This is a genomic window from Providencia sp. PROV032 (genome assembly GCF_028484875.1).
Taxonomy (GTDB): domain Bacteria; phylum Pseudomonadota; class Gammaproteobacteria; order Enterobacterales; family Enterobacteriaceae; genus Providencia; species Providencia rettgeri_E.
Genome location: NZ_JAMPSX010000016.1, coordinates 115,343 through 171,666, shown reverse-complemented (window position 1 = coordinate 171,666; position 56,324 = coordinate 115,343). Strand labels below are relative to the sequence as shown.

The window sequence follows — 56,324 nt, the reverse complement described above, 5'->3', positions numbered from 1 at the left end:
CACGACGACGCAAAATATTTAAAATATCATGTAGGGCTGCACCCGTTGCTGAGGTAATGAGACCGACAGATTTAGCAGGGCTAGGGAGCGGTTTTTTATGAATAGTATCAAATAAGCCTTGTGCGCTTAGCGTTTGTTTTAATAGCTCAAAACGCTGTTGTAGTAAGCCTTCACCAGCTGGCTGCATGCTTTCAAGGATTAATTGATAGTCGCCTCGCGGCTCATATAAGGTGACGGTCGCTCTGACTAACACCTGTTGGCCATTCTGAGGACGGAAAGTGACTCGCGCATTTTGCCCACGGAACATGGCTGCACGAACCTGAGCCCGATCATCTTTTAAGGTGAGATACCAATGACCTGAACTTGGCTGAGAAAAATTAGAAATTTCTGCGGTTAGCCAAATACGACCCATTTGGTTATCAAGAAGTTCTCGAACTGTCTGGTTAAGCTTGCTAACAGAGTAAATTGCGCTATTTTGTGATATCGACATGTGAGCCAGATCAAATTTTAAAACAATGACTTAATCGATAGATACTAACGCAGCCATAAGAGTTATCAAGTTTTTTTTCAAAAAAACGCTGGAAGCAACCGTTTTCGGTGTGTATAATGCCGCGGCAATATTTTATACCTTTCCATAACGCTGCCTGGTGGGATATTGCCTATGTTACGCATTAAAAAAGAAGCACTAACTTTCGACGACGTTTTACTCGTTCCTGCACACTCAACGGTATTACCAAATACTGCAGATTTATCAACTCAACTGACTGCAAACATCCGCCTGAACATTCCTATGCTTTCTGCAGCCATGGATACTGTCACTGAATCTGATCTTGCTATCGCATTGGCACAAGAAGGTGGCATTGGCTTCATCCATAAAAACATGACTATCGAGCGCCAAGCGGAAGAAGTTCGCCGTGTGAAAAAGCATGAAAGTGGTGTGGTTACTGATCCTGTCACCGTAACGCCAGATACGACCATTCGTGAAGTGCAAGAAATGGCTGAGCGTAATGGGTTCGCGGGTTATCCTGTTGTTGCTAAAGACAACTCGTTAGTCGGTATCATTACAGGCCGTGACGTCCGTTTCGTGACAGATTTAGACCAACCTGTTACTGCTGTGATGACGCCAAAAGAGCGTTTAGTGACCGTCAAAGAAGGTGAAGCACGTGAAATTGTTTTACAAAAAATGCATGAAAAACGTGTTGAAAAAGCCTTAGTGATCGATGATAACTTTCATTTGTTAGGGATGATCACCGTAAAAGATTTCCAAAAAGCAGAACGTAAACCAAACGCGTGTAAAGACGAGCAAGGCCGTTTACGTGTTGGTGCTGCGGTTGGTGCTGGTGCAGGAAATGAAGAGCGTGTTGATGCGCTGGTGGCCGCTGGCGTTGATGTTTTGTTAATTGACTCATCACATGGTCATTCAGAAGGCGTATTACAACGTATTCGTGAAACCCGCCAAAAATACCCTGAATTACAAATCATAGGCGGTAACGTTGCAACAGCGGAAGGGGCTAAAGCCTTAGCAGATGCAGGTGTTAGCGCAGTTAAAGTGGGTATTGGTCCGGGTTCTATTTGTACCACTCGTATCGTAACAGGTGTAGGTGTACCGCAAATCACAGCGATTGCAGAAGCGGCAGAAGCACTTGAAGGTACGGGTATTCCTGTTATTGCGGATGGTGGTATTCGTTTCTCAGGCGACATCTCTAAAGCTATCGCAGCAGGCGCAGCCTGTGTGATGGTCGGCTCAATGTTCGCAGGAACAGAAGAGTCTCCTGGAGAAACTATTTTATTCCAAGGCCGTACTTACAAAGCATACCGTGGTATGGGCTCACTTGGTGCGATGTCTAAAGGTTCGTCAGACCGCTACTTCCAATCGGATAATGCGGCAGATAAATTAGTGCCAGAAGGGATTGAAGGCCGTGTCGCGTATAAAGGCCGTTTAAAAGAAATCATTCATCAACAAATGGGTGGTTTACGTTCCTGTATGGGGCTGACAGGTTGTGGTACTATAGATGCATTAAGAACAAAAGCAGAGTTTGTTCGTATCAGTGGAGCCGGTATCCAAGAAAGCCACGTCCATGATGTTACTATCACGAAAGAATCTCCAAACTATCGTTTGGGGCAATAATCGATAAAATTTCTCAGGGTGGCGCATTCGTTCGATTGCGTCACCGATTCTTATTTTTGACTTGAATTTTTGGAATTCTCCTCAAATGACAACAAATATCCATAAACATCGCATTCTTATTCTTGATTTCGGCTCGCAATATACACAGCTGATCGCCCGTCGTATCCGTGAAATTGGCGTTTACTGTGAACTCTGGGCGTGGGACGTTACAGAAGAACAAATTCGAGAATTTAATCCAAACGGTATCATTCTTTCTGGTGGGCCAGAAAGTACGACTGAATCAGATAGTCCACGTGCTCCTGATTACGTATTTAATGCGGGCGTTCCTGTATTAGGTATTTGTTATGGCATGCAAACCATGTCAATGCAACTGGGTGGTGCAGTTGAAGTTTCTGGTGAACGTGAGTTCGGTTATGCTAATGTTGAAATCACCGAGCAATGTGAATTATTCCGTGATATTCATGACTCTCTGAACGAAGCGGGTAAACCAGTACTAGATGTCTGGATGAGCCATGGCGATAAAGTGACTGCAATTCCAGCAGACTTTAAAACCATTGCCAGTACACCAAGCTGCCCATATGCCATCATGGCAAATGAAGAGAAAAAATTCTACGGTGTGCAATTCCACCCAGAAGTCACTCACACTCACCAAGGCTTAAATATTTTAACGCGTTTCGTTAAAGATATTTGTCGCTGTGAAGCCCTATGGACACCAGCTGCAATCATCGAAGACACAGTCGCCCGTTTAAAAGAACAAATTGGTGATGACCATGTACTGCTCGCATTATCGGGCGGTGTTGATTCATCAGTTACCGCACTGTTATTAAACCGCGCAATTGGTAAACGTTTAACCTGTGTGTTCGTTGATAACGGTTTATTACGTTTAAATGAAGCAGACCAAGTGATGGAAATGTTTGCGGGTAAATTTGACCTGAACATCATCCATGCAAAAGCTGAAGATCGCTTCTTAAATGCATTAGCAGGGATCAGCGATCCAGAAGCTAAACGCAAAAAAATTGGTCATGTCTTTATCGAAGTATTTGATGAAGAGTCATCTAAGCTGCCTAACATCAAATGGTTGGCTCAAGGAACAATTTACCCAGATGTTATCGAATCAGCAGCATCCGCAACTGGTAAAGCACACGTTATCAAGTCTCACCATAACGTAGGTGGTCTGCCGGATGACATGAAGCTTGGTTTAGTTGAGCCATTAAAAGAGCTGTTTAAAGATGAAGTCCGTAAGATTGGTCTAGAACTAGGTCTGCCGTATGACATGTTATATCGCCACCCATTCCCAGGCCCAGGCTTAGGGGTTCGCGTATTAGGCGAGGTGAAGAAAGAGTACTGTGACTTATTACGTCGCGCAGACGCTATCTTTATCGAAGAACTGCACAAAGCGGATTTATATCATAAAGTTAGCCAAGCATTTACCGTATTCTTACCTGTTCGCTCTGTTGGCGTCATGGGCGATGGCCGTAAATATGACTGGGTTGTTTCACTGCGTGCAGTAGAAACCATCGACTTTATGACCGCGCATTGGGCTCATTTACCTTATGACTTCCTTGGCCGCGTTTCAAACCGCATCATTAATGAGGTCGAAGGCATTTCTAGGGTTGTATATGATATCAGCGGCAAACCGCCTGCGACTATTGAATGGGAATAATATAGCAATTGTTGACAACAGTTTTTAGTTATCGATAAATTCAAAGGCATCAGTTAGTTACTGGTGCCTTTTTGTTTTTAACAGTTTTTAGCAGTTGACAATTGCCGATAATTTTGACGGTATATATGACGGTATCAGAAATAATAATGACTAGATTGATAACTTCATACCGTCGAATAAAACATAAAAATGACGGTATCATGCAAAGGAATACCGACGTGTTAACCGATAAAAAATTAAAGAGCTTAAAGCCAGAAGACAAGCTATATAAGGTAGCTGATCGTGACGGTTTGTATGTTGCAGTCACAAAAACTGGTTCTATATCATTTAGATATGATTACCGCTTTAACGGGCGTAGAGAAACGATAACGTTTGGACGCTACAGCGATGACGGTATTACCCTTGCAGAAGCAAGAGAAATGCTAATCGACGCCAAAAAGACGCTGAACGCAGGCGTATCACCAGCTTCACAGAAACGAGACGGTATTACAAAGCGTAAAGTAGGGTTAACCCTGAAAGACTATACCGTCAAGTATCTATCAGAAACCCGTTTCGCAGACAGCACGCTAGACATGAAGACCGCTATTGTCGAAAGGGATCTATACCCAACACTGGGTAAACTACAACTAGAAGAAATCACAACACAAAAGGTTAGAGCCTTATGTGAAAAAATTAAAGAGCGTGGCGGTAATTCTACAGCTTTGCAGATACGTGAAATTGTTGGCTCTGTGTTCGACTACGTTATTGATCGTGGCTATGAGATAGAAAACCCTGTTAGCAGTATTAAAGCTTCATCCATCGCTACATTTGAGGCACGCGATAGGGCAATGACAGCTAAAGAAGTTGGTATATTCTTTAATGAACTAGAAAATTATAGCTGTTATCCAACGCTTAAATTAGCCGTTAAGTTCGTGCTATTAACTTTAGTTAGAAAAAGTGAGTTTATAAAAGCGACTTGGGATGAAATTGATTTTGATGAGAGATGCTGGATCATACCTAAGGCAAGAATGAAAAGAAGAAGGGCGCACGTGATCTATTTATCCGAACAAGCCTACGACATGCTTGTCGGATTTAAGGCCTGTGCAATGGGTAGCAATTATTTAGTTCCTGGTCGATATGATATAAGCAAGCCGCTTTCTAATGCTGCGTTAAATAATGTAATTGACGGTGTTGTTAAGCGTATAAATGCGAAGGGGATTAATTTTGAGCCGTTGACAGTCCATGATTTGAGAAGAACAGCCAGCACACTTTTGCATGAGGCTGGCTTCAATTCTGACTGGATAGAGAAGTGTTTAGCCCACGAACAAAAAGGCGTGCGTGCTGTTTATAACAAAGCAGAATATGCAGAGCAGCGCCGCGATATGCTACAGCAGTGGGCTAATATGGTGGATGGTTGGATAGAGAAAGAGAAGGGTAAAAATTAAGAGGTTTATTTTTCTGTGCCTAAAACTTTTGTGGCCAGTAAAGTTGATAGCATCGATGCACCAACCACTAGCCAAAATATGGAATAAAAAAGCCGCTCAATAATTACTGGGCGGCTATCGTTTTCGGTACCAATTGCAGAGAAAACATAACCTGCAATCCATGCGTATGCTATCAAAATGAACTCAATCAATGGTCGCCTCCTTGGTTATAAATTGTGGGCCGGTAAGTTCAATGCTGTTATTCGGGCATTCATTGCCCCAAGCATCCCAACCCTGTGACATGTCACGCGCAAATAATTCTATGCGACTAACGTCACCGTATAATTGTTCAAGCCTATTTTTAACCTCCCAAGGCTTTTGGCTGTGCTCACCTAAGCAACTAAACACAACCTGTTTAACGCTGGCACTCATACGCTCTAAGCCATTGCCGCGAGTAGCGATTAATACATCCTCGCTATTGGCTCTGGTGTAGTTTCCTCCATTCATCTTTGTTTCGGAGTTGAGTAAATCAAGTAGGTCGTGCCAATCAAACAGGGTGCCATTTTGTAGCGCTTTATCGAAACGTTCATGCGCCAATGGATTGAACTTAACCCACGTGAACGCCTTTGATGTGCGAACCGTAAAGCCCCATGACTTGGCTAGCTCAAATGCTTCTTGCACAAAATTGCCTGTATACCACATGGCAAGGACTGAGTTTTCGGCGGCTATTGTATGAACTGGAAGGTGTTTTAAATCGAATAGGCTGGTTGTTTGGTAGTGGTTATTTGCGGCACCGTTGGAAACTTTATTGCTGTATTGCCAAGGTGGATCACAATAAATAAGGTCATATTTTTTCATTATTACCTACACTAGGTTGATTACCTTTCTAAAATAGAATGCAATTCTTAAAGCAAAAATATCAAACTTATTTTTGTTGTTTAATGCAACTCTATAACATTCGCATTTTTCACAAGAGCATTCGTAATAAAACAACTCTTCTTTATTGAGTTTTTTATTACACCATACACAGCGAGTTTTATTCATTTGTATAATCCAGTTTCTTTAGCTGCTTTTTCAACATCACTATGAAATAAAGCTAATCGGTTAATTAAATCTTCCGTTGGCTCGGTGGCGTTAATTACTTCTTTCCATAATGCAGTGCATCTTATTTGAAGCTTTCCTCCTATTTCAGCGTTACGTAATCGAATCATTCCAGTATCTTGCGCATCCCAATTCAAGCGAGTAAATAATGAATTAAGTATTTTTTGCTTATCTTCCATCACTCCACCTTTTTAAATTCAATTACCCACGACCATTCGTTATTTCTCCAACTATCAATGCCATATATCGATGACCATAACTCTTTGAATGCATTTTTTGCGGTTATATATGGCTGATTGCTGTTTGGAATATAAAATCCAACTAACCAGTTGCCTTCATTTCCATAACGACCAGCTTTTATTCCTTCAGCTATCGCATCACTAGGTGATATTTCTTGAATCTGTTGCAACCAAACATCAGTAATCTCAATTTTCCCTTTTATATTACCGTCCTTGTCTGCAACGTTAATGATGTCGCCAATCTCACCATACGGGCAGTCAGGGTCAATAAAGCCATGTCGCCATGCTGCACATACTTGCTCGGATAGTGTGTAACCATCTTGCCATGCACCTAACTTGTGTAACTCCTCCTCGGTTACTTTTGGTTGTAGCTCAATCGGTCTGCGTGTCTGCGTTTTTCTTCCATCCATGACAGCCGCTAACATTGCATCGTTAAACTTGATTCTGTCTTTCATATTCATTCCTCTTCATTGCATCCCTGCGAGTTAAATTAAGCTTCCGTTAAATCAATAACATCATCAATAATTTCTTGCTTAACTGCATAATAACCATCTTCACCATTGAGTGTTATTTCTTCAGTGTTGGTGTAAATGCTGATAATCGCTTGTTTTAACTTCACATTTTCTTCTTGTAACTGTTCAAGTGTTGATTGCTTTTCCTCACTCACTGGCTGTTTCCACCCGCAGTGGCAATCTTTGCATTCACCATCGCCGCCCTCTAAATAAGCAGAGCACTCTGGACAATATAGCTTCTTCATATATCTATCTCCTGTTTGCATCCTTGCAAATATATCCTTTGGTTAAATCACATAGGGAAGGGTTAGTTAGGCTTTTCCATATTTATAGGCATAAAAATATCCCAAACCTGCGGTAGTTTTAAAAACTGCTCTTTTACTGCTACTGTCAGTCCTTTACCCATGGTTCCGAACAGGCCATAAGCTTTCCAGTTGCAGTTGTTGCCTTCATCGTCTAGCAATATAGAATCGCAAGCTTGGTAGTCCTTAGATTCTTGACCACATTTAGGGCATCTAAAACCACGATCACCAATCGCTTTACGCAAGTCATCAGTAGTATCAAATAAAGTAACTTCTTTAAGTTGTGGGAATTTAGAGCGCTGATAAAAATTAGGTGCGGTTATGTCTCTAATTTTTTCCATCCGTTCTAATAACTCGCTTTCAGATATACCTAACCATGCTGAATAATCAGAAAGCATAGAGTTAATAAAAGTAACCATTTCATCTATTGAACTTTTATGAAATCCTTTACTGGATTTAATTATTGAATCAATTAATTGCTGCTTAGTTTGCATAATAATACCTATCATATTTATAAGATGATTATTGTTTAGCCTTTTTAGCACCGGGTGCTTTTCTGGCTTGTTTTATGTTTTCTTCGTCTTCTTTGTATAACGTAGGATTGGCGATACAGGATTCTATATAGGCGTTTGCTTCCTCTAACCTGTAACAAAATTGGCGAGGGCCTAAGTATATTTTCTCAAGTATTTTTTCTTTATTGAGAGCGTCGAGCCTAGTTCTACCTAGTCCTGTTATCTGCTTAAATAAATCGGATGATATAATTTTTCCCATGGCGCCAAGCTCAGTAATGCCGATGCTGCGTAATTCATTTAAATTCATAATTTCCCCTAAGGTGGGGCGAGCCCCACCACAAGTTTATTATTGGTATTCGTCTTTCATGTCGTTAAGCGTCAGGCTGAATGAATCGAACAGTTCATCACCAAGCTTGCGTTTGTTGGCAGTAAGGAATTGAACAACCTTTTCGAATGCTGCTTTAGCTTCTGGTGAGCCACCAGCAGGCAGGCTGTTAATTTGTGCTTCAAGGTTGTTATTTGCATCGATGCGGTGATAGGCCTGAACCGCTTTATTTTTCAACTCAGTGAAAAGTGCGGTACCAAGTGATGATTTAAGCTCATCAATTTGTAATCGAATTTCTTTTACTTCATCTAGTGTTGAAGCATCAGTAATTGATTGGCGCAGTAATTCAGGGTTAAAACCATCATCAACAATTTCACCTGTAATTACATCGCTGTCGCCGCTGGTGGCTTCGTGATGCTGCTCAGGCTCATTTTGCTGAGTGATTTCATTAAGACTTACACGCTCTTTTGGTGGCGTAACATCTTTGATTGGTGCATCTGGTAGCTCATCGTGGGTATAAACGCCTAGAATCACTTCAGGGCAATAGAGACGAGCCCAATATTTAACAGCTAGATAAGCAAGTTGTTGTTTGGGGTTTGTTGACCATAAAGGTGAATTGCGAGTAACCACACTGGATAGATAAATGCGTTCTCCCCATGTAATTTCGCTATCACCACGTAAAATAGCGCCTACACGTATCCATAATCCGTGCTCGTCGGCATCGGTCCAATCACGAACACGAAACGAATAATCTTTACCGTTTCGATTTTTGGTAAGCTCTTTGCTCTTGGTGAGTTTTTCCCAGCCACCTTCGCTATATTCATAATGAAAACGACCATGAATAGCGGTTGAAGTAGAAACTAGGGAGTTAATTAATTGAGCTTCATAACCAAGGACGCCATTAACGGTATATGTTTTTTGTGCAACAACAAAAGGGTTCATATCCCATTGTATTGCCTGCATGACAATAGCTAAGCAGTCAGATGATTTACCCCTTAAATGGTCTGGTACGGTAACTGTTCCCTCAGCCATTAACTTAGAAAACTCAACTAAGCTTTGTAGTTTGTCAGGGCTAAACATGACTAAATTATTACTTTGATTGATAGTTGCCACTTCTGACATGATGATTACCTCTAAATTGATAAGCGCCACGCAGTAAGCAGGGCGCTAAAATTGATTAAGCTTCTTCTAATTGAAGTTCTTCTAACTTGCGTGTTTCAAAGTCAGTAAGATTAATGGTGAGTGTTTCGGTAACTGGGGCCGGCCATATGCCAGTATTCATTGAGTTATTGATATCACGCAGCGTCTTTTTGTACTCCAAGCGGCCTAGCTCTAATAACTCTGGTGAGGCTTCAACAATGGCAACCCAGTGGTAATTTTCGTCTTTGTTAACGAATATCCAGAAGAACTGGTCTAGCATTGCGATATCGCAGTACATTGCGGCGCTGACGTGATAGTCACGATTAATGATTTCCTTACGGATCGTTGCGGTGATAGCATCCTGCTTGTATCGGCCTAATGAAGCTGATTTAAGGTCGAAACCAACTCTTAAATTTTCGTCATATTGGATCTCTAAGTCAGGACGTACGCGAACTTCTAAGCCTGTATCATCGTCGATACCGTAATAGCTCACTTCAACTGCGCGGTTAGGGTGAGTGACTAATTGACCTGCTACAGGGTGGTCAAATACAGCTTGCTGCATCGCTTTACCTAAACGGTACTGATCACCCGTAATGCGAATGCGTGATTCATCGGCTTGCCATGCACTGATTAAATCATCCTCAAACACTGCATCAGGCTTAACGGCTTTAACGGAAGCAGCTAACTCTTCTTTCTTGCCTGTTAATTTAAGTTGCTCGGCCTTTGGTTTGTCAGCGTTATATTCACGGATAAAGGTCTTAATTGAGTCCGTATTAGTAAACGCACCAGAGGGAATAGTAGGCGCTAAGCTAAATTCATCTTCAACCTTTTCAGGCTCTAAAACCAAGGTATGGAACAAGCTACCAAAGTCTAAAGCTTCTGAACGCTCACGCTGAATAACCTTGCTGATGTGGCGGCGTTCGTAGTACATCAAGCTGATACGTCCATCTTTTAGCATCGTGCTACTAATGCCGTTTGATGAATGATAATCATCATTTGAAATATCGGTATAACGCCCTGGTTCAAAGTAAGGCGGTTCATTTACGGGGCATTCTTTAATAATTTCTGGTTCTGCATTACCGAATTGTTTATCTTCACTGGCGTGAGTAATCACATCAGGCTTAGCTGTTTCGGTAATTTCTTCTTTGTCAGGTGAAACCAAAGACTGAAAGTATTTTTTACGGTCAACATTAGAGCGGAATTTATCAGGGTTATTAATGATATGAATGTAAGCATTGATGATGTCGTTATTGTGTAAAAACATCAGCTTTGGCGTTGCTGTGGTGGTAATGCTTAATTCAAAAGCCACTTTTTCGAACTGCTCAAACTCTTCGCTGGTGGCTGTTTTGTTTAAGTGATTAGTTAGCTTATCAATATTTTCAGGCGTGTTAATGTCATTAGCCATTAAGATTGCGCTAACAATATTGCTTAACTTGCGCTGTTCAAATTGCTCTTGTTCTTGATTGCTCATTAGATAATTCCTTGTCGGTTTGAATTGCTATCCAAGTGACGAAAGCCCACTCGATACCATCTTTAAAGTTTATGAACTCTTGTCTTTTTCCACGTACGATAAATACATGAAAACCATTTTCGATAAAAAACATCATTTCAATCACCTTTGATAAACAAATTGTTTATGTTTGTGGCGTGAAAAAAATCCAGCTAAAACAGCTAGATTGATTAATATTGTCACTGTCCAAATCTTGCATTCCGAATCTACGGGTTAGCTAAGACATTCTGCGGCTCACAGAATTTAGGAGTGTGATAGCCATTCTGTATTGTTAAAGAGCGTTAACCTTGTGGGTTAATATGAGATAAAGAATAAACCATAAAAGACAGTTGTCAACTGTTAAAAACAAATAAATAACCAATATGTTTATCTTTTCTGTAAATAAAAAAGCCAGCTCGAGACTGGCTATAAATGTAACGCTTTGTTTTATTTTTCGTTTTTGCTAATTATGAACTCAATAAAGTCTTGTATCTTTTCTTTTTCGTTATTGGGCAATGCCGCAAATTTTTTATGATCGTAATGAAGAACATCTGAATCATCTTTAGACATTAGTAGTTCGTATGGTTTACGGCCTAAGGCTTCCGCAATAGCAGCAACGCTATCAACAGTAGCACTGGACTCATTTTTAATAATTCGGTTTACAGTTGCTTGACCCAAGCCTGATTTAACTGATAACTGAGCCTGTGATTTAAAACCATCAATTAGCATGAATGTTGTGATGTTATCACCAAGTATGCGCCCAATGTCGGTAGGCTGGCGTGCTAATTCATCCGCAATCTGTTCAGCAGGCACATTCAAGTGATCCTTATCCATGTAATACTTAGGTAGTTTGGTAAGGTGCTCAATCTTTCTGGCAATAGGATCGCTAAGCGAACGATGGCTTTTCATGTCAGAGGACATTAAATAACGAGAAATAACATTAGGAGCACAACCAAGCGCTGCCGCTAGGCTCTTCTGTTTCCCTTCGTAATGCTTTTCTATCACAAAGACAAGGTTGTCTCTTCTGATATCCTGAATGCTTTTCACTGTATTTTTCCCTTGCGTTTATTTTGTTCGATATTGTTTATTCTGTTTATCTATTAAATATCAAATTAACCCTTTAGGTAAATTACCGATTTGGTTATCATGATTTAAAATTGTGAGTCGGTTTATCTTTATGGTGGTTGATATGAAAGATTTTAACTTCAAAATATTCTGGAATGGTCTGTCTAAGCGTGAGCGCCAGCAATTTGCAGATAGCGCAAATTTGACCGTTCAGTATGTTTCTATCCATCTGCGCTATTGCAGTCGTAGCGTATCATTACAGACTGCAAAGAGATTGCAGAAGGCTCTTAATACATTCGGAATAGAGCTAACGTTAGACCAAATAGCAGACAAATTTATGAAGTAAATAACACTAGGCCGCGAAAGCGGTCTTTTTATGATTAGTTAGATAAACAATAACGTTTAAATGGTTGATTATTTTTTCTGTAGCGTATAATCTTACTGCACACATAACTGTAATAGGGGTTTTCAATGAAAGTTATTAGTAGAAAAGAAGCAGCAACTAATGGGTTATCTCGCTTTTATACGGGTAAAGCCTGTGTTCATGGGCATATTGCAGAGCGTTTTGTAAGTAATGGTGTTTGTGTTGAATGTGCTGCAAAGCACGCTGCAAATTACCGTGAAAGTGTTAATAGCATTCTCAAGCAGGCAAGAGAAATGGGGGTACAGGCATGAAAGCACGTATTAATGAAAACGCCACAATTATTATTGAGCCTGAAACAGATGAAGAAATAGCGCTATTAAAGCTATGGCATCAACTTAACTATTCAGAAAACACAACTTACTGTGAGCTAATCAATACTAGCTGCCTTGCATCAATTGAAATAGACGGAATTAGTGATAACGCTACGGCGTAGAGGTGGCCTATGTCTACATATAAATGGCTTAGGCTCTGGCATGACATGCCTAACGATCCTAAATGGAGAACAATTTCAAGGGCTTCAAAGCAGCCAATTGCATTAGTTCAAGCTGTTTACATACATCTTCTTGTTGATGCGTCACAGAATGTCACGAAATGTCACGATGGGTCACAACGCGGTCACGTGACAGTCACGATTGAAGATTTAGCAAGTGCGCTGGATGTTGAAAATGAACAGATTGAAGCTGTTTTAAATGCCATGCAGGGACGTGTTTTAGATGGCTCAAAAATTACTGGTTGGGAGAGCCGTCAGCCAAAAAAGGAAGACTTAGGAAACGCAGAAACAGGAGCAAAATCAGCAGCTCAGCGAAAAAGAGAGCAACGCGAAAGAGAAAGAATTCAAAGAGAGGAAGAACAAAATAAAAATGCATGTCACGAAGATGTCACGAAATGTCACGATGGGTCACAACAAGATAAAGATAAGATAAGAGATATAAAACCTCTCTCTAATACGCGCGAGGATAATTTTCAATCTGATCCGAATGCCAATAATTCTATCTTGAACGGTCGTGTTCCAGCTGGTGGTTTTGGTGTGAATGATAAATTTGTGATGTATCACGGCTGGGAGCCTGATCAGGATTTTACGCAAAAGGCCGCGTACTGGGGAACGATACTCAAAGAGCCGTTACAGCCTCATGAGCTAGCCGAGTTTATAACCTACTGGGGGGCAGAGGGAAAAGCCAAAACACACGAGCAATGGGAACTAGCCCTTGCTAAATGCTTGAAACATAGTCGATTGAAAAACGAAAAGGTGGTGAAAAATGGGGCAGGTCAGAGAACTAAGATCGATAGCCAATTCGCAGGAAAGCCAAAAGCGATGCAGGAATTCTTACAACACGTCCTCGATAAATACGGGCAAGACGCTGTTGACGCTTTGGTTGAAGATGATCGAAATCTACGGCGACAAATGGAAAAACAAGAATGGCACGGAACCGTCATTGATGTGGAAGCAAGCGCTAAGCGCATTGAGTGACCAGCAACTGGACGGACTGTTTAAATTCTGTATCGACCGCTGCATGAATGGCAATCCATGGCCACCGGAACTATCAGACGTGATTGTCGCGTTATCTGGTGAAGCCGCTAAGCAAAATCCGTTTGGGCTTGATCCTGACGAACAGCTTAGAGATTTTTTAACCTACTGTGCTGAGCGTAGTTACTACGAAAGTGCTGAGATGTACCCATTCAAACACCCGGTTCAGTACTGGATGTTTACAGACCTCAGAGCGAAGATGATTGACCTAAGGCTAACTGAGGTTGAGTGTGAGAAGCGACTAGACAAAATGCTTTCCCAATGGACTGAGAGAGTTAGAAAGGGCGAAAAGGTACCAGAGCCAACACTGACACTTACCGATAAATCAAAACCTCGTCCTGCTTGGATGGATTTAATTGAAAAAGGTAAACAACGGAGACAATAAGATTCAAAGGTTATCAAAATCGCAAGCAGGATTAACATACAGGCGCTTTTGATATGCAGGATGATAAATCCCATAGGTTGAATGTGAAAATCAAATGTAGAGCGTTACAGAGCGTTTTAAAGGGTGGTAAGAAAATCAATTCTTACTGATTTTTTATGGTTGAAAAGATAAACAAATTGTTTATATTAACCGTGTGGGTTAATCGAATTCGAGGTGATGGTTATGTTATTTCAGGATAGAGTGATTAAAGTCCTTAAATCAGGCAAGAGCATGTCGATTAAAGGTCTACAAGCACACTTTGAAAGCAATGGTGTTAAGGCTTCGTACAACACCGTTAAGTTCGCATTAGGGCAACTTGAATACTTTGATGTTATTTCGTTGGTAATCGTTGAAGAAGACGGAGCAAGAGCGTTTGGCTACAAGCTGAATGACAACTACGAAGCGGGATTAACAAGACAAGCAAACAGCGGTCAACGCCACAAGGTAAGGGCTAGTAAGCCAAAGAAAGCTAAATCACCAGTCGCGATACCTGAATATGGCCCATGGTGCCAAACAGGTGAACCAGCGCGATTACAAATTATGTTCAATGAATTACTAGCAAAACCGAGAGCTAAGCGCATTAAGCGAGGCTTAGCTGTATGAAAACCCTTGAATATCCAATTGTACCCGTACCTAAGCCACGCATGACGCAGCGTGACAAATGGCAGAAGCGACCAGCGGTAATGCGTTATAGGGCGTTCTGTGACGAAGTGAGGGCTAGGGGTATTAACCTGCCTGAGAGCGATTACCATGTGATTTTTATCATGCCTATGCCTAAGTCATGGAGCAAGAAAAAACAGGCTGAAATGGACGGTAAGCCCCACCAGCAAAAGCCAGATAAGGACAATTTAGAGAAAGCCTTACTGGACGCCATCTTTGACGATGATTCCCGTATCTGGGATGGGCGAGTTTCCAAAGTATGGGGAACTACTGGAATGATAACGGTAAGGTTACCAGAAAAATCGACAATTCATGAACTTATTACCAATGGGTAAATAAGTGATTGAAATTACTAAATTAGAAATGAATAAGGTAATTAATTATGAAACTGAAAGTTAATCGTGGAACGTTGCTTGCTGTCATGGAATGTATGGCTGTTCGTGATGTGCGTTATTACATCAATGGCATTTGTTTTCTACCCGATGGGAAGGTAGCAGGAACTAACGGGCATATGCTTGCTTATGGTCATCATGACAATGAAATTACAGACCAAGTGATTTTGTCTGTTGGGAAGTTGCCAACTAAAACATTTGAATACGCTGTTTTCGATACAGAGGAAGAGATTGTAAAACTTCACTCAGAGTCTGGTTTTGTTGTTGGTGTTGGACTGTGTAGTGTTATCGATGGTCGCTACCCAAATATTAATCCTCTTATCGAATCTACCGCAAAAGCAGATGAAAAATTACCGCCCGTTCTGCTCATAAACTCTGGTTATTTATCCAAATTAGAAAAGGTAGCCAAGTTTGTTAATCCACGTATGCCAGCGTATGAAATCAGAGTGAAGTCAGCCACTGATGCTGTGGTGTGTGAAGTTAAGAACCCACACGATGAGCGCGTTACTGTGATGATCATGCCGATGAGATTGTAATCATGGCAACTATCTCAATAAAGCACCCCAAAATTGATGATTTCCATAATGGCATTAAGCCAATGCCTAAGCTTTTCCGTGTGGTAAGCGTAGAGCTTGATGTTTTGCGTATCGGCTTTGGCAGTGACTATAGCGTCATATTTGATTGTGATACCACCGTAGTTAGATTGGTAAGGTGAGTGAAGCATCGTGACGGATGGTGCTGGCAACTGGTTAGAGAGCATAAAGACCAAGAGGAATGGGATTATTGCTTTGAGTCTGACCGTGAGTGTCTGAACAATCTGAACTGGGAATTAGGGCTGTTTTACTAAACAAACAATCGTGACATGTCACGCGAGGTAAATATGAATTACGATTCAATACAGATTATCAAGCACAAGAAACTCAGTAGAGGTTATAGCTTCGAGGTTAGGGGTGATTGGCGTAGTAATGGTTGGCAATGTGGTGGTGCGATATGGGTTGCACAGCCTGTTGATGGTGGAATTGTGATTAGTGATGCTTTGATGCAGACACCGATAAAAGTAGTTAATTCTATGAGTGAGTTTTTAACATTTGTAGAACTGGAAACTAGGCGAATTCCTGAGTTAATAGGGTGGCAGTTATGATTAAACGTTACTTGGTATTTGCTGCTTTCTGGTGCGTGTTCGCCGTAGCTGTGGGGGTGTTATTCAATGGCTAAAAATAAAATTACAGAAATAAAACCGTGCCCGTTCTGTGGTAGTCAGGTTGATATCGGTATTCATACTAACTCAATATTTGGTAGTTATTTTGTGTTTTGTAATAACTGTGATTCAACTGGGCCAATTCAAACCACAGAGAGCTCGGCGGTATCGGCATGGAACAAAAGGGCTTCACATGGCTAAATCACCAGCAGAGCGCAAAGCAGATCAACGTAAACGCCAGCGTGAAGCTGGCTTGGTTACTCCGCAGTGGCAGGTTGAAGCCGAAGAGCACGAAATGATTAAGCGTAATTGTGCGTTGCGTAGACCGGGGCGCGAACCGTACGACGAATCGGAATACATTCAAATGCTCATACGTAACGATGACGCAAGGCTTAAGCGTGATATTGAGGAGCTATCAAAGCGGTGTTGTGGTAAGTGTGGTGAGCGGCTACCAGTGGCTAATTGCTGCTTATCTGGTGCCGCTGAGTGCTGGAATACTAAAGGGTGGCATGAGACTAAATTGGAGGTAGAATAAGTTAAATTTAACTTTACATTAGGATTATATAGAAATGGGCGAGTGGATAGAAAATATGGATTGGGCGCTATTTGTCGCCGTTTTGTCATTATTGTTTACTGGTTTGGTGAGTCTTATAACAATCAGATATACACGTAAATCTTTAAGACAAAATGAGAAATCAAATAAGTTGTCTGAAGAGTCTTTAATTGAAGCTAGAAAAAATTATAGAGAACAAAGAGAAAGGTTAGAGGAGGAGGTTAGGAATACTAAAGAGAGAAATATTGTAGGGATGAACATTATAAATGGAATATTCATTGATGAGGTCGAGGTATTTATAAGAAAATACTTGCAGATTATCAACAATGATGCTGATGGTGCAATAGTTAGCTTTAATTACGAAAAAAGAAATGAACAATATTTTTTTGAGTTTAAAGATAAAGACAATAAAGTAGTTGATGCAACTAATTTTTGGTTCATTAAAGCTGATATTTTTTATAGTTATATATTCGAAGCAGCAAGAATAGATGGGAAGTGCCTACATGATTTAAGGTCTATATATAATATATATATTGAGATTGAAAGGCTCTTTCATGTATTTGTTTACTTGCTAGAGGAAGAGCGTTTTAGAAAGTATTCTGAGATAAAAAGCCTTAAGTTTAATTTTGGTATAGAACAGATGCTTAATGACTTACTTAAAATAAAGGACTCCCTTAACCTAAAGGAATTAAGTGAATATAATAAGGTTTGAATGTTATCTTTTAGTTGGTCATAATAACCGTAGAGGTGATGATTATGACCGCAAAGAAACCACGTAAGCCACCAGCCAGAAAACCTACACCGCTTAACGCTCAAATGGAGCGCTTCTGTCAGGAATATATTAAAGCTCCTGATAATCAAACTAATGCAGCGCTAGCAGCAGGCTATGCCGAAGTTAGCGCCTGTAAGCGTGCATCACAACTTATGAAAGACCCGCGCGTCATTGACCGTATCGCACAGCTCATGCAACAGCGTAATAAGCGCAAGAAGCTAGATGCTGATAGCGTATTAGAGCGATTAGTTAATATGCTTGATGCGGATATTGCCGACATACTCACTAATACTGGCGATATTAAGCCAATTAAAGATTGGCCTGCAGTATGGCGCAAAAGTATTAATGCATTCGAAATAGCCGTCATTGATGAGCGTGTAACAGTCAAGAAAGTGAAGCTGTTAGATAAGTTGCGTGTGCTTGAAATGGTCGGTAAGCACGTTGACGTTAACGCATTCCGTGAGCGCTATCAGGTCGATGTAACTATTTCCCTTGCTGATAAGTTGGCAGCAGCCCGTAAGCGTGCCGCTGGTGGTGAGCAATGATTGATACCCTATCACCAGAAGAACAGCTAATTAACGATATCGGCATGTTTACGCATGACCCGTTAAGCTATGCGCTCTACGCATTTCCTTGGGGTGAAGCTGGCACCGAACTTGAAAATGCTAATGGGCCTCGCCAATGGCAAGCTGATACATTGAATGATATAGGGGCGCATCTACGCAATCCTGAGACACGATTTCAGCCACTATTGATATCTGTAGCATCAGGTCACGGTATTGGGAAGAGTGCTTGTATATCAATGCTTATTAAGTGGGGCATGGATACCTGCGAAGATTGTAAAGTGGTTGTCACTGCCAATACAGAAAACCAGCTACGCACTAAAACATGGCCAGAAATTGCCAAGTGGCAGCGCCTATCTATCACCAAGGACTGGTTTACATGCACCAAAACAGCTATCTACTCCAATGACCCTAATCATGCTAATGCTTGGCGTGCTGATGCTGTGCCATGGTCGGAGAACAATACGGAAGCATTCGCAGGGCTACACAACCAAGGCAAGCGCATCATTCTGATTTTCGATGAAGCCTCTAACATTGCGGATCTAGTATGGGAAGTAGCTGAAGGGGCTTTGACGGATGAGAATACAGAAATCATTTGGATAGCATTTGGTAACCCGACACGTAACACAGGGCGTTTCCGTGAGTGTTTCCGTAAGTTTAAGCACCGTTGGAAAACTAAGCAGATTGATAGCCGCACGGTTGAAGGTACCAACAAAGAGCAGATTGATAAATGGATTCAAGACTACGGTGTTGATGATGACTTTGTTAAGGTGCGTGTTCGCGGTATTTTCCCATCTACATCTGAAAAGCAATTTATACCTACTGGCCTAACTGATGCAGCCATGAAGCGCACAGTAACACAAGCAGAGGTATCACACGCACCAATTATCATAGGCGTTGACCCTGCATATTCAGGTGATGATGATGCCGTTATTTATTTGCGTCAAGGGTTACACAGCAAATGCCTATGGACAGGTAGTAAAACTATTGATGATGTGATTATGGCAAAGCGCATTGCTGACTATGAGGATCAGTACGGTGCTGATGCTGTTCATATCGACTTTGGTTACGGTACTGGAATTCAATCTGTTGGTATGAATTGGGGACGAAATTGGCAGCTTGTATCATTCAATGGTGCATCAACAGATCCGCAAATGCAGAACAAGCGCGGTGAAATGTACAACAATGTTAAGTCATGGCTCAAGATAGGTGGGGCTATTGACGATCAGGAGGTGGCTGATGATTTATCAACACCAGAGTACAAAGTACAGCTTAGCGGTAAAATTTTGCTTGAAAAGAAAGAGGATATAAAAAAACGTATTGGACGCTCACCAAATAAAGGCGATGCGCTAGCGTTAACATTTGCTTACCCAGTCACCAAAAAAGAACGCCACAACATTTCTACATCTAGTCAGGGCAGTAACGTTGTTAGTGATGCTGATTACGATCCTTATGCCTAACTAACAGGCAAAAAAAAGCCCTCACAGCGAGGGCAAAAAGCTAATCAAAGGAAAGTCACTGGACTAACGAGCGTATTGCAAAGGAACATCCGACTAACGACCGATAACCAAAATGTATATCTTGGTTTTATATTTGTCAAATAAGATATACAATAAATCATAAAGTATATTATTGTTTATTTTATTGAGGTGTTATATGTGCGGAAATATCCTAGGTGGCACTCCCAAGATTAAAACCCCTCCACCAGTTCAGGCAGCACCACAAGAACAGGACGAGGCTGTAGTCGGTTCGCGTGATGAAGAACTACGCCGCCGCCGCGCTGCCGCTGGTCGTAAGTCAACATTACTAACAGGTGCGCAAGGTACAACCAATGCAGCATCAACCAGCGGTAAAACGCTACTTGGTCAGTAACCTAACGGGGGCGGTATGAGTTTAAAACAGGATTTATTAAAACAACTCTCACAGCTTAAGAATGAGCGCCAATCATTTGAGCCTCACTGGAAAGAGCTTGCAGAGTATACGCGCCCTCGTAGCACTCGTTTTAACACATCAGAAGTTAATCGCGGTGATAGACGTAATACGAAAATCATCGACCAAGAAGCGGCTAAATCAGAGCGTACCTTATCAAGTGGCATGATGTCAGGGATTACTAGCCCTGCCCGTAAGTGGTTCCGTTTGGCTACGCCAGACCCTGACATGATGAACTACAGCCCTGTAAAGATGTGGCTTGAAGTCGTTGAGCAGCGCATGAATGAAGTGTTCAACCGTTCAAATATTTATCAGTCACTGCCGCAAACTTATTCCGACATTGGCACCTTTGCCACCAGCGCATTAGCTGTGTTGGAAGATAACGAGCGTGTTATTCGTACAGTGCCTTTTCCTATCGGTAGCTATTACATTGCGAATGGTCCTGACTTAACCGTAGACACTTGTTTCCGTGAATTCAGCATGACAGTGCGTCAACTGGTAATGGAGTTCGGGCTAGACAATGTGAGTGAGCAGGTCAAAAGCTTGTGGGACTCTGGCAACTATAGCCAATGGATTACTGTTATTCATTCAGTCTACCCAAATTTAAACCGCATCAGCGGCAAGCTGGACGCTAAGAACAAGCTATTTAAATCCGTTTACTTTGAAATGGGCGGCGATAGTGAACGCGTTCTACGGGAATCTGGCTTTGATGAATTCCCTATTATGGCGCCACGATGGGAAGTGAACGGTGAGGACGTCTACGGCTCTTCTTGTCCCGGCATGATTGCATTAGGTAGCGTTAAAGCATTGCAGCTATTACAGCGCCGCAAAGCACAGCAGATTGATAAAGTTACCAATCCACCGATGCAAGCGCCCGCATCAATTAAGAATCAGCGCATTTCTCTTGTGCCGGGTGGAATAACTTACTTACCAATGGCTGGCGCTGACCAGATGATTAAACCGATATTTCAAGTGCAAGCCGACATTAACGGCTTAATTGCTGATATTGGTGATACACGTAATCAAATCAAAGAGGCCTATTTCTCTGACCTTTTCATGATGATGGCTAATGTTAATACGCGCTCAATGCCAGTTGAGGCGGTAATTGAAATGCGTGAAGAAAAGCTACTCATGTTAGGGCCTGTATTGCAGCGTTTAGATTCTGAACTGCTCGACAAGTTAATTAATCGTACGTTCGCAATCATGGCGCGTAAAAACCTATTACCCGTACCGCCAGAAGAAATGCAGGGTATGCAACTTAAGGTTGAATACATCTCTGTGATGGCGCAAGCGCAGAAATCAGTCGGTGTTAACAGTGTTGAGCGTTTCGTGGGCTTTGTTGGCGGTTTAGCAAAACTGAAACCAGAAGCGCTAGACAAGCTAAACACTGACGAAATTATTGATAACTACGCTGAATCAATCGGTGTTTCACCAACTATCGTTTCATCAAATGACCAAGTATCCGCTGTTCGCCAGCAGCGTGCAGAGCAACAACAGCAGATGCAACAAATGCAAATGGCACAAGAGGCTGTTGCTGGCGCTCAGGCACTTGGTAATACGCCAATGGATGATAACAGCGCCTTAGCTGCGCTTGCTGGTGGTGGCCAATGACACAGTTTGATGATTACACCGATGAGGAAAAGGCGGAGATTCAGGCTGATTTAGAGCTTAAAGAAAAACTCAAAAGAGAACGCGATATAGAGGACATCAAGCAAATAATGAGCACAGAAGCTGGTCGACGCTTTGTTTGGCGGATCACTAGCTCATGTGGTGTTTTCGATATTTCATTTACTAATGACCCGTATGTTACAGCTTTTAACGAAGGCGCTCGTAATCAGGGGTTGATGCTATTAAGTGATGTTATGGAATTCTGCGCTGAGCAATATCTACTCATGGCAGAAGAAGCCAAAGAACAGGAGAACAATCAATGAATTTATTTCAACGCTTACTGTTTCGTCGCCTTTGTAATGAGGTTTCAGTTGATGGCGGTGAAGGTGGCGGCGGTGCGCCAGCGCAAGAGCCAGCACCAGCAAAACAAGATGCGCCAGCAAATGGTGATACTCCAGCGCCTGCAGGTACAGAGCCTAGTAAGACTGATGATAAGGCCAATATTGAGCCAAAAGGTGATGACAAGAAGCCTGTAAGTGCTGCACCTGAAAAGTATGAATTTACGGCTGGTAAAGACCAAGAGCTTGATAAAGAAGCTGTAGCAGCGTTTGAGCCTATCGCGCGTGAACTTGGTTTAAGTAACGAACAGGCGCAAAAGATTGTTGATGTGTACGGCTCTACGATCATGCCGCAACTGGTTAAGCAGCAAGCCGATGAATGGCAGAAGCAAGTAACTGGTTGGGCTGAAACAGTCAACGCAGATAAGGAAGGACTTGGCTCTACAGAATCGATTGGTAATGCACAAAAGGCGTTGGATCAATTCGGTTCACCTGAACTTAAAAGTTATCTGGTTGAAACAGGCTTAGGTAATCACCCCGAGCTTGTCCGTGTTTTTTCAAAGATTGGCAAGGCCATGTCTGAGGACGGTTTTGTTAGTGGCAGCAGTGAAAACGCTCGCAGTACTGCGGATGTTCTCTTTGGTGATAGTAAATAAGGTATAGGAGATAAATTATGCCTCAAGCTTTAACTTTAACTGATTGGGCTAAGCGCCAAGACCCAAACAGTAAGCAGGCGAAGATCGTTGAACTGCTCAATCAGTCTAACGAAATTCTTGATGATATGGTGTTTGCAGAAGGTAACTTGCCTACAGGTCACCGTACAACTGTCCGCACTGGTTTACCATCGGCAACTTGGCGTTTGTTGAACTACGGTGTACCACCAAGCAAGTCAACAACTGCGCAAGTTACAGATACCATTGGTATGCTGGAAACCTACTCAGAAGTAGATAAAAAGCTGGCTGATTTAAATGGGAATACTAGTGAGTTTTTATTGTCAGAAGCGCAAGCGTTCATTGAATCCATGAACCAGCAAATGGCTGAAACTCTTTTTTACGGTGATACAAGCATTCACCCTCAGCGCTTTACTGGCTTGTCCGCTCGCTTTAATGATCTTAGTGCTAAGAACGCCGTTAACATCATTGATGCTGGTGGCACTGGTAGCAATTTAACCTCTATCTGGTTAGTGGTGTGGGGACAGAATACCATTCATGGTATTTATCCTAAAGGTTCTAAAGCTGGTCTTGAACAGCAGAACTTGGGCGAAGTCACACTGGTCGATGAAAATAACGCTAAGTATCAAGGTTATCGCTCTCATTTTAAATGGGAAAACGGCCTAACAATGCGCGATTGGCGTTATGTGGTTCGTATCGCTAACGTTGACCTGTCTAAGTTAACCAAAGATCCAGAGGCAACAGGGGCTATCGACCTGCCTGATTTACTGATTCAGGCGATTGAGAAAATCCCTAATCTGTCTATGGGTAAACCTGTTTTCTATTGCAATCAGCAGGTTCGTAGCTGGATGCGCCGCCAGATTAAAAACTCAAAGAACGTCAATATTTCTATGCAAGAAGTTGCAGGAAAGAAGGTTGTTTCTTTTGATGAAATCCCTGTGCGCCGCACTGATGCAATTCTCACAACTGAGGATCAGGTGGTCGCTAAGTAAGGCTGGCCTATTGTGCGGTACCTGAATGGGTACCGCTAACTTAATTTTGTTGGGAGTTCGCAACATGATTTTAGATAAAGAAAACCTATTTTCTCTCGACCAAGCAGTGACCGCATCAGCGACTGCAACCAGTATCATTGACCTAACGCCAGTTAAAGGTGATTTCCGTGATATCGGTATTGGTGAGCCATTGCAGCTGTTTGCACAGGTTACCGAGCAGGCAACGGCTGCAGGTGAAGCAAAAGTACAAATCGTATTGGAAACATCAGCAGACAAAGCGTTTACAACGCCTGTTGCCATCTTCCAGTCATTTGCTATGCCAATTGCAGACCTGAACGCAGGTAAGCGGATTATCGGTACCGTTCCGCATGGTGTTATTAAGTATCTGCGCCTGCGTTACGTTGTCACAGATGGTCCATTAACTGCAGGTAAGTTTACAGCGGGTATCGTACTTAACGTTGATGCTCATCCTACTTATACCGCCGTAACTAATTAAGGTGTGACATGTCACGATATAGAGTTTTGAAAAAATCATTTATCGCTGGTCGTCTGCTTGAAGTTGGTGAAGAGGTTGAATACAGCGGTATTGCTGGCAGCAACTTAAAGTTGATTGGTGGTGATGATGCTAAACCTGATACTGGCGCTTTGGTTGATGGGGCTGGTGGTGATACTGGTGAGGTTGCAACCAATACCGCTATTAGTGGCTCAGGCGATACGGTCGATTCTAGCCTTGAAGCTTTGCGCGAACAGTACACACAGCTATTTGGCAAAGCACCTCATCACAATATGGGTGCAGATAAAATGCGCACCGCGATAGATGAAAGACGTAAAGAATTAGCGATTTAACTTTCGCGTTAAAGGGGGCGAAAGCCCCTTTTTCTTTTGGAGATGCAGGCAATGAAAATGGTCAACTTAAAAATTAGCACAGAAACTTTTGAGAATTCCAAAGGTGAGAGCGAAACACGTGATGAATATCCTTACGGCCTAACTCTCTATCTGGACAATGAAACGTTAGAAAAGTTAGGCGCAACTATCCCTGATGTTGGCGAATCAATTGAATTGTCTGGTATAGCCAAAATTAAATCTAAACGTACCGATGAGCGTGAAGGCAAAAAAACAACATCAGTTGATTTGCAGATAACGGATCTGGCCTTAGGCTCAGGTGATACTAAATCAGCAGCAGATGTTTTATTTGATGGGGGTGAATAATGGCCTCAGAAATTGAAATCTGTAACTTAGCGCTTAGCCGTATTGGTAATAGCCGATTCATTAACAGCCTTAGCGAAAAGAGCAAAGAGGCTGAACAATGCAATTTACACTTCAATCATTGCCGCGATACTACGCTCTCTGATTTCCCGTGGAACTTTGCCAGCAAGCGCGTTGCTTTGGCTGATACCAACAACCCGCCACCAGACTGGAAATTTGCCTATAGCTACCCAACCGACTGTTTAAAGGCAGTAGCCATTATTCAATCTGGCCAGAAATATCCTCAGCCACATAATGCAATTAATTTTCTGGTGGGTTCAGATGCTGACGGCACAGGAAAACTGATTTATTGCGACCAACCGCAAGCGTGGCTTCAATACACTGCGTCAGTCACTGATGTGAATATGTTCGACTCATTATTTATTGATGCACTGGCATGGCGTTTAGCTGGCGAACTAGCACGCCCATTGGCATCTAACGCTGGTATCGGCAATGAAGCATTTCAGATGTACACAATGTCGATTGCTAACGCTGGCGCTCACTCTCTTGATGAATCATCAGAGCCTAACGATTACATGGATCCATTCACCGAAGCGAGGTTATCGTAATGGCTTATAGCATCATTCAACCGAGTTTTTCTGGTGGTGAAATTGCACCTAGCCTTTATGGGCGAATTGATCTAGCAAAATACTCTACCGCTTTACGTAAGTGTGAAAACTTTCTTGTGCGTCAATATGGCGGCATTGAAAATAGACCAGGAACTAAGTTTATTGCGGCGGCAAAATACCCTAACAAGAAATGCCGCCTGATCCCGTTCCAGTTCAGCACAGTGCAAACATACGCCCTTGAAATGGGTGATAAGTACATGCGCGTCATTAAAGACGGCGGACAGGTACTTTATGCAGATGGTGAGCATAAAGGTGAAATATTCGAACTTGCAACACCTTATAACGAATCTGACTTATTCAATTTAAAATTCACACAGTCAGCGGACGTAATGACTATCGTACATGCTGATTATCCACCAATGGAACTACAGCGTTATGATCATGACGATTGGAGGCTGGTACCCGTTGAAACTCGTAATGGTCCGTTTGAAGATATCAATGTTGATAAAGAGCGAAAGGTTTACGTTAGCACTAGCACTGGCGAGGTGACGTTAACCGCAACTCATAATATTTTTGGCGCTGAGTTTGTTGGAAAGCAAATTTATATAGAGCAGCAGGCGGTTGATGCTGTTCCTGTGTGGGAAACAAACAAGACGACTAACGTTAATGATCAACGCCGTGCAGGTGCTAATTACTACCGAGCTAATACTGCAGGTAAAAGCGGAACATTAAGGCCATCACATACAGAAGGTATGAGTTGGGATGGTTGGGGCGGTGATGCGGGTATTCAGTGGGAGTATCTTCACAGTGGTTTTGGCATCGTTAAAATCAATTCTGTTAGTACTGATGGATTAACAGCAACGGGTAAGGTTGTTTCATACATTCCATCAAATGCCGTTGGTGAAGAAAACGCTACGTACAAGTGGGCTCGTTCGGTTTGGAATGATGTAGACGGCTACCCAAGCACCGTTATGTATTATCAGCAGCGCTTATTTTTTGCTGGTTCTCGCGCTTACCCACAAACTATTTGGGCTAGCCGTAGTGGGGACTACAAAGACTTTGGCAAGAATAACCCCATACAAGATGATGACCGTATCATCTACACCTATGCAGGGCGACAAGTTAATGAAATTCGTCATTTAATTGATGTGGGTTCGCTGGTGGCCTTAACCTCAGGTGGTGAGTATCAAATCACTGGGGATCAGAACAAAGTATTAACGCCTAGTAGTTTCTCTTTTTCCTCGCAAGGTGCCAATGGCTGTAGCGATGTTCCACCTATTGCCGTTGCCAATATTGCTTTGTACATCCAAGAAAAAGGTAGCGCAGTGCGTGACCTTGCGTATTCATTCGACGTTGATGGATATCAAGGCACTGATTTAACCATCATGGCGAATCACCTATTTCAACGCCACCAAATTATTGATTGGGCGTTTTCTATCGTTCCTTACTCAATAGCCTGGTGTATTCGTGACGATGGTAAATTGCTTTCATTGACGTACCTCAGGGAGCAGCAAGTATTTGCTTGGGCGCCACAAGATACAGACGGGCAATTTGAATCAACCTGCAGTATCAGTGAAGGTAATGAGGATGCAGTTTATTTCATTGTGTGCCGCAAAGTTGGTGGCGGTACCGTACGTTACATAGAGCGCTTAAGTAGTCGTCTATTTACCAAAACAGAGGATGCTTTCTTTGTTGATTCTGGCCTAAGTTATGACGGCAGAAATAAAGATGAATCAAGCACTGTACATCTAACTACAGTCGATAATTGGACGTACGAAGGTGATATTGCCTTAACCGCCAGCAATGCCATTTTTAAAGATAGCGATATCGGTAATGCTATTCACTTGCCTTACTTTGAAGACGATGAAAACAAAACGTTACGTTGTGAAATTACTGAGTTTATTAATACTCATGCAGTGCGAGTAACGCCTAATCGTGATGTGCCTGAATTGCTACAGGATAAGCCGTTAAGCGAATGGGGCTTTGCTCGTTTCCGTTTTGAAGGTTTACAGCATATTGAAGGTAAAACCACCAGCATTCTAGCCGATGCAAATGTATTGCCTCAGCAAAAGGTATCTGGTGGTGCCGTGTCATTAGAAGAACCTGCCGTAGTGGTTCACATTGGTCTACCGTATGTTAGCGATATGGAAACCTTAGATATTCATATCAACGGGCAAGAAACGTTACTCGACAAAAAGAAACTGGTTAAGGTTGCAAGCCTTATTGTTAATTCAAGTCGTGGTATATGGGCCGGTACCGAAAAAGACCGGTTATATGAATATGCCCAGCGTGAATTCGAGTTTTACGATAACCCGGTTGATGATGCCACTGGCGTAGTAGAAATTAACCTTGATGCGCAGTGGAGCAAAAACGGCCGTGTGTATGTCAGGCAGTCAGATCCATTACCTTTATCAATCCTCGCTGCAATACCGCGCTTAGATGTGGGGGGCTTCTAATATGGCAAGGAGTATTGTTCAAATTATACCTGCAACATTAGAGCACGCACAGGCATTGATACCGCATGTTAGACAGGCTGATATTGATGAATTCTATGCATTGGACCTATCAACGCCTGAGGAGGTTTTGGCCTCAGGCATTAACCTATCTACAAAATCATGGACCGCTATTTTCAATGGTGAGGTAGCGGCTATCTTTGGCGTGTCGCCTGCGTCAATTATCGGTGGCGTTGGCATTCCTTGGTTGGTTGGCTCAGATATTTTAGAGAAGCACCAAAAAGCCTTTCTACGCCGCTGTAAGCCGTTCGTTGGCCTAATGCTACAAATCTATCCGGAACTGCTTAATTACGTTGATGAGCGCAATTACATTGCTAAAGCGTGGCTGCATTGGCTAGGGTTCAAACTAGAAGATGCACAGCCCATTGGTGCGCTTAATTATCCGTTTCATAAATTCACGATGAATGCGAGGGCGAAATAATGTGCTCACCAGAGATTTTAGCGGTCGGTGTTTTAGCCTCTGCAGGTATGCAAGCTTATGGACAGTATCAATCTGGTAAATTTAATGCTGATGTAGCTAACCAAAACGCACGACAGAACGAGCAAGCAGCAAACGATGCTATTAATCGTGGTAATGCCGAGGCAGAGAAACAACGTTCACGTACACGGCAATTAGCAGGCTCACAAGCGGCGGCAATGTCAGCGAGTGGACTTGATTTAAGTTCAGCGGGTTCCCTTGATATGTTCGGCGATACTGCGGCAATGGGTGAGTTAGACGCATTAACGTTAGTTAATAATGCGAGTCGTGAAGCGTACGGCTTACGTATGCAAGCAGCTAATGACAGACTGCAGGGAAAAATGGCACGCCGTGAGGGTAATTTTGGCGCTGCTACAACATTATTAACAGCACCAATTAAAGCATATGGCGCATATCAATTGGCTGGTGGTACATGGGATCCGTTCTCTGGTACATCTGGCGCGGCGGCTGGTGGTAGTTCAAGTAACAATATGTTTGATATTGCTAAGAAAAGCGGTACCAACCGTTTTGTATTTTAAGGGGTGACATATGCCAACAGTACCAACGTATAAAGAACAACAGTTTAGTTCATCACCTCTACCAAATAATGGCCTTAACGTTCAATCCAGCCCTGAGCATTTCGGATCGGGTTTTGGTCAAGTTACTGAGCAATATGCTGGTGTATTTGCTGAAGCGAAGCAACGGGCTAATGTGGCGCTGGCACAAGATGCCTCATTGCAGCTTAGACAGAAAGCCAATGAATTGATGAACGATCCGCGCAATGGATTACTTGCAATGCAGGGTAAGAATGCTATTGGTAAAGGTTATGAGTTTGAGCAAGCATTTGATAGTGCCGCTGGTGAAATAGCAGGAACGTTGCAGGATGATGCGATCAAAAGCATGTTCGCACAGCAAGCAAAAGAAATGCGTTTACAGTTTAGCTCTCAGGCTAATAAGCATGAATTGGGGCAAATTCAAGTTTATGAACAAGACCAATTCCAAGCAACGCTGGATATTAATGCTGAATCAGCCGCTAATTTGTATGGTGATAACAATGCTTATCTATCAGCAAACAAACAAGTATTCCAACAAATAGAAGAGTTTGGGTTTTCGCATGGTTGGAGTGATGAGCAGATTCTAGCTAAGAAACAAGAATTTAAAACAGCCACAGCCAAGAGAGCCATTGAAAATCAGATAGGTTCTGATTACATGCAGTTTATGCAGCAGAACGGAGAGCCGTCAGATAATGGTGGTATTAGCCGTTCATCAACGTATTACGGTGGTTCGGTTGGTTCCACGCAAGGAATGATTGAGCAGGGTAATATCAATTTACTTAACAGGCCAACTGTTAAAAATAAAGATGGTTCAATTAGCACTGTCAGAACTATTTCAATTGGCACTGACCAGGGCGAAGTATTAATTCCAACTGTCAGTGATGATGGTCGCTTGCTTTCTGATGATGAAGCGATAGCACTCTTTGAGGAAACAGGAAACCATTTAGGTGTTTTTGATAATCCCGATGATGCAACGGCATATGCAGAAAGCCTGCATAATCAGCAAGAAAAAACTTATACCAAAAATGGAAGTGGGGCGCTTGGTGTCCGAAATAACAACCCAGGTAACATTAGAAAATCAAAGGATGTTTGGGTAGGGCAAACAGGCAATGATGGTTCTTTTGTTACCTTCGCTACGCCAGCACACGGCATCAGGGCTACAGGCAAAAACTTGCTGTCATACGCTAGGCAGGGGTATGTAACGCCTGAGCAGATTATTACTCGTTGGGCGCCGCCTGAGGATAATAATGATACAGAAGGTTATATTAAATTCGTGTCTGATTATCTTAACGTACCTCGTGATACTGTTCTTGACCTAACTGACTTGGATACGTTAACGCGTCTGTCAATGGCTATTATGATTCAAGAGAACGGTAAAGATGAAGTCGCTAAGCTATCATCAAATGATTTATCTTCTGGTATACAATCAGCATTAGGTTTGGTTAGCTTACCAGATTCGCCACAAGCCTCTAAGCGTTTAACTGGTTCAGTTGCCTTCAATGCCTTGGATGCTTCTGATCAGGCTAAATATATAAAACAAGCGTCACTGATGGACAAAGAACGACAGCAGCAGGAGCAGGAACAGTTAGGGACAGCTTTGGCAGATAGTTTCGCAGCGTGGGAAAGGGGGTTAGATGCTCCAAATGCTCCAGCTGAAAAAACTATCATTTCTGCTTTCGGTTATGAAAAAGGTACGGCAATGATAGCTGATATGCGAGAGGCAAAACGCTATGCAGGGCTAATATCAGGCGCTAAAGGTATGACACCACAGGCTCAACGTTCATTACGTGATAGTATTATGCCTCATGAGTCAGAAACCAATTATGCAAGCAAAATGCAGCGTTGGGAGAAGTTCAGTAAGTTCGTCGATGATAATATTAAAGCACAGGACAAAGTGTTTTCTGCTAACCGCTTTCAATTATCCATACAAAATAACTTCCCGTTAGATCCTAATGATAAAGATAATCAAGATGCTGCTGACAACTATTTTACTAACAACATCGAATCATCATTTAATATTCGTGATGAGAATAGTTTAAATGCAGTAGTTGAAGTATCTAGTCGTACGGGAATTATTCCTTCACAAATTAAATCAAAACTGGTGATTGGTTCAACATCTAAGAATCCTGAATTAGTCATTCCAATGGCTAAAATGTATGGGCAAATATTTGATAATAGATCCTCTGCCGTAAAGGAGCTATCAAGTGATGCCATGGCTTACTATGGTAAAATATATAGTCTGACTCGTGCAGGTATGGATGGAAAAGAAGCTTTAGAAATAGCTTACAAAGATACCTATGAACAGAATGACATGACTAAAAAAATGTTATCTGAAATGAAGAGCGGTAAAAAATACGAGAATGCCAGAGAAAAAGCAGCACAAGGTAATATCAATAGCTTCTTTGCTATGGGGGGATGGACGTCACCTAGTATTGATAAGCCAAGTATAAATAACAATGAATATAAAAGAGATTACTTTGTACTTTATGATGCTAACTTTGACAAAACAGGAGGTGATCATGAATTAGCCAAGATAAATACAGATGCACAAATAAAGACAATGTGGGGGGTTACTAGTATCAATGGCAAAGATGAGGTTATGCGTTATGCGCCTGAGGCGGTTTACGGCATCAATGAAAGTGGTGCTGGTAACTGGATCATAGGTCAATGGCGTGAAGAGCAAAAACAACTTAAAACGAAAGTGTTCGGCGGAATGCCTGATGATGCTCAGTTTATTTTAGTTCCCGATGCGATAACAGCAAGAGATTCTAGTTATTCTATTCAGATTAAGCAGGTTGGTAGTGATAAAAGACCTATATATATTCAATTTTTAGGCGATAACGGATTGCCTCTTAGGTTTAAGCCAGAACAATCATCATCACCAATGTACCGTGAAGTTATGGATAAAAGACAAAAAACGTACCAAGAGGTAGTTGATGCTAGGAATACATTAGACGGAAATACTAAGCAAGAGCCAATTGACTATGGGTTAACGAATACACTTAACACTATGTTTGATAGGGAGTAAAAATGCCTATTTATGAAATGAATAATGAAGATATCATGGGCGCTGAAACTATCTCAATCAGCCAGCCTGAGCCTAAATATGGTGATAGTGATGAAACAAGCGTATTCGATGCACTGAATCCTATGAGTGATAAAGGTACAAAATTAAGACATGCAGCTTTTCAAATAGATAATTCTGTAGGTAGCTTAATAGCCATGATGCCTTTTAATCAGTTCGAAGAACAAGAAGGTTATAACCCATTTGATGATGATCGTACGCTAATGGGGTATGAAGATTTTGCATGGTCATTTCTTCACTCTAAGTCACCAGAAGAAACCTCAGCTATAAAGCAAAGAATAGACAAACAAAGGAATACTAAGAAATTTGTTAGTGAGTCGGGTATTGCGGGCGTACTTTCCAGCATATATGCAGGTAGCATCGATCCTGTCAACGTTATGGCGATGGGGCTTCCTCTAACCAATTTGGTTAGAGGGGGAAGTATTTTAGCTACATCTGCCCAATTCGCAGGTGCTAACGCCATCGGTGGCGTTGCCTCAGAAGTTGCATTATCGGCAACCCAAGAAACTAGAACGCTTGAAGAAAGTGCATTAAACGTAACGTTTGACGCTATGTTAGGTGGCTTGCTTGGCTCGGCGGCTCAGTTGGTTAAAAATAGAGGACAGATAGTCAGTAAGTTTAAAAACGATGTGTTAGGCGAGCAGCAGACGGTACAACAAAATACTCCTAATAATACTAGTGTAGGTGCAATGGAAGTTCCTGATACCACGCTGGAGCAAGAAACATTGAAAGGTCCATCATTTATTAACAAAACAATGAATGTTAGTCCTGTTGGCCGTGTTGCTCAATCCCCATCAAAAACAGCACGGCAAATTAATCAGCAATTGGCAGAAAATAATTTTACATTTGCTAAAAATGATGAAGGAATTGCTTCTTTTACAGCGGTAGAAACCAAAGTTCGTGGGTATGAAGCTTTAGTATATAAACAATCAGAATCGACAAAAGATTTTTGGCGATTATACAGAAAAAATGCGAAAGATAGAGATGGTGGTCGTTTAAGTTTATATGAGTTTAGTGAGCAAGTTGGTGATGCTATGCGTAATGGTGATCGCCATGTAATACCAGAAGTTGCGGAAGCAGCGAGATCCGTTCGCCCTATTGTTGAGAAAACTAAGGATCGCATGGTTGAGCTTGGTATTTTGCGTGAGGGGGTAACTGTATCAACGGCTGAAAGCTATTTCCCACGCATTTATAAGTTTGACAAAATACTCAGTGACAGAACTCAGTTTAAAACAATTATTGCAGATTGGTTGCAAGAAATGAACCAGCGTACAGTGTATAAAGCTGAATCTAGCCTAGCGAAAGCAGACGCAGGAATAGAACAGGCCAGAGCCTCAGCACCACAGGCAGAAAAATTAAGTGCTGAAATAAAAGAAGCTGAACGATGGTCTGGTAAGAAACTACTACTGATAGATGAAATAGAGAAAAACCGCAAATTAGTTGCGGAAAAAGAAATTGTTTCAGCCGAAATTGAAAAGCGAAAAACAAAAAAGCCAACTAAAAAGCTGGAACAACTAGAACGCAAGCTGGTTCGCATTGAAGAGGCTGAAAATAAATTAGCTTCTTATCAGCGTTCTTTAGACATTCTAGACAAACCACGCCAGTTCAGAAATGAATATCGCCAATTAACACGCAAAGCTAATTCACTGACCCGCTTTGATAATCGGCGTCATGCGGCATTGCGTAGAATGGAGCCATTAGCGCGTGAAGAGGTTGAAGCAGCCGCGGATGATATTATTAATAAAATTATAGGCGCACCATCTGGCATCGTACCCAGTGAGCTGATCCCTGATGGTTTAACAAAGCGTGCAGGTTTTACAAAATCACGTACGTTAAATATTCCCGATGAGCGCATTAAAGACTTTTTAGAGTCAGATGTTAATTATGTAATGGAAAATTATGTCCGTCAGGTTGCACCAGAAATAGAGCTTACAGCTCAGTTTGGGCGTGTAGATATGGACGCGCAAATTAAAGCCATTACTAATGATTACAACACGTTAATTTCAGAGGCTAAAACAGCGAAAGAGCGAAGCAAGTTAGAAGTTAGAAGAGATGCTGATTTAGAAGATATTCGCGCTATGCGTGACAGATTATTAGGCACCTATGGCGCACCTAAAGATCCATCAAGTTTCTTTGTTAGGGCTGGTCGTATTGCTCGTCATGTTAATTTTTTGCGCTTGCTAGGTGGCATGACAATTTCATCATTGCCAGATATGGCCAGACCGATCATGCAGCATGGTTTGCGTAGCGCATTAAAGCCATTGGGTAAAATGTTAACCGACATTAGCGCAATGAAGATTGCCAAAGCGGATTTGCGTGAAATGGGGATTGGCCTTGAATATGCGTTATCTAGCCGTTCTAAAGTTATTGCTGACCTTAACGATCCCTACGCTCGCCGCACTTTTATTGAACGAGGTTTAGAATGGTCCTCACAAAAGTTCGGTAATTTCACATTGATGAATCAATATACAGACACAATGAAGATGTGGACTGGTGTTGTAACGCAATCAAAGATACTCAGAGCTGCACAAGAAGTTGCGGCTGGTAATGCATTAAGCAGCAAAGAAATTAAAAAGCTGGCGCATCTTGGAGTTGATAAAAACATGTTAGAGCGTATCGCTCAGCAATATTCAAAGCACGGTGAAGATTTAGACGGCATGTTAACGGGCCATAGTCACCTGTGGGACGATCGTGTAGTACGTGAAACTTTCCAAGCTGCGGTATTGAAAGATGTTAGAACGACCGTAATCACACCAGGCATTGGTGATACACCGTTATTTATGAGTAAAGAAGTGGGTAAAATTGTGATGCAGTTTAAAACTTTCTTCTTTGCCGCCCATAATAGATCTTTAGTTTCTGGCATTCAGTCGGGTGATGCATCATTCTATTATGGTGCATTATTACAGATATCCCTTGGGTCACTTGTCTATGTTCTTAAATCAATGCTTGCTGGGCGTGATATTAATACAGATCCAGCGAATCTAGTGAAAGAAGGTTTAGATTGGTCGGGAATGATGGGGTGGTTAAGTGAACCCAACAATATGGTAGAAACATTCAGTGGTGGTGCATATGGGATGAGCGCTTTATTTGGTGGCCCACCAGCATCACGCTATCAAAGCCGCAATACTTTAGGTAATTTTTTGGGGCCAACTTTTGATTTAGCGGGTGATATTCACACTATAACTAGCGGTGTGTTAAATGGTGAGTTTGAAGATAGAGAGGTAAGGGCTACTAGGCGAACAGCGCCTTTTCAAAACCTTTTTTTTATATCGCCATTATTAGATAAAGTTGAAGAACAATTGAAGTAAGGAAAAGTAATGAAAAAATTATTTGCGACTGTTTTTATTGTTGCTGTTCTATCTGGGTGTCAAACGGAAGCAAAGTTTCAACGTAACATGGATTCTTGGATGGGGAAAAACATTGATAGCCTTATTGATTCTTGGGGATACCCATCGAATGAAATGACCGCTCCAAATGGTAATAGGGTATATGTTTATTCAAATAGTGGAACTTTTGTTACACCTACGGATACAACGTATAACACTATTGGTAATGTATATGGTAACAGATATAGTTCTACAACCTATGCTACAACTACTGGAGGATACCCAATAACCTTTAGTTGCGCAGTGTTTGTTGAATTTAATCGCTCAGGAACTATCGATGGGATCAGATGGAAAGGTAATAATTGTAAGTCATATTGATAACTAAATTAGCATATTGAAGATTAACTAAAAGCCCCTCGCAAGGGGCTTCATTATTTCTACAGTAACTTACTAACAGTTGAATCAATATACTGCGCGTGGGTTTGAATGGTATTGATAGCCTTAGCCATATCCATCATGCAATCACGAATGTGCATTAATACACGTTCGGCATCTTCCATGTTATGACCATCTTTCTTAAGCCATGCTACAAGCTGGTGGAGCACATCTTCTTTAGGGTTGTTAATGAAGTCCTCAAGAATGCGAGAACGAGGCTTACGGGTTTTAGGGAAGCTATATTCTGGTAGGGCATGGCCTGCAGGAATAAACTCACCCTCATGGATAACTTTCTGTAATTCATCCACCAGCGCGATCAGGTCAGCTTTATTAGTGGTGCTAGCATTGCCTAACACATCGTAACGTTTAGCTGCTAACTCTGATTCCATTCTGTCGAATTCTGCAATATATGATTCTTTGAATAGGGCAGCTTGCTTACCAGTGAATCCCATTACTAAAAAAACAAATCCATTCTTAGTCATTTGATAATATGGACTTTTTCTTTTGGCGCCATTGCCTATTTTCAAGTCAATGAACATCTCCGCAAAATTGCGGTTATGAAATTCCGTTGAGCAGTCTAGGTTGCGTATTTTTTTTAATACATCATCGTGACGTTTAACGAAGAATGCAGCAACTGATTGGGAAGAGGTGACAGCTTGACCTTTAGAGTTAACAACAATTTCAGGATTTAAATTGATAGGTAATTGACTAGCCATAATGGATACTCCTATTAGTTTGGAATATCACCACTACCAACGCCAATTGATGGTGGTGAACTGTACGGGGTTGGCGTACCAGCCTAATAGGATACTGGCGCATCTTTCGATGCCCCCGCACAGCTCACCATTGAGAAGATGTAGCCGTACTCTGCATATAAAAAAACCGCTAGCGCGGTATATGCACCTATTAGTAAATTCAGGACGCCAATCCCGACACCAGATTTTTCTGGTGTATATTCACTATGGCGCAAAATTTAGAAGATGTAAATTACCAAATTGTTTATCTAATTAAAAGTCAAATAAACTTTTTGTTTACCTTTTTGCTATTGTTATTTTTCTCACCCTTTGATTTTACTGAGTTATTTGTACTATTAAATATTTCAAAATCAAACCAAGAAATATGGGATATCTCATCAGAAGAAACGATTATATCCAGATCCGTGGTTGATATGGTTTTTGTTCCTTTGACTGTTGGAGCAAGTTTAACAACCCTTTCTGTTGGGTATACGTTAGTAAAATCAACTAGAAGAGTATCCTTGTCTCGATATCCGGACATAAGAGGGAAGAACGAAATGTATTTATTCGGACCTTCTTTTTCATTAGGGTCTGATAGTCCGTTAATAATGCCAACATAAACCTTTCTAGATGATAGATTGATCAATATTGAACGCTTTGGATTTGACTCTAAAGCTTCTAATAGCATTGAGTCCATAGTTCCAGTTGGTATGGTTTTTTTCAAAACCCTCGCGTTTTTCGCTTGTCTGACTTTCCCATAAACATTTTTATGTTTTCTTTGGTATTCACATCCACGGATTAAATTTTTAACCCATACGATTAAAACGTAACATAGAGAAATTAATATTGAAGAAAAGGAAAGTAGTATCAGCCAGGCATACACACGGTCATTTTTTGGTTCGCCCGTTATTGAAAAGTTTTTAACTAGCAAATCAACCAAATGAAACTGAGGTATTGTAAACTTAATTAGCACTGCGATCGCGACAGATGCAATCAAGCTTAATGTACCGAGGGACGCAACCTTTAGATATAAAAGTTGTCCATCATGAGTATGTAATCGGTAGTAGTGATAAGGGTTAGCGATTACTAAAATATAACCGCTAACCAAAATTGGAATAAGCAGAAGGGCTAACAAAATCTATCCTTGTTTATTATTTCCCTGTGACAATGCGCATAGCCATGCGTTGCATTTCTTTAACTTCTGGCAGTTCTGCTATCTCGCTTGACGGGATATGCACAGAACCTTGTCTGCCTACTCTAATATAAGCATTCATTTTCTGATTATTATCAGTTTTAGAGTCTCGGCGAAGACTATTTCTTACAGCTGCTCTTCCAATCAATGAGTTGCTTGTTTTTTTTCTCATATCATCACCAAGTAAAGAAGTCTTTTTTGTATTATTAAAAATATAGCTAAGGATACTCATAATTACCTCCTTAACACTATTATGACTGTAGCGTAAAAGTGTTATCTAGGCGGCGCAAAGTAATTAACCTGTCGGGTTAAGTAAGTTAAGTATACACATATTTATCAGATAGCTAAACTTTATGTTAACTTTATGAGAGAAATATCTCCCATTAAAAGAAAAGCACCTCCGCATAGGTGCTTCAATTATTCATATATGGTTATTTATTTAACTCTTCCCGTATGTAATCAATGTGGGTAATTATATTATCTTTAACCTTAAAACTCAGATTTATGTAATTCATCATTGCTGTAATTTCAATGAGTGCCGCGCTAACGTCACATCCTTCACTATCCAGTTTTCTTAGTAGTTCTTCAACGTTCGATTTACTCATCAACTCCTTTATTCCAGTTTCTGTATTAACTTTTTCTGCGTAATTTTCTGGTGCTGGGAAATTAATTACATCTTTCATATTAATCACCTATCTTATGTGTGAGTCTTTTACAGTAACCGAAAAAAACACCAAGGATGTTTATCTTTTTATGTTTAAAGGTAAACAATATTCCGTTAATGAATTTTAATGGCTATCATACACCAACGTAACCGAGTGGAGAATAGCCATGACTGTTTCAACTGAAATCAGCAGTAATGAATATACAGGAAACGGTGTAACAACCGATTTTGATTATAAGTTCAGGATTTTTAAAGCAAACCAATTGAGTGTTATCACTTCAGATGCTGACGGGGATAACGTTGTAACCTTGCGTTTAGGCACTGACTACACAGTAACAGGCGCTAATAAGTCGGCTGGTGGAAAGGTAATCTTAACTAAACCACTTGCCAACGGGCATAAAATTAGCATCGCCCGTGATATTCCAATCACACAAGAAACCTCATTCCGCAATCAAAGTAAGTTCCTTGCTGAAACGCACGAGGATGCATTTGACTACCTCACCATGATTTTACAACGCATTTGGGGAAGCCTCGGGTCGCTATACTTAAAGCGTCCAAGCATTCTAGCTAACTGGTTCGATGCCAAAGGCTACCGTATTGCTAACCTTGGCAAGCCTAAGCGTGATAGTGATGCGGTTGATTTAGGCACACTGAAAGATGAAATTGAAGGCGTTAACAGTACGATATTGAAAAAAGAAAAGCGCACTTTGCGTGTTGATGATATGGATATTGCAGTATTACCAAAGTCCAGTGAACGAGCTGGTAACGTTCTGACTTTTGATGAAGAAGGTAATCCTATTGTTGTTGTTCCTGCTAGTGGTAGTGCGGTAGATGTGCTGAATCAATTAGCAAAAGATGACAGCCAAGTAGTCATTGCTGGTGAAAAAGCATCAGACATTGCGGAATCATCAAAGGTTCCACCGTTATTATCTCAATTTCCGCACGTAAAAAAATACATAAATGACAATGATAAATTACGTGGGATTTTAAGTGGTAAAGTTTGTTCGTTCGAAGGTGAGCCACTGAGCATAACAGAGCAAATTGTTATCAGCGGTAACAAGCATATTGATATCAACACAACTACAGAGCTATCAATTACATCTAAAATTGACACGCCAATTGTCTTTACAGACAAGATCGAGATGGGAGGAAATGGTCGTCTAATTGTCAACGTAAACAATAACGATAGAGAAGATGGAAAAGGCTCTGCATTGCTATTTTTGAAGGACTTACCTGACTTACATAATGTTGATGTATTTAATACAAATGGTGCAAGTATCCTTATCGGCCGTGAAAACTTCGATACAAATACGCACACAGGCACAGGCTCTGGATATATTTTTAATCACAGAGCATTTAATTGTGGGAAGGGCATACATTCATATGTAAAAGATTTGAAAGGGTCAATCATTATTGAAAATTGCACCACTGATGAGTTGTGTGGTAGCAAGGGAAATACGTATTACTTATCTGGGCATGATGTAGCGAAGGCAATTGGAGGCCACTTCAAAGGAGTCGGAACATCGTCACCGAATATCAACAAAGGCGCATCCGGGTTTGTTGTTGGCGGATTATATGAAACATACAGAGGGCCTACGCTTGGTGAAAATATCGAGTTTGGCTCAATAACTGGCGGTGGAGTATCAAAAGGCTGCGGCTTTTCTGCAATATCAACAGATATTCGTCGCAATGATGGAACTTATCCTATCAGTGACTTATTAGTTGACGGTTGGCAAGCGATTGGATGTAATCGCACTATGTATGTTCAGGCTCAAAACGTGAAATTCGGTAATATACATACGATTGGCTCAACATCAATAGATTCTATATTTAGAATAAACGGTGCATCACCAGGGGCTGCCAAGCAAATCGGTGTTATTACGGTATTTAGTAGTGTTAGTTCACCCAAAATTTTTACGGCTGCAAACGGCAGTAAAATGATAATTCAACGAGATTTAATATTTCATGATTTCCCTCTGTCATCTGATACGCTAATCTCTGCTTCGGATGGAAATAGCGTGATAAATAAAAATGATATCATTCACGCTAAAAGTGATCTGTTAGTTCCAAACTTGCTTGATACAGCAGCTATCGATTTGTCTGAGATAAGCTCTGTTTTAACTATCCGGTTGCCAGCATCCACATACAGCAATACATCGAATATAGAGATGTCTTTTTATGTACACGGCGGCAATGGATCAAAAAGAGCGCGTTTCCAAGTTGCAAAATCGATGGGGACAATTAACAACTCAACTAATTACATCGATGTGGTTCCAGCTGCGGGGGAAGTGAAATTAGTAAAAGTTATTTCGATTACAAATGGAAATTATTTGCTATCAAACTAACTTTACATGGTTTTTTGTTTATCTTTTTATGCTGTAGTATCATGGTTATTTCTCAACCATGGTGCTACACATGAATGAAAATGCCACAACGGTTACAGGCCTAAGCCTTGCATCCTTTCTAGGTTACTTTTCAGGATTGCCTCCTGAGGTTGTTATGGGGGCCATTCTCGGCGCTATTTACTTCACTACAGCAGCAACAGAATTCTCTTTCGCTATCCGTTCAGTATTCGCTATTCTCAGCCTTGGTGCTGGCTTACTATTCTTTAGTCCATTCGCTACTATCTTCGTTTCAATGACCGGGTTGATTGGTGTTAAACCTGATGCGTATAACATTGATAGTCTTGACGCTCTTGGGGCTTTCGTTGCCTCTCTTCTCTCTGTAAAATTAAGTATCAAACTGTACAAGAAAGCTGATATTCCGAAAGGAGGTAACGGCCATGACGTACGATAAATTAATGCTCATCACCAATGCCATTGTTTGTTTAGTTATGTTCTTTCGTGGTCTTTATTTTGTGAGAGATGGCAAAGGCTACAGCAAGCTTGGTGGTTGGCTGGCTTATGCATTTTTAGGGTATTCAGCATCGGTACCAGTCTATTCTTATCTTGATCCTAGCTATCAAGCAGGTATTCAAAACTTAATTCCTAATTTATTTCTTTGTGCTGCGTTGTTTGCTAAGCGCGGCAATGTCATGCAGTTAATTAAAAAAGTGGGGTGATCATAATGTCCATGGTAGATAAACAAAATAGATTTACTGGAATGGTGGCTAAGTTAATTATCTTCGCCCAGGCGAACGGTTACCAGTTAACTTTTGGTGAAGCATACCGTACGAAAGAGCAGGCGGCATTAAACGAAAAGGCAGGCAAAGGCATCAGTAAAAGCCTGCATACAGAGCGACTAGCAGTTGATTTTAACTTATTTAAAGATGGTAAGTGGCTAACTGCTTCCAGCGATCATAAGCCATTGGGTGAATACTGGGAGTCGATTGGCGGGAGTTGGGGCGGTCGCTTTAATGACGGTAACCACTATTCACTGGAACACAACGGAGTTCGATAATGAAAAAAGTAGCCATTGCATTAATTGCGCTGGCTATCTCATTTGCCGCTGGTTTTATGACTAGCGGCATTTTTTCTGATAACAAGCAAATGACAAAACAAATTGCTGGTAAACAGGAAGATGAGAAAGACCTAGTGTTTAACATCGAACAGCGCAAGCAGGCTGATGAAGAACAACAAAATAGGGTGGTGATATACAATGAACAGAAAGAACGTGCTACGATGCGCACAGACGATTTGCTTAAGCGTGTTCTTAATCACTTTGACAGCGTGCAGCTCGAAACCAGTGCTACGGAAACAAAAACTGATGGTACCACTTACTCCGATACCTGCAGAACTGAGAGAGCAAAGGCCAGTGAACTTTCTCGACAACTACGAAGCACACTTGAAATCTATGGGCGTGAGTCTAATCGTGCCGATGAAAACACAAGGGCCCTTAATTTATGCATTACCGACCTAGCAGCAAAAGAAAAATTACTCGAATCGTATCGATAGATTTCTGTACAAATATTGCTTACTTTTCATTATGGCGGTATTGATGACGGTATCATAACCCACTAGGTTAATTCTGTTTTATATAAATCAATAGGTTGCGTTCGGTGTAAATAATTGAATGGGAATAACCCCCCAATAAGAATCAGCTGGCAGTGACTAGCAAAATAACTATCTAAGCCCATGTAAAAGTGGGCTTTTTTGTTTTTTAAGTCTTTAATAGAATTCGATTTAATTGAGCAAATTAGTGAACACTTAAATTTGAAGTGCCGAAAGGATTATTGTTTCCATTTTTTCAGGAGTAGTGAATGGCGCGAAGCGTTTTAGCGGTTTACCATCACGCCCGATCAAGAATTTAGTAAAGTTCCACTTGATCCGCCCACCCATTAGACCTGGTAGCTCGTTTTTCAGGTAACGGAATATTGGGTGAGCAGAGCTCCCGTTAACTTCGATTTTATCAAACATAGGAAAGCTCACGCCGTAATTAATAAAGCAGGTCTGCGCGATTTCCTCAGCGCTACCGGGTTCTTGTTTGCCAAACTGATTACAGGGGAAACCCAGTACCACAAAGCCCTGAGGAGCATATTTCTTGTAGAGTGATTCTAAGCCGTTGTATTGTGGTGTAAAACCACAATGACTGGCGGTATTAACGACGAGAACCACCTTATCAGCGTAGTCTTTCATAGAGATAAGTTGCCCGCCGAGACTTGTCGCTGCTAATTGATGAAAGGGGGCCATAGTAGGATCCTTAGAATAGAGCTAATCGACATAAGCCAATATAGCCGCTGATTGTGTGGTAGGTCTGAAATCTTGAGCCGATTATATTGGCAAATTCTAAAGGTAAAAACAACATACTGGCTGTTCTCCCATGGATTGAAATATTAGCCCTTTGTTTTAATCCCGCTATAAACATTCGCTGGCTAAATAATGATATCAGCCCGTGTCAAAGTGGAGGGAGCTTATGGCATCAACAGCCTCTCATGTTCCTTTGCAACCAACTCAGTCCCATCTTTTGGGCAGTGAAATGCGGCAAAACAGCCATGCTAATACCCGCTTGGATCGCGCTAAATTGTGCTGACATCGTACTAGTAGTGAGCCTGCAAGCCCTTCAGTTTTTTACTGGTGCCTTTTTTATTAGTACCAAAGACGTTAGAAAAAATAGATATACCATTATAGGAATTTATTTAGGAAAAGGGGCCTCTATGTATGGGGTTAGATATTTTTGTATCTTGCAACTGTTTTATCGAGGGGAAAGCAACAGAACTTCCCGTTCTTAGGGAATAGGCCATGAAGATGATGAGAGATATTTTTATTGTCAAAGCTTACCCGTAAAAAAGCGCCTGTAATTTACAGACGCTTTTGCTTTTCACTCAATTCTAAAATTAGAACTGATACACTAACCCTAAGCCAAGGACATTATCGGTATTGACTTTGTAGTGGTCGGTAAAATCATTATCATTTAATAAATTGATTTTATAGTCGATGACAGCACTTAGATTTTTATTGAAATCATATGCAGATCCGACAGCGATATAATTTACTAGTTCTTTATCACCAAAGCTGCCCAAGTTTTTACCTTTGGAATAGTTATAGCCAATTGATGGGGTTAAACCGAAGTCAAAAGAATATAAGGCAACCACTTCAAGGTTCTGAGTTTTATTTGCTACTGACTCCATATTATCATTACCAAAACGGCTCATATTAAGCGTTTGGCCATACATGACTGCGAGATACAGGTCTTCGTATTCAAATTTTCCCCCGACGTTCCAAGCTTCAGCGCGTTTACCAGTCGCACTGCTAGTTGTGGCATCTTTTTGTTTTGGTGTACGGGAAGATGAGGAGTAACCACCGCCAAGGGAAATACCATAACCTAATTCATAAGCTGTAGATAAACCAAAACCATCTCCGTTATCGGTTAATTCATCACCGGATGATAGGTTTTGTTCGCCATTTTTACCTTGATATTGTAGTGCAAAGCTTAAACCATCAATGTAACCAAAGGCATTATTATTGCGATAAGTGAGTAAATTGCGGTTACGGCTTAGCATGTAGTTATCTTCTTGATCCATCGTATCCGCTCCCCAGAGAGGTAATACGTCTGTCCAAGCATTGGTATCATAGATAACACCATAATTGCGGCCATAATCAAGAGAGCCGTAATCTGCAAATTTTAAGCCTGCATAAGCTAAACGATTGCTATTTTCTTCAGTTGATTCTGATTGGTTAGTTTTAGTTTCCCATTCAAAACGCCCAAAGCCAATGAGTTGGTCGGTGATTTGTGTGTCACCTTTTAGCCCCAATCTGACACGTGAGTCATCACCATCTTCGCCACTACGGCTTTTAGCAATATGATGGCGAACATCGATTTGCCCATACACATCAAGCTTATTACCATCTTTATTGTACATTTCAGCGGAGTTAGCAACATTAGTAGTAAGTAGTGTTGGAATAATGAGTGCGAGTAATTTGTACTTCATAATATAGCCTTATGGATTGAGTGATATTTAGCAATCGGTCCTAATTGATAGTTATTATCATTTAAGCATTTCAATTAACCAAATAAAAAATGTAACAAAATTAAATATTAGTGAAACAATATAGATAACTTATTAAATAATAAAAATAATTTAATTTATGGTGATTTCAACCAAATGTTTTATTTTTAGAAAATTAAAATCAATGTGATGCAAGAGCTATGTTTATATCTAAGTGATTTTTTATGCAGAAAATATGAATCATTACTTGTTTGAAATGCTAAGGTTGGTATTATTTGAAACCGATACATATTTTGTCTATATAACTCAGAAACATCAAAATATTTTGGTGAGAATCATTAGATATAAGGAAGAACACGTGGCTTTTCGTTTGAAATATTTGGCATTACTTCCCTTATTTGTTGCTGCGACAGCATGTCAGCAACCAAACCATATTACAGCACCAGTAGAGAACTATGCGACACAAAGCCAACCTGCAGTGGTTAATAACGCATGGATTGAAATATCTCGCGGGGCATTGGATTTTAATATCAAAAAAGTACAAAACTTATTAGGACACAAATCGTCTTTATGTGCTGTTCTGAAAGGGGATGCATATGGGCATGACCTTTCTTTAGTTACACCAATAATGATTGAAAATAACGTGCAATGTATTGGTGTGACAAATAACCAAGAGCTGAAAACGGTGAGAGACTTAGGCTTCAAAGGTCGCTTAATGCGAGTGAGAAGTGCGACAGAGCAAGAAATGGCGCAAGCAACACAATATGAGACGGAAGAGTTAATCGGTAATTTAGCTATGGCGCAGCGCTTGAATGCGATTGCGAAAAAGCAAAATAAAGTGATCCCTATCCATCTTGCGTTAAATTCAGCAGGTATGTCGCGTAACGGTTTAGAGGTGAGTACACTTGCGGGTCTTAATGAAGCCAAGCTGATTTCACAATTACCGCAGTTAAAAATTGTTGGCATTATGTCCCATTACCCAGAAGAGGACGAAGCGCAAATCCGTAAAGACCTTGCGAAATTCCAAAAAGAATCTCAACAAGTATTGGATGTGACAGGGTTAAAACGTGAAGACATTACATTACATGTGGCGAATACTTATGCAACCATTACAGTACCAGAATCATGGCTGGATATGGTACGTGTAGGCGGTATTTTCTATGGTGATACCGTTGCGACTAATGATTATAAGCGTGTGATGACGCTGAAATCGAATATTGCCTCGGTAAATCATTATCCAAAAGGCAATACGGTCGGTTATGACAGAACCTATACCTTAAAGCGTGACTCTGTATTAGCCAATATCCCTGTCGGTTATGCAGATGGTTATCGCCGCGTATTTAGCAATGCGGGACATGCATTGATTAATGGTCAGACAGTTCCTGTTCTAGGAAAAACATCAATGAATATGGTTATGGTTGATGTTACTGATTTAAAAAATGTTAGCCCAGGAGATGAAGTTGTATTTTTTGGTAAACAAGGTAATGCTGAAATTACTGCCGAAGAGGTTGAAGATATCAGCGGGGCGTTATTTACCGAGATGTCGATCTTGTGGGGAGCGACCAATAAACGTATCTTAGTTGACTAAACTGATTTTTAACTCAGTGTATTTTAACCCGCAATGAATGCGGGTTTTTTTATCCTAAAAGCCTCTTCGGATTTTATCCAATATATCGCAATATGTTGATAAAATGCTGTTTAGGTGAATGGCTATCGAAACTTATAAGCTGATATGTTAGGTTGGTAGAGTCTTTTTTGAGCGGATTGACTCGGAAGGAAAATAAAAGAATTAGAAGGATATCATTTATGTATCAAGTTGATTTACATGCGCATACCATTGCCAGCACCCATGCATATAGCACTGTTAATGAATATTTTGCTGAAGCCGCAAGTCGAGGTGTGAAACTCTTTGCGATTACCGACCACGGCCCTGAAATGCAAGATGCTCCACATGAATGGCACTTTGGTAATATGCCTATCTTACCGAGAATTGTTGATGGCGTTGGTTTATTGTACGGTATTGAAGCGAATATAAAAAACAAGTTGGGTGAGACAGACTGCAATGAAAAGATTGCTCGCCATTTAGATATTATTTTAGCGGGGTTCCATGAACCCGTTCTTGAGCCTCAAAGTTTAGCTGATAATACAGGGGCCATGATTGCCACGATCCGCAGCGGCAAAGTGCAAATAATTACCCACCCAGGGAATCCCAAATATCCCATTGATATTAAAGCGGTAGCACAAGCTGCGAAAGATTGTAATGTGGCTTTGGAAATGAATAACTCCTCATTCTTGCATTCAAGAGCGGGTAGCCAAAAGAATTGTTTAGAAATTGCTAAGGCTGTTAAAGAGACCGGCGGGTGGGTAGCATTAGGTTCAGACTCCCATTTTGCGGGGTATCTCGGCCGTTTTGATCGCGTGGTTGAAATGTTGGAATCAATTGATTTTCCACAATCACAAATTTTAAATGTTACTCCACGCCGTGTATTGGATTTTTTAGAGTCCCATGGACGTAAGCCTATCCCTGAATTTGCTGATTTTTAATAGTTATTAAGTTATTCAATATTGCGTTCTTAAAGACAGTCAATATTAGATATAATAAAGCCACTAAATAGGTTAGTGGCTTTTAACTCCAGCTATACTGAAAGTTATAATTCAATTTCCATTTGAACACAATTTAACTCGACTTGCGCAAGAGAAGAGTAGTAACTACCATGTTTAATTGAAGTAAATCCATGTTTCTGATAAAAACGTTCCGCATTCGGGGATGAATCTAATACCAATTTTTTAATATTTCGCTTTTTGGCTTCAGCTTTAATAGCATCTAATATTAAGCCCGCAGCTCCGCAGCCAGTGTACTGTGGTAAAGTAAATATGGCATCAACACTGTTAGCCTCTAGATTAAGATAGCCAGTTGCAACGGGTTTATCATCTTCATTTGTCACAACAAAGAATGGGTTATTCTTCACAATATATATATAACTTACTGGCATTTCATCAGGTGTCCAAGCGCTGATCGTTTTTGCATCAAAACTGGTTGTGCAGCCATGGCGAATGGCTTGGTTGCGTATAAACCAAAGGTATTCAGCTTCATTGGGTGTGGCTAATCTCAATTTCATTATTCCATCCTAATTTACTTTTATCTTCTATAAAACTAAAAATTAAATTAAAAGGCAAGGCCAAGTATAAAATTCTTATTGGAAAATTAGTTATCAAATAATTTGATTTAACTTGATAAATAGTGATAATAAAACTGAATGTTGCCATATGACTGTTTTTATTGAATTATAATTTTATTAAAATAAAAAATCTAATATTGAAAAGTAAATGTAATATCAACGAACTGAAAATATATCTCCACTAAGATAACCTATGAAAAATATATAAATCTTTAAATTTGTCCTATTGTGGATAATAAATAAAGTATGATTTATTAGCATGGCAAGAACATCCTTGCTTGTAAATATAATAAGGTACATTAAATGAAAAAGTTATTAGCAATTGCAACCGTATTGTCTTTAGCTGTTTCTGGTGCTGCATTAGCAAACACAACGGTAAAATCTGAACCTGTATCTCCGGTCGCACAGTCACATCAAATAACCAAATCTCATCAAGTTAAAATAAACAGTGAGAAAAAGGCGAATAAAGGAAAATCTGCACAGGTAAGCAAATCTACGAAATAACTCAAGGAATTTTATTTAACGTCACAGTGCCATGGAAAAATAATTTCATGGCGCTGCATCAATGTTGGTATGGTATACTGATTATTATTTATTTAGTCAGTGACCTCTATGAATTATCAATGCCCACTTTGTTTTACACCGCTAAATTTTATCAATAACAGCTATCGCTGTGTAGAAAACCACCAATTCGATTGTGCAAAAGAGGGCTACGTTAATTTGTTGCCCGTGCAACATAAACGGTCTAAAGACCCCGGTGATAATGCTGAAATGATGCAAGCGCGTAGGCAATTTCTTGATGCGGGCCATTACCATCCAATGCGTGAAAAGGTAGCCGAAAAACTCATTCAGTTTATTCCATCATCTCATCCTAGTTTGTTAGATATTGGTTGTGGGGAAGGGTATTACACAGACTATTTCTCTCGAGAACTTGCAAAACATTTTGAAAAATATTCGGTTTTAGGCCTAGATGTTTCGAAAGTAGCAATTCGTTATGCAGCGAAACGCTATAAATCCGTTCGTTTTTGCGTCGGTACAAGTCATCGCTTGCCATTCTCAAATAACAGCTTGGGTGGAGTTGTCCGAATTTACGCACCCTGCAAAGCACAAGAATTAAGCCGTATATTAGTTTCTAAAGGCGTGTTAATTACCGTTACGCCAGCAGCGGAACATCTGCAAGAATTAAAAGCGTTAATTTACGATGAGGTAAAGTTACATCCAACTAAAGAGGAAGATTTACCCAATCTTTCGCTAATAGATAGCTGCCGATTAAATTATAAAATGGCACTGACAGGGTATGAAGCTTATGAATTGTTGATGATGACACCATTTGCTTGGCGCGCATCAGAGCAGGTCAAAGAGAATTTGCAACAAGCTGAAGTGAAAGAGTATACGGCTGATTTTTTAATTCGTGTTTATCAATCTGATGCAGAGTAAGGTTATTGCCCCCATATAAGGGGGCACAAAAACTAATGGGCGTACATAAATAACTCAAGATGCTCAAATAAAATATTAAAACCAATACCTATTAGTACCAACCCACCAATAATTTCTGCTTTTTTTCCGAGTAATGGGCCAACATAGCGGCCAATCATCATACCGATAGTTGCCATAATCATCGTCATTAAGCCGATAGTCATTGCAGTATGAACAATATCCACTTGTAAGAAAGCTAAACCGAGACCAATAGCCATTGCATCAAGGCTGGTGGCTATCGCGGAAAAAATAAGGTTTGTTGAACTATGACTAGAGGGTTTAGAACAACATTCTTCATCTTTTGTTTTAATGCTCTGCCAGATCATTCTAGCACCTAAAACAAATAATAAAGCAAATGCAATCCAGTGATCCCAGCGGATAACATATTGGCTAGCTAAGATCCCGATCCCCCAACCAATAATGGGGGTAATGGCTTCAATAAAACCAAAAATAAAACCTGTACGGAGGATTTCTCTAAAGCGGGGTTTATGAAGTACGGCACCTTTGCAAATAGCAACAGCGAAGGCATCCATTGACAGGGCAAGGGCTAAGATAAGGGTAGCATAGAAACTCATAATAGAACCTCGGTTGGGTGATTCCATATACACATAAATTACCCCCAACCAAAAGGCTTATTTATGTGTCTATGGTCTTGCCAACCGAACTTTGGTGTCCGCACCACGTTTGAAACCAAACGAGTATGTTGATACGGACTTTCTGGTAATATATCAAACCAGAACAGGCTACTCCCCAATGACGTGGAAAGAAAGATACCATAATTTATATTAAAGGCAACACTTAATTAATTGTGGATATTAGATCTTATTGAGAATTATTATCAATAAGGTTATTAAAAAAAACAAGGTTAATTAAATTTATAATTAACCTTGTTTTTAATGCCAATATAAAAACTATTTACTTATGATTAATGAGGAATTCATAAATTTGTTGCAAATCATCAAGATGCGATACTTGAATGTTAATTTTCTTTTTTTCTAAACCTATTATTAATACACCGTCTTCGGATAAATTCATTGTTTTTATTCTGTCATACAAAATAAATGCATTAGCAAAATAAAAACCAGTTTGTTTGAAGAATAGCTTAGGTGTTCTTATAAACGCCAAATAGATTGACATAAAAATAGTAATCAATAATAAGTAGGTGGTTAATGAATTACCATGGCGTACAATATTTGTATAAATAACGATACAAATTAGAACAATAAAAATAATAGCATCAGCTCGATGTTTTCGTTTTAGATTAATTTTTAATAAGGTTTTACCCTTTAGCAAATGCTGAATGAATTCATCATAAATTGCATAAACAAGCATGATCAAAATGATTATAACAAGAATGGCATCATTGAAGGTCATTTGTGAGCCCTTGGATAAGTAGACATAATGCAGAGCTTAAAATTAAAAAAGGGAGGCTGCAACCTCCCAATTCAAATAATGATGAAAAATTATGGCGCTAAGAAGTTCAGCCAAGCACCTAGGATACCCAAGCCAAAGAAGCCGATAATAATCCACAACGCGTTAACTTTACGACGTAACAACCACATACAGGCGAAAGTCAGCAATAGAGGCACTAAGCCTGGCATGAGTTGATCAAGGATCATTTGAACGGTGGTAATATCTTCAGTACCCGTTGTAGGGTTTTTGATCCGTGACACTTCCAGTGGAATATTGACATGTGTCCATTTGTTTACCAAGGCCCCCATAACAAATAAACCAAGGATTGATGCTCCTTCGGTTAGCTTTTGTAGGAAACCACCACCAATGTCTTGAACAATATCAATCCCTTTTTTGTAGCCATATGACACACCATAGTAAAGGGTTAATAAACGTACAAGGTTAAACAAAACAAAGAACAGGAGAGGGCCAAGTAAGCTACCTGTCATTGCGATACCTGCACCGAGAGCCGCAAATACAGGGCGAACCGTTCCCCAGAAAATTGGGTCACCCACACCAGCTAATGGCCCCATTAGACCGACTTTGATACCATTTATTGCACCGTCATCAATGTCAGCACCATTGGCACGCTGCTCTTCCATTGCCATTGTGACACCCAGAACAGGCGCTGCAACATACGGGTGAGTATTGAAGAATTCAAGATGGCGCTTAATGGCTTGTTTTCTATCATCATTATTTTCAGGATAAAGACGACGAATAACGGGAACCATTGAATAGCAGAAGCCTAGGGCTTGCATACGTTCAAAGTTCCAAGAACCTTGCAATAGGTTAGACCGTAAGAATACGCCGCGAATATCGCTTTGTGTAAGCTTTTTAGCCGTTGGCTTAGTGATATCTACCATTATACGTTCCTCCTAGTCTAGCTCATTATCAAGGTTGTTATTGCTACTATTTCCTTGGGTAACAACAGTTTGCGATTTATTGTATTTTGGACTGAGTTGGATATATAAAATAGCCATAACAGTACCGATAACCCCAAGAGCAACCAGGTTGAAGTCAGTAAATGCCGCAGTAACAAAGCCTAAGTAGAAGAACGGCATTAAGTAGCCTGCACGCATCATATTGATAACCATCGCATAACCGACAACAACAATCATACCACCAGCAATATTCAGGCCGTCAGTAACAACTTGTGGGATAGAATCCAACATTTGTTGTACTTCTGATGTACCAACAGAAATGGCGACAATTAAGGCAGGTATTGCGATACGCATCGCTTGCAGTAATAAAGCTGAAATATGGATAAAGCCAATAGCAGTTAGGTTGCCATTTAGGGCGGCTTTATCAGCAGCATGTTGGAATGCAACCGTTACAGTACGAACAATAATGGTTAATACCTGTCCTGCAGCTGCGAGTGGGATAGCAATGGCAATACCTGCACCAATACTTTGACCGCCGGCAATGACGAGGATAGTTGAAATAATAGAGGCTAAAGCGGCATCTGGTGCAACGGCAGCACCGATATTCATCCACCCCAGTGCGATCATTTCTAATGTACCGCCGATGATGATACCTGTTTTCATATCTCCCAGAACGATACCTATAAGCGTACAAGCAATGAGAGGACGGTGAAATTGGAATTCATCAAGGATTGATCCCATCCCCGCGATACACGCGACGATGAAGACCATTACTATTTGAACAACGGTAAGTTCCATTGTTTAATCTCCTGTAACCAAAAGTTTTAAAATCTGTTTTGAGTAATGGATTAAAATTAATATAAAAATTATTTTTTGAGTTTATTGATCAAGTCCATCATATAAACTTTGCTATCTGATGAGACCTTCCTAACTTCAAGTTCAATTTTTTTGTCGTTCAAATAATTAAATGCATCAATGTCTTCTTGGTTGATAGAAACAGCATTTGTGACCATGGTTTTGCCATCATGGTATGCCATTCCACCAATATTAACGGACTTGACGTCAACACCTTCTTCGACGATACGTTTAACATCAGTTGGATTGGTGAAAAGCAACATAACGCGCTCACCAGCGTATTTCGGGTTATTGTAAACGCGAATACATTTAGCCACATCAACAACATGCGCAGTGACACCCGGTGGTGCGACTTGTTTTAACAACGTAGAGCGAACTTGGTCTTTTGCTACGTCATCACTGACCACAATAATGCGTTTAACTTGGGTTTCTTTCGTCCAGCGTGTTGCAACTTGTCCGTGAATTAATCTGTCATCAATACGAGCAAGTGCGATCACCATATGTTCACCGGGGCCGGCTTTCACTGGTGCAGGGGTGGGGGTGTTTGATGTGACAGGAGTTGGTTCTACTTCTGCTACAGCTTCTTTGAATTTAAATGAACGAACACCACCGCGACCCGTTTCGAGTGCAACAGAGATAAGTTCATTCATTGATGGGTCATCATCACGGCACATGAAGGTTTCAACTAACATTGGAACATTTACACCAGTGATAATGTCATAATTATCATGCTCATTAACAATACGACTAGCCGCGTTAAATGGACTGCCTCCCCATGTATCAACAAGGAATAAGACACCCTTTGATGTATCTAAATCAGTTAGCTTTTGGGTGTACTTATCAAATAGGGTGTCTGCGTTTTCCCCAGGGATAAAGTCAATAAACGACACATTATCTTGCTCGCCTATTAACATTTCGGTTGTTCGAAGAAGCTGCTCTGCAGCGACTCCGTGTGTACCAATCATAATAGCTATACTCACTATTTTTCCCTCATAGATAGATAAAACAAAACATTATCTGTCGATAAAATGGACACTCAAGTCAGGCGCCTTTTTATCAGTTTCCCCTGTATAATAATTTTAGCTGAATAATTACAAACATCTCATAATATTCATGAAGTAGCTCATGGTGTTGTTAGTATCAATTACATTATTAGCATATCATCTTGTATTATCCTAAAAACTTGTTTCGCGTCAGAAAAATAAGAATATACCTAAAAATTGATATTGAATTGCATTTTATTGCTGTTTATTTTGATTCAATAAAATTAAAAATCTGAGTATTTTGTTTTTGTTGGTTTATTGCTGTGTTATCGGTAACAAAAAAAGCAAATAAAATAGTACGATATTGATTTTTAGAGTAAAAAATAACCAAATTTCAGTGGTGATTAGCTGTCTCTTGTTCAGCTCAAAACAATCTTTAGCACAAAATAGTATTAATTTCGTTTTGATGTAACTTGTTGAATATAAGAAAACTGAGTTAATTCAATGGAAAAATTAGGGGTAATTGATTAGGTGAATTGGAGCATTTAGGAAGAGAAAGGTGACTAAAAATAACAAAAAACTTTTTAATACATATTAAAAAAGCACCCTTAAAATACTGTTTAAAACGATAACAGAATAGAAAAGGGTGCTTAAGACTTAAATTAATTGAGAATAAAATTAGTCACATTGTACTTTGATGGCTAACCCGCCTCGGGATGTCTCACGATATTTCGCATTCATGTCTTTCCCAGTTTCATACATAGTTTCAATGACTTTATCGAGAGAAACACGAGGTTCGCTTGTTCTGCGCAGTGCCATACGTGTGGCATTAACCGCTTTAACGGATGCGATGGCATTACGCTCAATACACGGAACTTGAACTTGGCCTGCGACAGGATCACAAGTTAAACCTAAATTGTGTTCCATACCGATTTCTGCAGCAATACACACTTGCTCAGGGCTGCCACCAAATAATTCGGCCAGACCCGCAGCGGCCATAGAACATGCCACACCGACTTCACCTTGACAGCCTACTTCAGCACCTGAAATGGACGCATTCATTTTGTATAATATACCAATAGCGCCTGAAGCTAAGAAATAACGCATATATAACTCTGGCGTTACAGGTTCAATGCAATGATTATAATAAGCTAATACCGCAGGTACGATGCCGCAGGCACCATTAGTTGGGGCTGTTACGACACGGCCACCAGCTGCATTTTCCTCATTCACGGCTAAGGCATACATATTGATCAGATCAACCACATTCATCGGGTCATTAGATAACTTGCTTGATGAAGTGACCATTCGATTAAGTGCCGGCGCACGACGGGGAACACGCAATGGGCCTGGTAAAACACCTTCGGTGTTTAAACCACGCTCAATACAGGCCTGCATCGTCTGCCATACATCAGCGAAATAGGCTTCAATCTCTTCTTTAGTGTGAAGATCTAACTCATTTTTCATCATTAAGCTAGAAATAGAGAGGCCTGATTTTTTACAATTGAGTAATAGCTCTTCCGCGGAATTAAACGGATAAGAAACTGGTTTGCTATCAAGAGTAGATTCGCCAAAATGCTCGGCATCTACAATAAAACCACCACCAATGGAATAATAAGTTTTGGTGTAAATTTCATCATTACCTGCAAAAGCATGAATTGTCATGCCATTTTCATGCAATGGCAGGTTGTCTTGACGAAAATTCATGCCACCTTCATTGGGGAAGTCAACGACCTGAAGACCATTTGCTAATGATAACTTTTCTGTTTCTTCTACATTTTTGATAAAAGTTGGGATGGATTCAATGTCGACAGTGGCAGGTAAATTACCTGCTAGCCCCATAATAATGGCGATATCAGTATGGTGCCCTTTTCCAGTAAGCGATAATGACCCATAAACATCCACAGAAATACGAGTGACGTTAGGTAATAAATTTTTGCTTACTAAATCATCGACAAATTCTTTCCCAGCTTTCATTGGACCAACGGTATGAGAGCTTGAAGGGCCTATGCCCACTTTAAACATGTCGAAAACGCTTATCACGCAGGACTCCTTAAAAAAAATATGAAAATGTAGTGCATTATTTTAAAAGGCGCTACTTTACTGTTATTTAGTAGTGTTAACCAGTAAGTTTAAAGTATTTTTTGAAATAAGGTAGTTGCTGAAGGGTAATTGATTGTAAATAGCACAAAATGTCTGTGATATGGCTAAAAAAGCAACAGGTAGTAGAGGTATATTTTGTCATATATGACGTCATATCTTGTTATCTTAAATAGATTTTACTGCGATACTGGCATCGTATGGTGAAAAGTTGTGTTAAGCGTTAATCCAATTGCAAAGCAAGTTGGTGAATAATAGAGGCGGTTAGTCCCCACACTAAATGGCCATTATACCAATAAAAAAAGATGCGA

General features: G+C 40.6%; 69 protein-coding genes and 1 riboswitch (2 of these 70 running past the window's edge). Of the genes, 43 read left to right on the top strand and 26 right to left on the bottom strand.

Annotation, left to right across the window (positions count from 1 at the left end; all coding sequences use genetic code 11):
- On the bottom strand, positions 1-490 hold the 5' portion of the coding sequence (gene xseA, locus PSF42_RS12555; RefSeq protein ID WP_272680119.1) for an exodeoxyribonuclease VII large subunit. The gene continues 878 nt to the left of window position 1, outside the view; 490 of the gene's 1,368 nt are visible here — the first part of the coding sequence; the start codon lies at positions 488-490; the stop codon falls past the left edge of the window.
- 171 nt (positions 491-661) lie between these two features.
- Here xseA and guaB point away from each other — a divergent pair, with 171 nt between their 5' ends.
- The 3 genes from guaB (at position 662) to PSF42_RS12540 (ending at position 5,215) form a co-directional block, all read left to right on the top strand.
- Entirely contained in the window at positions 662-2,128 is a 1,467-nt protein-coding gene (gene guaB, locus PSF42_RS12550) for an IMP dehydrogenase (RefSeq protein ID WP_125891118.1), read from the top strand.
- A gap of 85 nt (positions 2,129-2,213) precedes the next feature.
- A complete protein-coding gene (gene guaA, locus PSF42_RS12545) occupies positions 2,214-3,791 on the top strand; it encodes a glutamine-hydrolyzing GMP synthase (RefSeq protein ID WP_125891117.1) in 1,578 nt (525 codons plus the stop codon).
- A gap of 218 nt (positions 3,792-4,009) precedes the next feature.
- Entirely contained in the window at positions 4,010-5,215 is a 1,206-nt protein-coding gene (locus tag PSF42_RS12540) for a tyrosine-type recombinase/integrase (RefSeq protein WP_272680118.1), read from the top strand.
- A gap of 5 nt (positions 5,216-5,220) precedes the next feature.
- On the opposite strand, the gene PSF42_RS12535 is transcribed toward PSF42_RS12540, so the two are convergent.
- The 11 genes from PSF42_RS12535 to PSF42_RS12485 form a co-directional block, all read right to left on the bottom strand.
- Complete coding sequence (locus PSF42_RS12535; protein WP_272680117.1) at positions 5,221-5,406, bottom strand: hypothetical protein; 186 nt, start codon at positions 5,404-5,406, stop codon at positions 5,221-5,223.
- On the bottom strand, positions 5,399-6,052 hold the full coding sequence (locus PSF42_RS12530) for an MT-A70 family methyltransferase (protein WP_272680116.1): 654 nt from the start codon (positions 6,050-6,052) through the stop codon (positions 5,399-5,401). Before PSF42_RS12530 ends, PSF42_RS12535 begins: the two co-directional genes overlap by 8 nt.
- Positions 6,053-6,234: 182 nt before the next feature.
- A complete protein-coding gene (locus PSF42_RS12525) occupies positions 6,235-6,474 on the bottom strand; it encodes a hypothetical protein (RefSeq protein ID WP_171830831.1) in 240 nt (79 codons plus the stop codon).
- The gene (locus tag PSF42_RS12520; RefSeq protein ID WP_272680115.1) at positions 6,474-6,989 is read right to left on the bottom strand and encodes a hypothetical protein; all 516 of its coding nucleotides are present in this window, start codon (positions 6,987-6,989) and stop codon (positions 6,474-6,476) included. The genes PSF42_RS12525 and PSF42_RS12520 overlap by 1 nt, the downstream gene beginning before the upstream one ends.
- Before the next feature lie 35 nt (positions 6,990-7,024).
- A complete protein-coding gene (locus PSF42_RS12515) occupies positions 7,025-7,291 on the bottom strand; it encodes a hypothetical protein (protein ID WP_272680114.1) in 267 nt (88 codons plus the stop codon).
- Positions 7,292-7,353: 62 nt separating this feature from the next.
- Complete coding sequence (locus PSF42_RS12510; RefSeq protein ID WP_272680113.1) at positions 7,354-7,842, bottom strand: hypothetical protein; 489 nt, start codon at positions 7,840-7,842, stop codon at positions 7,354-7,356.
- 28 nt (positions 7,843-7,870) lie between these two features.
- On the bottom strand, positions 7,871-8,167 hold the full coding sequence (locus PSF42_RS12505) for a hypothetical protein (protein WP_171830521.1): 297 nt from the start codon (positions 8,165-8,167) through the stop codon (positions 7,871-7,873).
- 39 nt (positions 8,168-8,206) lie between these two features.
- The gene (locus PSF42_RS12500) at positions 8,207-9,307 is read right to left on the bottom strand and encodes a RecT family recombinase (RefSeq protein ID WP_272680112.1); all 1,101 of its coding nucleotides are present in this window, start codon (positions 9,305-9,307) and stop codon (positions 8,207-8,209) included.
- 55 nt (positions 9,308-9,362) lie between these two features.
- Positions 9,363-10,796 (bottom strand): PD-(D/E)XK nuclease-like domain-containing protein, encoded by a 1,434-nt coding sequence (locus tag PSF42_RS12495; protein ID WP_272680111.1) that lies wholly within the window; start codon positions 10,794-10,796, stop codon positions 9,363-9,365.
- Positions 10,768-10,932 (bottom strand): hypothetical protein, encoded by a 165-nt coding sequence (locus tag PSF42_RS12490; RefSeq protein ID WP_172767124.1) that lies wholly within the window; start codon positions 10,930-10,932, stop codon positions 10,768-10,770. The genes PSF42_RS12495 and PSF42_RS12490 overlap by 29 nt, the downstream gene beginning before the upstream one ends.
- Positions 10,933-11,261: 329 nt before the next feature.
- The gene (locus PSF42_RS12485; RefSeq protein ID WP_272680109.1) at positions 11,262-11,861 is read right to left on the bottom strand and encodes a helix-turn-helix domain-containing protein; all 600 of its coding nucleotides are present in this window, start codon (positions 11,859-11,861) and stop codon (positions 11,262-11,264) included.
- A gap of 112 nt (positions 11,862-11,973) precedes the next feature.
- On the opposite strand from PSF42_RS12485, the gene PSF42_RS12480 reads away from it, so the two are divergent.
- From PSF42_RS12480 to PSF42_RS12330, 31 genes are all read left to right on the top strand, one after another.
- Complete coding sequence (locus PSF42_RS12480) at positions 11,974-12,225, top strand: hypothetical protein (RefSeq protein ID WP_241254169.1); 252 nt, start codon at positions 11,974-11,976, stop codon at positions 12,223-12,225.
- 125 nt (positions 12,226-12,350) lie between these two features.
- A complete protein-coding gene (locus tag PSF42_RS12475; RefSeq protein ID WP_006658847.1) occupies positions 12,351-12,554 on the top strand; it encodes a hypothetical protein in 204 nt (67 codons plus the stop codon).
- Complete coding sequence (locus PSF42_RS12470; protein ID WP_181487996.1) at positions 12,551-12,736, top strand: hypothetical protein; 186 nt, start codon at positions 12,551-12,553, stop codon at positions 12,734-12,736. Before PSF42_RS12475 ends, PSF42_RS12470 begins: the two co-directional genes overlap by 4 nt.
- Before the next feature lie 9 nt (positions 12,737-12,745).
- On the top strand, positions 12,746-13,771 hold the full coding sequence (locus PSF42_RS12465; protein ID WP_272680108.1) for a DnaT-like ssDNA-binding domain-containing protein: 1,026 nt from the start codon (positions 12,746-12,748) through the stop codon (positions 13,769-13,771).
- Positions 13,740-14,213: a replication protein P gene (locus PSF42_RS12460; protein WP_272680122.1), complete on the top strand. Its 474-nt coding sequence runs from the start codon at positions 13,740-13,742 to the stop codon at positions 14,211-14,213. Before PSF42_RS12465 ends, PSF42_RS12460 begins: the two co-directional genes overlap by 32 nt.
- Before the next feature lie 222 nt (positions 14,214-14,435).
- Complete coding sequence (locus PSF42_RS12455; RefSeq protein ID WP_272680107.1) at positions 14,436-14,855, top strand: hypothetical protein; 420 nt, start codon at positions 14,436-14,438, stop codon at positions 14,853-14,855.
- A complete protein-coding gene (locus tag PSF42_RS12450; RefSeq protein ID WP_272680106.1) occupies positions 14,852-15,247 on the top strand; it encodes a RusA family crossover junction endodeoxyribonuclease in 396 nt (131 codons plus the stop codon). Before PSF42_RS12455 ends, PSF42_RS12450 begins: the two co-directional genes overlap by 4 nt.
- Positions 15,248-15,294: 47 nt before the next feature.
- Positions 15,295-15,840, top strand: coding sequence for a hypothetical protein (locus PSF42_RS12445; RefSeq protein WP_272680105.1), 546 nt, complete (start codon positions 15,295-15,297; stop codon positions 15,838-15,840).
- A 2-nt stretch (positions 15,841-15,842) separates the two neighbouring features.
- On the top strand, positions 15,843-16,019 hold the full coding sequence (locus PSF42_RS12440) for a hypothetical protein (RefSeq protein ID WP_272680104.1): 177 nt from the start codon (positions 15,843-15,845) through the stop codon (positions 16,017-16,019).
- Positions 16,020-16,151 (top strand): hypothetical protein, encoded by a 132-nt coding sequence (locus tag PSF42_RS12435; protein WP_272680103.1) that lies wholly within the window; start codon positions 16,020-16,022, stop codon positions 16,149-16,151.
- Positions 16,152-16,184: 33 nt separating this feature from the next.
- Positions 16,185-16,445 carry a hypothetical protein gene (locus tag PSF42_RS12430; protein WP_272680102.1) on the top strand — a complete coding sequence of 87 codons (261 nt, stop codon included), beginning with the start codon at positions 16,185-16,187 and terminating at the stop codon, positions 16,443-16,445.
- 66 nt (positions 16,446-16,511) lie between these two features.
- Positions 16,512-16,703, top strand: coding sequence for a Lar family restriction alleviation protein (locus PSF42_RS12425; RefSeq protein WP_272680101.1), 192 nt, complete (start codon positions 16,512-16,514; stop codon positions 16,701-16,703).
- A complete protein-coding gene (locus tag PSF42_RS12420; RefSeq protein ID WP_272680100.1) occupies positions 16,696-17,037 on the top strand; it encodes a hypothetical protein in 342 nt (113 codons plus the stop codon). The genes PSF42_RS12425 and PSF42_RS12420 overlap by 8 nt, the downstream gene beginning before the upstream one ends.
- A 34-nt stretch (positions 17,038-17,071) precedes the next feature.
- Positions 17,072-17,767, top strand: a complete 696-nt coding sequence (locus tag PSF42_RS12415) for a hypothetical protein (RefSeq protein ID WP_272680099.1) — start codon at positions 17,072-17,074, stop codon at positions 17,765-17,767.
- Positions 17,768-17,811: 44 nt separating this feature from the next.
- Entirely contained in the window at positions 17,812-18,372 is a 561-nt protein-coding gene (locus PSF42_RS12410) for a terminase small subunit (RefSeq protein WP_442959226.1), read from the top strand.
- Positions 18,369-19,850 (top strand): terminase, encoded by a 1,482-nt coding sequence (locus PSF42_RS12405; protein ID WP_272680097.1) that lies wholly within the window; start codon positions 18,369-18,371, stop codon positions 19,848-19,850. Before PSF42_RS12410 ends, PSF42_RS12405 begins: the two co-directional genes overlap by 4 nt.
- 196 nt (positions 19,851-20,046) lie before the next feature.
- The gene (locus PSF42_RS12400; protein WP_004253720.1) at positions 20,047-20,262 is read left to right on the top strand and encodes a hypothetical protein; all 216 of its coding nucleotides are present in this window, start codon (positions 20,047-20,049) and stop codon (positions 20,260-20,262) included.
- Positions 20,263-20,277: 15 nt separating this feature from the next.
- Positions 20,278-21,930 (top strand): portal protein, encoded by a 1,653-nt coding sequence (locus PSF42_RS12395; RefSeq protein WP_272680096.1) that lies wholly within the window; start codon positions 20,278-20,280, stop codon positions 21,928-21,930.
- The gene (locus tag PSF42_RS12390; RefSeq protein WP_272680095.1) at positions 21,927-22,250 is read left to right on the top strand and encodes a Bbp19 family protein; all 324 of its coding nucleotides are present in this window, start codon (positions 21,927-21,929) and stop codon (positions 22,248-22,250) included. The genes PSF42_RS12395 and PSF42_RS12390 overlap by 4 nt, the downstream gene beginning before the upstream one ends.
- Positions 22,247-22,921, top strand: coding sequence for a peptidase (locus PSF42_RS12385; RefSeq protein ID WP_272680094.1), 675 nt, complete (start codon positions 22,247-22,249; stop codon positions 22,919-22,921). The genes PSF42_RS12390 and PSF42_RS12385 overlap by 4 nt, the downstream gene beginning before the upstream one ends.
- A 17-nt stretch (positions 22,922-22,938) precedes the next feature.
- Positions 22,939-23,928, top strand: a complete 990-nt coding sequence (locus tag PSF42_RS12380; protein ID WP_196723580.1) for a major capsid protein — start codon at positions 22,939-22,941, stop codon at positions 23,926-23,928.
- 64 nt (positions 23,929-23,992) lie between these two features.
- Positions 23,993-24,424: a Bbp16 family capsid cement protein gene (locus PSF42_RS12375; RefSeq protein ID WP_272680093.1), complete on the top strand. Its 432-nt coding sequence runs from the start codon at positions 23,993-23,995 to the stop codon at positions 24,422-24,424.
- Between the two features lie 8 nt (positions 24,425-24,432).
- Positions 24,433-24,774, top strand: coding sequence for a hypothetical protein (locus PSF42_RS12370; RefSeq protein ID WP_272680092.1), 342 nt, complete (start codon positions 24,433-24,435; stop codon positions 24,772-24,774).
- A gap of 51 nt (positions 24,775-24,825) precedes the next feature.
- Positions 24,826-25,137: a capsid staple protein gene (gene gp10 / locus PSF42_RS12365; RefSeq protein WP_164528787.1), complete on the top strand. Its 312-nt coding sequence runs from the start codon at positions 24,826-24,828 to the stop codon at positions 25,135-25,137.
- Complete coding sequence (locus tag PSF42_RS12360) at positions 25,137-25,742, top strand: hypothetical protein (RefSeq protein WP_195697190.1); 606 nt, start codon at positions 25,137-25,139, stop codon at positions 25,740-25,742. Before gp10 ends, PSF42_RS12360 begins: the two co-directional genes overlap by 1 nt.
- The gene (locus PSF42_RS12355; protein WP_272680091.1) at positions 25,742-28,198 is read left to right on the top strand and encodes a hypothetical protein; all 2,457 of its coding nucleotides are present in this window, start codon (positions 25,742-25,744) and stop codon (positions 28,196-28,198) included. Before PSF42_RS12360 ends, PSF42_RS12355 begins: the two co-directional genes overlap by 1 nt.
- On the top strand, positions 28,182-28,676 hold the full coding sequence (locus PSF42_RS12350) for a hypothetical protein (protein WP_272680090.1): 495 nt from the start codon (positions 28,182-28,184) through the stop codon (positions 28,674-28,676). Before PSF42_RS12355 ends, PSF42_RS12350 begins: the two co-directional genes overlap by 17 nt.
- Positions 28,676-29,251 (top strand): hypothetical protein, encoded by a 576-nt coding sequence (locus tag PSF42_RS12345; RefSeq protein WP_272680089.1) that lies wholly within the window; start codon positions 28,676-28,678, stop codon positions 29,249-29,251. The genes PSF42_RS12350 and PSF42_RS12345 overlap by 1 nt, the downstream gene beginning before the upstream one ends.
- Positions 29,252-29,261: 10 nt before the next feature.
- The gene (locus tag PSF42_RS12340; protein WP_272680088.1) at positions 29,262-32,294 is read left to right on the top strand and encodes a hypothetical protein; all 3,033 of its coding nucleotides are present in this window, start codon (positions 29,262-29,264) and stop codon (positions 32,292-32,294) included.
- 2 nt (positions 32,295-32,296) lie between these two features.
- On the top strand, positions 32,297-35,659 hold the full coding sequence (locus PSF42_RS12335; RefSeq protein WP_206086617.1) for a hypothetical protein: 3,363 nt from the start codon (positions 32,297-32,299) through the stop codon (positions 35,657-35,659).
- Positions 35,660-35,668: 9 nt separating this feature from the next.
- Positions 35,669-36,055: a lipoprotein gene (locus PSF42_RS12330; RefSeq protein ID WP_206086618.1), complete on the top strand. Its 387-nt coding sequence runs from the start codon at positions 35,669-35,671 to the stop codon at positions 36,053-36,055.
- Between the two features lie 59 nt (positions 36,056-36,114).
- Here PSF42_RS12330 and PSF42_RS12325 read toward each other — a convergent pair whose 3' ends face one another.
- From PSF42_RS12325 to PSF42_RS12310, 4 genes are all read right to left on the bottom strand, one after another.
- Positions 36,115-36,828, bottom strand: coding sequence for a Rha family transcriptional regulator (locus tag PSF42_RS12325; protein ID WP_272680087.1), 714 nt, complete (start codon positions 36,826-36,828; stop codon positions 36,115-36,117).
- Between the two features lie 298 nt (positions 36,829-37,126).
- Entirely contained in the window at positions 37,127-37,981 is an 855-nt protein-coding gene (locus PSF42_RS12320) for a hypothetical protein (protein WP_272680086.1), read from the bottom strand.
- A gap of 16 nt (positions 37,982-37,997) precedes the next feature.
- Positions 37,998-38,270, bottom strand: coding sequence for a hypothetical protein (locus PSF42_RS12315; RefSeq protein ID WP_051489892.1), 273 nt, complete (start codon positions 38,268-38,270; stop codon positions 37,998-38,000).
- Positions 38,271-38,469: 199 nt separating this feature from the next.
- A complete protein-coding gene (locus PSF42_RS12310) occupies positions 38,470-38,721 on the bottom strand; it encodes a hypothetical protein (RefSeq protein ID WP_272680084.1) in 252 nt (83 codons plus the stop codon).
- Between the two features lie 148 nt (positions 38,722-38,869).
- Here PSF42_RS12310 and PSF42_RS12305 point away from each other — a divergent pair, with 148 nt between their 5' ends.
- The 5 genes from PSF42_RS12305 to PSF42_RS12285 are packed head-to-tail and all read left to right on the top strand — an operon-like array spanning position 38,870 to position 42,595.
- Positions 38,870-41,047 carry a hypothetical protein gene (locus PSF42_RS12305; protein ID WP_272680083.1) on the top strand — a complete coding sequence of 726 codons (2,178 nt, stop codon included), beginning with the start codon at positions 38,870-38,872 and terminating at the stop codon, positions 41,045-41,047.
- A gap of 58 nt (positions 41,048-41,105) precedes the next feature.
- The gene (locus PSF42_RS12300; RefSeq protein WP_004253793.1) at positions 41,106-41,498 is read left to right on the top strand and encodes a putative holin; all 393 of its coding nucleotides are present in this window, start codon (positions 41,106-41,108) and stop codon (positions 41,496-41,498) included.
- On the top strand, positions 41,485-41,763 hold the full coding sequence (locus tag PSF42_RS12295; protein ID WP_272680082.1) for a phage holin family protein: 279 nt from the start codon (positions 41,485-41,487) through the stop codon (positions 41,761-41,763). Before PSF42_RS12300 ends, PSF42_RS12295 begins: the two co-directional genes overlap by 14 nt.
- A 5-nt stretch (positions 41,764-41,768) precedes the next feature.
- Positions 41,769-42,101 (top strand): M15 family metallopeptidase, encoded by a 333-nt coding sequence (locus PSF42_RS12290; protein ID WP_039861802.1) that lies wholly within the window; start codon positions 41,769-41,771, stop codon positions 42,099-42,101.
- Positions 42,101-42,595 carry a hypothetical protein gene (locus PSF42_RS12285; protein ID WP_272680081.1) on the top strand — a complete coding sequence of 165 codons (495 nt, stop codon included), beginning with the start codon at positions 42,101-42,103 and terminating at the stop codon, positions 42,593-42,595. The genes PSF42_RS12290 and PSF42_RS12285 overlap by 1 nt, the downstream gene beginning before the upstream one ends.
- Before the next feature lie 252 nt (positions 42,596-42,847).
- Here the strand turns inward: PSF42_RS12285 and PSF42_RS12280 are convergent, their stop codons facing one another.
- Both PSF42_RS12280 and PSF42_RS12275 read right to left on the bottom strand, forming a co-directional pair.
- Complete coding sequence (locus tag PSF42_RS12280) at positions 42,848-43,330, bottom strand: glutathione peroxidase (protein WP_272680080.1); 483 nt, start codon at positions 43,328-43,330, stop codon at positions 42,848-42,850.
- Positions 43,331-43,974: 644 nt separating this feature from the next.
- Positions 43,975-45,069: a porin gene (locus PSF42_RS12275; protein WP_166264827.1), complete on the bottom strand. Its 1,095-nt coding sequence runs from the start codon at positions 45,067-45,069 to the stop codon at positions 43,975-43,977.
- Between the two features lie 376 nt (positions 45,070-45,445).
- On the opposite strand from PSF42_RS12275, the gene alr reads away from it, so the two are divergent.
- Positions 45,446-46,675, top strand: coding sequence for an alanine racemase (gene alr / locus PSF42_RS12270; RefSeq protein WP_272680079.1), 1,230 nt, complete (start codon positions 45,446-45,448; stop codon positions 46,673-46,675).
- A gap of 218 nt (positions 46,676-46,893) precedes the next feature.
- Positions 46,894-47,631, top strand: coding sequence for a phosphatase (locus PSF42_RS12265; protein ID WP_272680078.1), 738 nt, complete (start codon positions 46,894-46,896; stop codon positions 47,629-47,631).
- Between the two features lie 104 nt (positions 47,632-47,735).
- On the opposite strand, the gene PSF42_RS12260 is transcribed toward PSF42_RS12265, so the two are convergent.
- Complete coding sequence (locus PSF42_RS12260; protein ID WP_125892986.1) at positions 47,736-48,206, bottom strand: GNAT family N-acetyltransferase; 471 nt, start codon at positions 48,204-48,206, stop codon at positions 47,736-47,738.
- A 363-nt stretch (positions 48,207-48,569) separates the two neighbouring features.
- Between PSF42_RS12260 and PSF42_RS12255 the strand changes: the two genes are divergently transcribed.
- Both PSF42_RS12255 and rlmA read left to right on the top strand, forming a co-directional pair.
- Positions 48,570-48,770, top strand: a complete 201-nt coding sequence (locus PSF42_RS12255) for an acid-shock protein (RefSeq protein WP_125892988.1) — start codon at positions 48,570-48,572, stop codon at positions 48,768-48,770.
- Positions 48,771-48,878: 108 nt separating this feature from the next.
- On the top strand, positions 48,879-49,703 hold the full coding sequence (gene rlmA, locus PSF42_RS12250; RefSeq protein ID WP_125892990.1) for a 23S rRNA (guanine(745)-N(1))-methyltransferase: 825 nt from the start codon (positions 48,879-48,881) through the stop codon (positions 49,701-49,703).
- 32 nt (positions 49,704-49,735) lie between these two features.
- On the opposite strand, the gene mntP is transcribed toward rlmA, so the two are convergent.
- The 7 genes from mntP to PSF42_RS12215 form a co-directional block, all read right to left on the bottom strand.
- Positions 49,736-50,317 carry a manganese efflux pump MntP gene (gene mntP, locus PSF42_RS12245; RefSeq protein ID WP_125892992.1) on the bottom strand — a complete coding sequence of 194 codons (582 nt, stop codon included), beginning with the start codon at positions 50,315-50,317 and terminating at the stop codon, positions 49,736-49,738.
- A gap of 46 nt (positions 50,318-50,363) precedes the next feature.
- Positions 50,364-50,506: riboswitch (yybP-ykoY riboswitch) on the bottom strand.
- 151 nt (positions 50,507-50,657) lie between these two features.
- Positions 50,658-51,116: a DUF986 family protein gene (locus tag PSF42_RS12240; RefSeq protein WP_125892993.1), complete on the bottom strand. Its 459-nt coding sequence runs from the start codon at positions 51,114-51,116 to the stop codon at positions 50,658-50,660.
- 89 nt (positions 51,117-51,205) lie between these two features.
- Positions 51,206-52,057, bottom strand: a complete 852-nt coding sequence (locus PSF42_RS12235; protein ID WP_102138691.1) for a PTS mannose transporter subunit IID — start codon at positions 52,055-52,057, stop codon at positions 51,206-51,208.
- A 12-nt stretch (positions 52,058-52,069) separates the two neighbouring features.
- Positions 52,070-52,873 (bottom strand): PTS mannose/fructose/sorbose transporter subunit IIC, encoded by an 804-nt coding sequence (locus tag PSF42_RS12230; RefSeq protein WP_004253851.1) that lies wholly within the window; start codon positions 52,871-52,873, stop codon positions 52,070-52,072.
- Between the two features lie 68 nt (positions 52,874-52,941).
- Entirely contained in the window at positions 52,942-53,910 is a 969-nt protein-coding gene (gene manX / locus PSF42_RS12225) for a PTS mannose transporter subunit IIAB (protein ID WP_217748457.1), read from the bottom strand.
- Between the two features lie 681 nt (positions 53,911-54,591).
- Positions 54,592-55,956 (bottom strand): L-serine ammonia-lyase, encoded by a 1,365-nt coding sequence (locus tag PSF42_RS12220; protein ID WP_125892995.1) that lies wholly within the window; start codon positions 55,954-55,956, stop codon positions 54,592-54,594.
- Positions 55,957-56,236: 280 nt separating this feature from the next.
- A protein-coding gene (locus PSF42_RS12215) for a CoA pyrophosphatase (protein ID WP_213912653.1) crosses the window boundary here: on the bottom strand, positions 56,237-56,324 show its 3' end. Its footprint extends 473 nt past the window's final position; only the last 88 of its 561 coding nucleotides appear in the window; the start codon falls outside the window, past its right edge — the gene reads right to left on this strand; its stop codon occupies positions 56,237-56,239.

What these genes read in the sequence shown, in the direction of transcription:
- guaB (WP_125891118.1), top strand. Translation starts at nt 662, where the DNA reads ATGTTACGCATTAAAAAAGAAGCACTAACTTTCGACGACGTTTTACTC.
- guaA (WP_125891117.1), top strand. Translation starts at nt 2,214, where the DNA reads ATGACAACAAATATCCATAAACATCGCATTCTTATTCTTGATTTCGGC.
- PSF42_RS12530 (WP_272680116.1), bottom strand. Translation starts at nt 6,052, where the DNA reads ATGAAAAAATATGACCTTATTTATTGTGATCCACCTTGGCAATACAGC.
- PSF42_RS12525 (WP_171830831.1), bottom strand. Translation starts at nt 6,474, where the DNA reads ATGGAAGATAAGCAAAAAATACTTAATTCATTATTTACTCGCTTGAAT.
- PSF42_RS12520 (WP_272680115.1), bottom strand. Translation starts at nt 6,989, where the DNA reads ATGAAAGACAGAATCAAGTTTAACGATGCAATGTTAGCGGCTGTCATG.
- PSF42_RS12515 (WP_272680114.1), bottom strand. Translation starts at nt 7,291, where the DNA reads ATGAAGAAGCTATATTGTCCAGAGTGCTCTGCTTATTTAGAGGGCGGC.
- PSF42_RS12510 (WP_272680113.1), bottom strand. Translation starts at nt 7,842, where the DNA reads ATGCAAACTAAGCAGCAATTAATTGATTCAATAATTAAATCCAGTAAA.
- PSF42_RS12505 (WP_171830521.1), bottom strand. Translation starts at nt 8,167, where the DNA reads ATGAATTTAAATGAATTACGCAGCATCGGCATTACTGAGCTTGGCGCC.
- PSF42_RS12500 (WP_272680112.1), bottom strand. Translation starts at nt 9,307, where the DNA reads ATGTCAGAAGTGGCAACTATCAATCAAAGTAATAATTTAGTCATGTTT.
- PSF42_RS12495 (WP_272680111.1), bottom strand. Translation starts at nt 10,796, where the DNA reads ATGAGCAATCAAGAACAAGAGCAATTTGAACAGCGCAAGTTAAGCAAT.
- PSF42_RS12490 (WP_172767124.1), bottom strand. Translation starts at nt 10,932, where the DNA reads ATGATGTTTTTTATCGAAAATGGTTTTCATGTATTTATCGTACGTGGA.
- PSF42_RS12475 (WP_006658847.1), top strand. Translation starts at nt 12,351, where the DNA reads ATGAAAGTTATTAGTAGAAAAGAAGCAGCAACTAATGGGTTATCTCGC.
- PSF42_RS12470 (WP_181487996.1), top strand. Translation starts at nt 12,551, where the DNA reads ATGAAAGCACGTATTAATGAAAACGCCACAATTATTATTGAGCCTGAA.
- PSF42_RS12465 (WP_272680108.1), top strand. Translation starts at nt 12,746, where the DNA reads ATGTCTACATATAAATGGCTTAGGCTCTGGCATGACATGCCTAACGAT.
- PSF42_RS12460 (WP_272680122.1), top strand. Translation starts at nt 13,740, where the DNA reads ATGTGGAAGCAAGCGCTAAGCGCATTGAGTGACCAGCAACTGGACGGA.
- PSF42_RS12455 (WP_272680107.1), top strand. Translation starts at nt 14,436, where the DNA reads ATGTTATTTCAGGATAGAGTGATTAAAGTCCTTAAATCAGGCAAGAGC.
- PSF42_RS12450 (WP_272680106.1), top strand. Translation starts at nt 14,852, where the DNA reads ATGAAAACCCTTGAATATCCAATTGTACCCGTACCTAAGCCACGCATG.
- PSF42_RS12445 (WP_272680105.1), top strand. Translation starts at nt 15,295, where the DNA reads ATGAAACTGAAAGTTAATCGTGGAACGTTGCTTGCTGTCATGGAATGT.
- PSF42_RS12440 (WP_272680104.1), top strand. Translation starts at nt 15,843, where the DNA reads ATGGCAACTATCTCAATAAAGCACCCCAAAATTGATGATTTCCATAAT.
- PSF42_RS12430 (WP_272680102.1), top strand. Translation starts at nt 16,185, where the DNA reads ATGAATTACGATTCAATACAGATTATCAAGCACAAGAAACTCAGTAGA.
- PSF42_RS12425 (WP_272680101.1), top strand. Translation starts at nt 16,512, where the DNA reads ATGGCTAAAAATAAAATTACAGAAATAAAACCGTGCCCGTTCTGTGGT.
- PSF42_RS12420 (WP_272680100.1), top strand. Translation starts at nt 16,696, where the DNA reads ATGGCTAAATCACCAGCAGAGCGCAAAGCAGATCAACGTAAACGCCAG.
- PSF42_RS12415 (WP_272680099.1), top strand. Translation starts at nt 17,072, where the DNA reads ATGGGCGAGTGGATAGAAAATATGGATTGGGCGCTATTTGTCGCCGTT.
- PSF42_RS12410 (WP_442959226.1), top strand. Translation starts at nt 17,812, where the DNA reads ATGACCGCAAAGAAACCACGTAAGCCACCAGCCAGAAAACCTACACCG.
- PSF42_RS12405 (WP_272680097.1), top strand. Translation starts at nt 18,369, where the DNA reads ATGATTGATACCCTATCACCAGAAGAACAGCTAATTAACGATATCGGC.
- PSF42_RS12400 (WP_004253720.1), top strand. Translation starts at nt 20,047, where the DNA reads ATGTGCGGAAATATCCTAGGTGGCACTCCCAAGATTAAAACCCCTCCA.
- PSF42_RS12395 (WP_272680096.1), top strand. Translation starts at nt 20,278, where the DNA reads ATGAGTTTAAAACAGGATTTATTAAAACAACTCTCACAGCTTAAGAAT.
- PSF42_RS12390 (WP_272680095.1), top strand. Translation starts at nt 21,927, where the DNA reads ATGACACAGTTTGATGATTACACCGATGAGGAAAAGGCGGAGATTCAG.
- PSF42_RS12385 (WP_272680094.1), top strand. Translation starts at nt 22,247, where the DNA reads ATGAATTTATTTCAACGCTTACTGTTTCGTCGCCTTTGTAATGAGGTT.
- PSF42_RS12380 (WP_196723580.1), top strand. Translation starts at nt 22,939, where the DNA reads ATGCCTCAAGCTTTAACTTTAACTGATTGGGCTAAGCGCCAAGACCCA.
- PSF42_RS12375 (WP_272680093.1), top strand. Translation starts at nt 23,993, where the DNA reads ATGATTTTAGATAAAGAAAACCTATTTTCTCTCGACCAAGCAGTGACC.
- PSF42_RS12370 (WP_272680092.1), top strand. Translation starts at nt 24,433, where the DNA reads ATGTCACGATATAGAGTTTTGAAAAAATCATTTATCGCTGGTCGTCTG.
- gp10 (WP_164528787.1), top strand. Translation starts at nt 24,826, where the DNA reads ATGAAAATGGTCAACTTAAAAATTAGCACAGAAACTTTTGAGAATTCC.
- PSF42_RS12360 (WP_195697190.1), top strand. Translation starts at nt 25,137, where the DNA reads ATGGCCTCAGAAATTGAAATCTGTAACTTAGCGCTTAGCCGTATTGGT.
- PSF42_RS12355 (WP_272680091.1), top strand. Translation starts at nt 25,742, where the DNA reads ATGGCTTATAGCATCATTCAACCGAGTTTTTCTGGTGGTGAAATTGCA.
- PSF42_RS12350 (WP_272680090.1), top strand. Translation starts at nt 28,182, where the DNA reads ATGTGGGGGGCTTCTAATATGGCAAGGAGTATTGTTCAAATTATACCT.
- PSF42_RS12345 (WP_272680089.1), top strand. Translation starts at nt 28,676, where the DNA reads ATGTGCTCACCAGAGATTTTAGCGGTCGGTGTTTTAGCCTCTGCAGGT.
- PSF42_RS12340 (WP_272680088.1), top strand. Translation starts at nt 29,262, where the DNA reads ATGCCAACAGTACCAACGTATAAAGAACAACAGTTTAGTTCATCACCT.
- PSF42_RS12335 (WP_206086617.1), top strand. Translation starts at nt 32,297, where the DNA reads ATGCCTATTTATGAAATGAATAATGAAGATATCATGGGCGCTGAAACT.
- PSF42_RS12330 (WP_206086618.1), top strand. Translation starts at nt 35,669, where the DNA reads ATGAAAAAATTATTTGCGACTGTTTTTATTGTTGCTGTTCTATCTGGG.
- PSF42_RS12325 (WP_272680087.1), bottom strand. Translation starts at nt 36,828, where the DNA reads ATGGCTAGTCAATTACCTATCAATTTAAATCCTGAAATTGTTGTTAAC.
- PSF42_RS12315 (WP_051489892.1), bottom strand. Translation starts at nt 38,270, where the DNA reads ATGAGTATCCTTAGCTATATTTTTAATAATACAAAAAAGACTTCTTTA.
- PSF42_RS12310 (WP_272680084.1), bottom strand. Translation starts at nt 38,721, where the DNA reads ATGAAAGATGTAATTAATTTCCCAGCACCAGAAAATTACGCAGAAAAA.
- PSF42_RS12305 (WP_272680083.1), top strand. Translation starts at nt 38,870, where the DNA reads ATGACTGTTTCAACTGAAATCAGCAGTAATGAATATACAGGAAACGGT.
- PSF42_RS12300 (WP_004253793.1), top strand. Translation starts at nt 41,106, where the DNA reads ATGGTGCTACACATGAATGAAAATGCCACAACGGTTACAGGCCTAAGC.
- PSF42_RS12295 (WP_272680082.1), top strand. Translation starts at nt 41,485, where the DNA reads ATGACGTACGATAAATTAATGCTCATCACCAATGCCATTGTTTGTTTA.
- PSF42_RS12290 (WP_039861802.1), top strand. Translation starts at nt 41,769, where the DNA reads ATGTCCATGGTAGATAAACAAAATAGATTTACTGGAATGGTGGCTAAG.
- PSF42_RS12285 (WP_272680081.1), top strand. Translation starts at nt 42,101, where the DNA reads ATGAAAAAAGTAGCCATTGCATTAATTGCGCTGGCTATCTCATTTGCC.
- PSF42_RS12280 (WP_272680080.1), bottom strand. Translation starts at nt 43,330, where the DNA reads ATGGCCCCCTTTCATCAATTAGCAGCGACAAGTCTCGGCGGGCAACTT.
- PSF42_RS12275 (WP_166264827.1), bottom strand. Translation starts at nt 45,069, where the DNA reads ATGAAGTACAAATTACTCGCACTCATTATTCCAACACTACTTACTACT.
- PSF42_RS12265 (WP_272680078.1), top strand. Translation starts at nt 46,894, where the DNA reads ATGTATCAAGTTGATTTACATGCGCATACCATTGCCAGCACCCATGCA.
- PSF42_RS12260 (WP_125892986.1), bottom strand. Translation starts at nt 48,206, where the DNA reads ATGAAATTGAGATTAGCCACACCCAATGAAGCTGAATACCTTTGGTTT.
- PSF42_RS12255 (WP_125892988.1), top strand. Translation starts at nt 48,570, where the DNA reads ATGAAAAAGTTATTAGCAATTGCAACCGTATTGTCTTTAGCTGTTTCT.
- rlmA (WP_125892990.1), top strand. Translation starts at nt 48,879, where the DNA reads ATGAATTATCAATGCCCACTTTGTTTTACACCGCTAAATTTTATCAAT.
- mntP (WP_125892992.1), bottom strand. Translation starts at nt 50,317, where the DNA reads ATGAGTTTCTATGCTACCCTTATCTTAGCCCTTGCCCTGTCAATGGAT.
- PSF42_RS12240 (WP_125892993.1), bottom strand. Translation starts at nt 51,116, where the DNA reads ATGACCTTCAATGATGCCATTCTTGTTATAATCATTTTGATCATGCTT.
- PSF42_RS12235 (WP_102138691.1), bottom strand. Translation starts at nt 52,057, where the DNA reads ATGGTAGATATCACTAAGCCAACGGCTAAAAAGCTTACACAAAGCGAT.
- PSF42_RS12230 (WP_004253851.1), bottom strand. Translation starts at nt 52,873, where the DNA reads ATGGAACTTACCGTTGTTCAAATAGTAATGGTCTTCATCGTCGCGTGT.